The sequence below is a fragment of the Thermaerobacillus caldiproteolyticus genome (genome assembly GCF_013761245.1).
Classification (GTDB): Bacteria; Bacillota; Bacilli; order Bacillales; family Anoxybacillaceae; genus Thermaerobacillus; species Thermaerobacillus caldiproteolyticus.
On sequence record NZ_JACDUT010000009.1, the window covers coordinates 57672 to 115342 of the forward strand.

Below are 57671 nucleotides of genomic sequence, written 5' to 3' on the forward strand. Positions count from 1 at the left end.
CTGTTGCGATTGGTCATCCAGCCGTTATTTCAACAGCGTTAATTCTTGTTCCAATAACAGTGGTTTTAGCTGTAATCTTACCAGGTAATAATGTGCTTCCATTCGGTGACTTAGCAACAATTCCTTTTATTGTCGCATTTATAGTCGGTGCTTCCCGAGGAAATATTGTCCATTCTGTGATTATTGGTACCGTTATGATTGCTTTATCACTTTACATGGCCACAGATCTTGCGAATCTTCATACACAGATGGCTATTGATGCTAAATTCCATATGCCTGAAGGAGCAAGCAAAATATCTAGTATCGACCAAGGTGGCAACTTAATTAATTATGTAATCTATAAGTTTTTTGCCTTAATAAACTAATCTTTTTCATTGTATATCAAAAATTGGGAGGAAGGAGTAAAATGAAAGCTTTAGTCAAAAAAGAACTAGGATTTGGAAATTTAGAAATTGTAGATGTGGAAGAACCGAGCGTAGGCAAAGACCAAGTCAAAATATTAGTGAAATATAGTGGGATATGTGGCACCGATATTCATACGTATGAAGGACATTATAAAGTGAAGGCACCTGTTATTTTAGGGCATGAGTTTTCTGGGGAAATAGTAGAAGTCGGTAAAAATGTAACAGAATTTAAACCAGGAGACAGAGTGACGTCAGAAACGACGTTCTACATTTGTGGAAAATGCATTTACTGCCGTTCAGGAGATTACAATTTATGTAGCAGCCGAAAAGGATTAGGCACGCAGCAAAATGGCAGCTTTGCTAAGTATGTCATTGCTAGAAAAGAAAGCATTCATAAGCTTCCTGAACAAGTAGATTATGTATCTGCTGCTATGACTGAGCCGCTTGCATGTGCGTATCATGCGGTTGCGAAAGCGATCATTAAGGAAGGAGATGTTGTTGTTGTTTTAGGTCCTGGACCAATTGGGTTGCTTACGGCTCAAATCGTAAAAACGTATGGAGCGACCGTTATCATTACTGGATTGTCTACTGATCAACTTCGTCTAGAAAAGGCGAAAGAATTAGGAATTGATTATGCTGTTAATATTCAGGAAGAAGACATAAGCAGTATCGTAAAAAGCTTAACAGATGGGTACGGTGCTGATGTTGTTTTTGAGTGCACAGGGGCTATTTCAGCGGTGAATATGGGGTTAGATTTGTTGAAAAAGAAAGGGCAATTTATTCAGGTAGGTATTTTTGCAAAATCTGAGATTTCTATTGACTCAGAAAAGATTATTCAAAAAGAAATCATGATGGTCGGATCGAGAAGCCAGAAACCGAGTGACTGGGAACCAGTATTAGCGTTAATGAATGAAAAGAGAGTAAATGCAAAAGCGCTTGTTACTCATCAATTTAATATTTCCCAATGGGATGAAGCATACAAGGCAATTAAAAGTGGAGAAGCTATCAAAGTGTTGTTAACACCTATCGATTAATGTAAATAACAGTAGCGTCTTAATGAAAGCTAAAGAGATATGCAAAAATAACATTTTATAGCTGTCCAGGAGTTAAATGAGAATGAAAGGCGGGCGGCATTTATGGTTGAAAAGATTCTTGATGTTGTACTTGGACCGTATGGGAGAATGATGGGGGATTTTTATGTTCAGCATCAGATGTTGACTAATACTATTGTTGTAGGTTTAGCATTAGCCTCTAAATTTTATTTAAAACACAAAAAGATATCTACCCAGCCAAATCTTTCTGTTGAGACTGCAGGAGGTAATGAACGCTAAACAGAAAGGATGTAAAAGGTAATGAAAGCGCTAACGTTACATGGAAAAAGAGATTTACGATACGTAGAGTCAGAGGAACCGATTATTGAGAAAAATGATGAAGTTATAATAAAAGTAAAAGCGGCAGGTATTTGTGGTTCTGACTTATCAAGATATGCCAAGTTAGGCCCTTATATTGAAGGCATGGTATGGGGGCATGAGTTCAGTGGTGAAGTCGTTGCAATCGGATCTGACGTCAGACATGTAAAAATCGGTGACCGTGTGGCAGGATGTCCCACACTTTATTGCGGGAAATGTGAGAGTTGTAAAAAAGGATTATTGTCGCAATGCAAAAAATTAACCGTCATTGGAGCTAGGCATCCTGGAGCATTTGCCGAGTATGTAAAGCTCCCTGCAGAAAATGTACTCCCTATACCCGAAACGATTGATTTTGATACCGCTGCATTTATAGAGCCCTCAGCTGTAGTGGCACATGGGTTTTACCGAACTGCAATACAACCTGGCTCAGATGTTGCCGTAATGGGATGCGGAAGTATTGGCTTATTAGCTGTTCAGTGGGCTAAAATTTTCGGTGCTAGTAAGGTGTATGCAATCGACATTGATCATAAGAAATTAAACATTGCCAAAGAAGTCGGTGCGGATGCTGTTATTCATTCAGCAGAAAAATCGGCTTATGAACAGTTAATGGACTTAACTGATGGAAATGGGGTTGATTTAGTCATTGAGTCAGCTGGTTCTCCTGTTACATCTGCTCAGGTATTTGCACTAGCGAAAAAAAGCGGACAGGTCTTGTTTTTAGGCATCCCATACTCAGACGTAAACATCGAACGGTTTTATTTCGAAAAAATCGTAAGAAATGAATTAACTGTACTAGGATCGTGGAATGCGATCTCAGCTCCATTTCCTGGGAAAGAGTGGAGTACAACCATTCAATTCATGGCCAAGGGACAAATTAATGTAAAACCATTAATCACTCATCGTGTCTCTCTTATAGAGGGACCGGAAATTTTTGAAAAACTTATAAACAAAAACGGATTTTTCGGAAAGGTTCTCTTTTATCCAGAAATATCATAATAAATAGCTATTGGTATTTTCAATAATCGAACTGACTCTCGCTAGGAACAATGGTTCCATACAAGCGGGAGTTTTTGATGTTGATACTCTAAGGAAAAAGCATTGTTTCCTATTGTATTGCAAGGATTTTCATTAGAAATCCTTCTGGATTTTATCCAGAAACAGCAACTTATTTGATTTATGTGCAAAAAATAAAGAGCAGCGCGATTCATTCGTGCTATTTATCGGATGTTTAAAAGACGGTACCAAAAGAAAAGGGGTACCGTCTCTTTTTACTGATATCTCTCTAAAACAGAGAAAAACTCTTTCACAAATTCATAAAACACTTTGACGGACGGAGAGAGTTCATGATGATTGGAAAGGATGATGCCGACGTTCCGTTTCACATGGGGGATTTCGATTGGAATTTTCACAGCGAAGCGGGGAGCCGTTTCATAAAAGGCGCTTTCGGGAAGGAGTGTGACGCCGATGCCAGCAGAGACAAGGCCTTTGATCGCATCTAAGTCTTCGCCTTCCGATGAGATGATAGGGGCAAACCCCGCTTGATGGCATGCGTCAAGCACGATTTTATGTAAAATATATCCATCTGGAAATGTCACAAAAGGCTCATTGCGCAGTTCATTCAGTACGAGACTTTGTCTTGTCGCGAGAGGATGATTACTTGGCAGAAGAGCGGCGAACGACTCGGTAAATAAAATCTCCCCCTTAATCTCCTTTTCATCGGTCGGAACGGGACCGAGAAACGCTAAATCGATCTCCCTTCTTTTTACCGCTTCCATTAAATATCTGTAAGACCCTTGGCGCAAATGGAAAGAGACATTTGGATGTTTTTCTTTAAAAGCCGATATGACCATCGGCATCGTATGGCTTGCTAAACTAGTCGGAAATCCGATTTTAATCGTTCCTCGTTCAGGATCTAAATATTCCTCGATTTGTTGCCTCGCGTAATCGATGGCCTTTAACGCTGTTTCTACGTGAGGTAAAAAATGGCGGCCGATTGGAGTCAGTTTGACATTTCGTCCTTCTCGTTCAAACAGATGCACGCCAAGTTCCGCTTCCAAATTGGCGATTTGTCTGCTGATGGCGGATTGTGCGACATGGAGTGCGTCTGCTGCTTCGGAAACGTGTTCACGTTTGGCTACTTCTAAAAAATATCGAAGCTGTCTCAGTTCCATTTTCTTTCCCCCTATGCTATTAATCGCAAAATGAGATTGATTTAATCTAAATTATATATTGTTTATATCATTTTTGAAAACTACAATTATAAATACGAAGTGTTCGGTAAACGGAATGGGAGGGAAACAAGATGAAACACTACGGATTGCCAAAAGCGCAAGGACTGTATCGTCCAGAATTCGAACATGATGCGTGTGGTATCGGCTTTTACGCTCATCTAAAAGGAAAGCCGTCTCATGACATCGTGAAAAAAGGGCTTCATATGCTTCGTCAGCTTGAACACCGCGGAGGTCAAGGAAGCGACCCAGAAACAGGAGATGGCGCTGGTATCATGGTACAAATTCCGCACGAATATTTCCGAGTGACGTGTGGAACTATGCAGCTTCCGCAAAAAGGACGCTATGGTGTTGGCATGGTGTTTTTGCCGGAAGACGAGAAAAAGCGTATGTATTATGAAACAGAGATAAATAAAATCATTGAAAAAGAAGGACAGACGTTATTAGGATGGCGAACTGTTCCTGTAAATGTCGAAAAACTTGGAAAACTCGCGAAACAAAGCAAACCGTTTGTCCGTCAAATATTTATCGGAGCGAGCGATGATATTCAAGGGGAACTTGCGTTTGAGCGCAAATTGTATGTCATTCGCAAACAGGCAGAAAAGCTCGTTCAAGACAATGAATGTTATTTCGCCAGCCTGTCAAGCCGGACGATTGTGTATAAAGGATTGTTAACGCCTGAACAATTGGATGAGTTTTATGTCGATTTGCAGGACGAGCGATTTCAATCGGCGTTTGCCCTCGTTCACTCTCGCTTTAGCACAAACACGTTCCCTAGCTGGGAAAGAGCACATCCGAACCGCTATTTAATTCATAACGGCGAGATTAACACGCTGCGGGGCAATGTCAACTGGATGTTGGCGCGCGAAAAGCAGTTTGTTTCCGAGCTTTTTGGGGACGATTTGCAAAAAATTACGCCGATTTTAGATATGAATGGAAGCGACTCGTCGATTTTGGATAATGCGTTTGAATTTTTCGTTTTGGCTGGGAAAAAGCTGGCGCATGCGGCGATGATGCTCATTCCGGAACCGTGGTTTTGGGATAACGAAATGGATGAGGACAAAAAAGCATTTTATGAGTATCATAGCTGTCTAATGGAGCCGTGGGACGGCCCAACAGCGATTGCATTTACAGATGGAAAGCAAATCGGAGCGATTTTAGACCGCAACGGCTTGCGACCAGCGCGTTATTATGTAACCAAAGACGATTATATTATTTTCTCGTCCGAAGTCGGCGTGATCGATATCGATCCGGACAACGTGCTGTACAAAGACCGCTTGAGTCCAGGAAAAATGCTTTTCGTTGATTTAGAACAAGGCAGAATCATTTCCGATCAAGAAATTAAAGAAGAAATCGTCAAAGAAAAGCCATATCGTCAATGGTTAAACGAACAGATGATATCGCTAAAAGAGCTGGACGTTCCAGAAAATACGGAGCCGGTCCAAAATCTCGTTACGATGCAAAAAGCGTTCGGCTATACGTATGAAGATGTGGAGAAAACAATCATTTCTATGGTAAATGAAGGAAAAGATCCGACTGGCGCCATGGGGATGGATACGCCGCTCGCCGTTCTGTCAGACCGTCCGCAAAGCTTGTTTAACTACTTTAAACAACTGTTTGCGCAAGTGACCAACCCGCCGATTGACGCGATCCGCGAATATATCGTGACATCAACGATGACGCTCCTTGGCAAGGAAGGAAATATTCTTCATCCAGATGCAACGGCTGCCCGCCGCATTCGTTTAGATATGCCGATTCTTTCCAATGAAGAGCTCGCCGCATTGAAAACAAACCCGTATCCAGAATTTCGATGTGCGACAATTCCAACGTTATTTACCGACGATTTGAAAGAGGCGCTCGATCGCCTTTGCGAAGAGGCGGAGAAAGCGATGGAAAACGGCGCGGTGCTTCTTGTTCTGTCTGACCGTGGTGTGGACGAACATCATGTCGCCATTCCGACGCTTCTTGCTGTAAGCGCACTTCATCAATATCTCGTTCGAAAAGGAACGCGAACGAACGCAAATATTATTGTCGAGTGCGGCGAAGCGCGAGAAGTTCATCATTTTGCCGCTTTAATCGGATATGGAGCGGATGTGGTGAACCCGTATTTGGCGCTTGAAACGATTCGCAATGCGGTCGAGAACGGAATCATTTCGGTTTCGTATCACGAAGCGGTGGACAAATATAAAAAGGCGGTTACTGATGGCGTTGTGAAGGTTATGTCGAAAATGGGGATCTCGACCGTACAAAGCTACCGCGGTGCGCAAATTTTTGAAGCGGTCGGCATCGGTGATGACGTCATCGAGCAATATTTTACCGGCACAGCATCGCAAATCGGCGGTATCGGCTTAGCAGAAATTGCTAAAGAAGCAAAACTGCGACACGCGGCTGCGTTCCAAACGACATATCAAGACGAAACGCTTGATCCGGGCAGTGAACTTCAGTGGAGACGAAACGGAGAACATCACGCGTTCAATCCAAAAACGATTCACACGCTTCAATGGGCATGCCGGAAAAATGATTACCAGCTCTTTAAAGAATACTCGAAGATGGCAAATGAAGAACGCATGACGTTTTTGCGAAATTTGTTTGATTTTGATGAAACGCGAACTCCAATTCCGATTGAGGAAGTCGAGCCAGTCGAATCGATTGTGCGCCGCTTTAAAACAGGGGCAATGTCTTACGGTTCGTTAAGCCAGGAAGCCCATGAAGCACTCGCCATTGCGATGAACCGCATCGGCGGAAAAAGTAACAGCGGCGAGGGAGGAGAAGATCCGAGTCGTTACGTTCCCGATGAAAACGGAGACTTCCGCAGAAGTGCCATCAAACAAATTGCATCCGGTCGATTTGGTGTAAAAAGTCATTATTTAGTTAATGCAGACGAATTGCAAATTAAAATGGCGCAAGGAGCAAAGCCGGGCGAAGGAGGACAGCTGCCTGCCAACAAAGTATATCCGTGGATCGGAAAAGTGCGTGGCTCTACTCCAGGGGTAGAATTGATTTCACCTCCTCCGCACCATGATATTTATTCGATTGAAGACTTGGCGCAGCTTATTTACGATTTGAAAAACGCCAATAGGGATGCACGGATCAGTGTGAAACTCGTTTCGAAAGCAGGTGTCGGAACGATTGCATCCGGCGTTGCGAAAGGAAATGCTGATGTTATTGTCATTAGCGGTTATGACGGCGGTACAGGTGCATCGCCAAAAACGAGCATTAAGCACGCTGGACTTCCATGGGAACTCGGTCTTGCGGAAACGCATCAAACGTTGATGTTAAATGGCTTGCGCGACCGTGTCGTTCTCGAAACAGACGGCAAATTGATGACCGGTCGTGATGTGGTGATGGCCGCATTGTTTGGTGCCGAAGAATTTGGCTTCGCAACAGCGCCGCTTATCGTTTTAGGGTGTGTCATGATGCGGGCATGTCATCTTGATACTTGTCCTGTTGGTGTCGCGACGCAAAACCCAGAGCTTCGTAAAAAGTTTATGGGAGAACCAGAACACGTCATTAATTTCATGTACTTTGTCGCTCAGGAAGTGCGTGAAATTATGGCACAGCTCGGTTTTCGCACCATCGACGAAATGGTCGGAAGAGTCGATGTATTAAAAGTGAGCGAACGCGCGAAAAAACATTGGAAAGCGAAGCATTTGGATTTATCACGCTTACTTTATCGAGTCAATGGACCACGGACGTTTGCTCGTCCGCAGCAACATAAAATCGAAGAAACACTCGATTACAATGAGATTTTGCCAGCAATCGAACCTGCGTTACAACGCAAAGAAAAAGTTGCACTGCATCTTAATATTCGCAACGTTCATCGCGCTGTCGGAACGATTTCGGGAAGTGAAATATCGAAACGATACGGGGAAGAAGGACTTCCAGACGATACGATTCGTCTTCATTTCACAGGATCTGCCGGACAAAGTTTTGCCGCATTCGTTCCAAAAGGAATGACGCTGACTCTAGTTGGTGATGCAAACGACTACGTGGGCAAAGGTCTTTCGGGTGGCAAAGTCATCGTTTGCCCGCCGCAAGAAGCGTCGTTTGCTTCTGGGGATAACGTCATCATCGGTAACGTTGCTTTCTATGGAGCGACAGCCGGGGAAGCATATATTCGTGGACGCGCCGGCGAACGGTTTTGTGTACGAAACAGCGGTGTGAATGCAGTCGTCGAAGGCGTCGGTAATCACGGTTGTGAATATATGACAGGAGGTCGCGTTGTCATTCTCGGTTCGGTCGGAAAAAATTTTGCGGCGGGAATGTCGGGAGGAATTGCTTACGTGCTCGCTGATCAGGAAGAGCAATGGCAAAGAGCGGCAAATAAAGAATTAGTTTTGTTTGAACGTCTTGAAGACGAAGAGGAAATAAATGAAGTCCGTCAAATGATTACGAAGCACTACCAATACACAGGAAGCACGAAAGCTGCTCACCTATTGGACAATTGGGATAAGTATGTCGCAAAATTCGTAAAAGTGATTCCGAGAAACTACAAATTGATGATTGAAACAATTAAAGCAATGAAACAATCTGGTCTTTCTCACGATGAGGCGATGATGGCCGCATTTGAAGCGGTGGCGAAGCAAAAAAAACCAGCAGCAAACGGACGATTAATGCTGGAAGCGGTCGCTAAGTAAAGCGATCGCTTCGCCAACCGTTTTTTATGAAAAAGGAGGGGAAACGATAATGGGAAAAGCAACTGGTTTTATAGAATATGCGCGCGAAGCAGAGAAAAAACGTGATCCGCTTTCCCGCCTAGACGATTGGAAAGAATACACGTTTCCGTTTTCCGATGAAACGCTCGCAAGACAAGGCGCCCGCTGTATGGACTGTGGAACTCCTTTTTGTCATATGGGACTTGAATTGAACGGTTTAACATCGGGTTGTCCGATCCATAATTTAATTCCTGAATGGAACGATTTAGTCTATCGAGGCAGATGGAAAGAAGCGCTCGATCGACTGTTGAAAACGAACAACTTTCCAGAGTTTACTGGAAGAGTATGTCCAGCTCCGTGTGAAGGTTCCTGTACAGTAGCGATTTCCGACCCAGCCGTCGCCATTAAAGGCATCGAACGTGCCATTATTGATAAGGGATTTGCGGAAGGATGGATTCAGCCGAGAATTCCGAAAAAACGAACAGGGAAACAAGTGGCGATTGTCGGCTCTGGTCCCGCGGGTCTCGCATGCGCTGATCAGCTCAATCAAGCGGGTCATTCAGTAACGGTGTACGAGCGGGCGGACCGAATCGGCGGATTGTTAATGTATGGCATCCCGAATATGAAACTCGAAAAAGAAATTATCGAGCGGAGAGTCCGACTTTTAGAAGAAGAAGGGATTATATTCGTAACGAATACGGAAGTTGGGAAAGATATCACAGCCGACGAGCTACGCTCTCAATATGATGCCGTCGTATTATGCATCGGCGCGCAAGAACAGCGCGATCTTGCGATTGAAGGAAGAGAACTTGAGGGTGTTCATTTTGCGATGGATTATTTAACAGGCGTGACGAAAAGCTTGCTTGATTCGAATTTTGCCGATGGCAACTTTATCGATGCGAAAGATAAGCATGTCATTGTTATTGGCGGCGGTGATACGGGTGCCGACTGTGTTGCTACTGCCCTGCGACAAAAATGCAAAAGTGTAGTGCAGTTCGGCAAACATCCCGCCTTACCGAAAGAACGGTCAGAAAATAACCCGTGGCCGCAGTTTCCGCTTGTATTTACACTTGATTACGCCTATGAAGAAGCGAAAGCGAAATTCGGCAACGATCCTCGTCAATATTGCATTCAGACGAAAAAAATTGTTGGAGATGAGCACGGGCGAGTCAAAGAGCTTCATACGATTCAAATGGAAAAAATCATCGATGAAAACGGCAAAGCGGTATTCAAAGAAATTCCGGGAACTGAGCAAGTTTGGCCATGCGATTTAGTATTTATCGCCATTGGCTTTGAAGGTCCAGAGCAGCCTATTTTGCAGCAATTTGGGATCGAAACCGTCAACAAAAAAGTCAAAGCGCCGTACGGCAAATACACAACAAACGTCGAAGGAGTATTTGCTGCCGGAGACGCCCGCCGAGGTCAAAGCTTGCTCGTATGGGCGATTCACGAAGGTAGAGAAGCCGCGAGAGAAGTGGACCGCTTCTTAATGGGAACGACGAATTTACCATAATGGATGGGGAGGAGGGTGAGTCAAAAGGTACTAAAAATTTCCTTTTAGGGGTTACCTTCTTCTCTTTTAAAAAAAGAGAATCGCTCCATATGATAAAATTGAAGTGACCAAACAACAACCACCGAAGGAGCGATTCCCTTATATTTCCTCCAATTGATTATAACATGAACCATCCCGTTCTGCGACTAGCTTTAGAAATCCTCAATCCTGAACATCATCTCGCACGAATCGGTGGAACAGCCCGACGATTCCATTTTTTTGATCGAAAAATCGCCTATGGCTTTGAACGGGTTCTCACAGGAGAACTCCAACAAGAGTCATTGGAGTTAGACGAACCATTAGAGCAGAAGCTTGTAATCTCTAAAGAGATCGAGAAACCATGAAGAAGATGGATGAGTAGTTAAAAAAGATCTCTTCAATAAAACGCTAAAGAAAGCGAAAAAACAGTTAAGGGAAGACCCTCTCCCGCGGAAACAAAAATATGAGTAAGAACGAAATAGTTTTTCCAAAACGAGGATCTAGTGTCATTTCCTTGCGGTGGGCCATTCTTGAATTTTAAATCCAACTGTTCCGTTTCCGTTGATGTTACCTTGCTTAGTATACGGATGCGTTACTAACGGAGGAACAAGATCTGTGTCAAACCAGTTTATAACGGCGCTCCACTTGGCAAGCCGATGAACGAGCTTCGTATCTGAAAGCGGTGTTTTTTCCGCCGAATTTAGCACTACTGTACATTCTGCGGCAACCAAAGTTAGGAAATTAATCGGTAAAAGATTATGATAGCTTTCGAGCAGAAGGAACAATAAGAATGTTTATTAAACCCAAATGATCGACCAGAAGTGAACAACATGGAAGAGTTTGTAGATATACTCTTAAAAGTTGGTGTTGTGTTTATGATTATTTTCTCTTTTTTGATATTTGTAATAGTAGAAGCCGAAAAAAATAACTTTGTAGAATGTTTCTCCAGCATGGTTATTTTAAGGAATGAAAATTTTCCTTCCTGAATTTTATTTAATTTGCTGAATGATATGTGGGCAGGTACTGCTCCGTACTGGTGTATGGATACTCAACTATCCTCAGAAACTTAAACGACTTTTTAAGTTTTTTAAACAATATTTTTGTAAATTTATAATTCAATAACCATTCCTCTTAATGATCCACCTTTTTAATAAAGGTTTTTGTCCGTTCTTCCTTCGGATTATGGAAAAACTCTTTCGGATGACCTTCCTCTACAATGATTCCGCCATCCATAAAAATGATGCGGTCTCCAACTTCTTTGGCAAACTTCATTTCATGAGTGACTAACACCATCGTCATGCCTTCTTCAGCCAATTCGCGGATGACATTTAGTACTTCACCGACCAACTCGGGATCGAGAGCAGATGTTGCTTCATCAAACAACATCGTTTTTGGTTCCATGGCAAGTGCCCGTGCAATTGCCACACGCTGCTGTTGTCCTCCAGATAATTGACTTGGGTAATAGTTCATTCTTTCCGCCAACCCTACCTTTTTTAAATATTTTTCTGCTGTTTCACGAGCGGCTTCTTTTGATTTCTTACGGATTTTCATCTGTGCAGCCATTACATTTTCCAGTGCAGTCATCGTTGGAAATAAGTTAAATCGTTGAAAAACCATTCCTATTTCCGTGCGAAGGGCAGCTACATGTTTTTCGTTAAGTTTTTCATTCGGCTTTGCAAAATAATGTCCATCAATCTTAACTGTTCCTGATGTAGGAATCTCTAGAAAATTAATACATCGTAGAGGTGTGGATTTTCCGGAGCCAGAGGGACCAATAATGACTACTTTCTCTCCCTTTTTTACTGTCATATTAATTCCTTTTAAAATTTCATTCGATCCAAATGATTTTCTCAGATCACGCACTTCAATCATCGCATCACACATGCCGGGTCAGCCTCTTTTCCATGATTCGGACAATCTGTGCTAAAGGTAAGCTCAACACGAGATAAGCAAGAGCTAGAATGGTATAAGATTCTATCGTTAAGAAGGTTTGGGAAGCATAAGCCTGTGTGCGGAGTAGCAATTCACTGACTGTAATAAATGCTAATTTACAAGCAGGAGCAGTGGCGTCGCCTCGGTTTTTCCTCCCTTGACGACTTTTTGGTAGGGTTCTGGGACAACTGGTTTCTCCCAATGGACCAAAACAACCTGTTGTGTATGGCTTGGAAATGGCAGCGCGGCGATGTTAGCCGTAACACTGGCGGGGACTTGAAAGCGGCACTGGGGCAGATCAAAGCCAAGGTATATGTGATGCCTTTTGAAGAGGACATGTTCTTTCCTGTCCGGGACTGCAAAGCGGAACAGGAGCTGATCCCCAACAGCGAACTGCGGGTTATTCCTAGCCTGTGGGGACAGTTCGCCATGATGGGGCTGTTTGAGGAGGAGAGGGACTATATTGATGCCCAGTTGAAGGAACTGTTGGCCACTCCTGTTTGAGATAAGTGCTTGTACCCAGCGTACAGAACCGTTGACAGTATAAATTCTGTTAGTCTTAGAAGGAATCAGAGTTGAAACAGCACTGGTTTCTTTTCTTGTGTGCCCAGCATGAGCGTAGCCTATAGGGGGATGGCGTTATTCAAACTGTTTGCCCAAATCGTGTACGGCGATAAATACGTTTGATAACCTCTAGAAATCTCCTCTATTCCGACTGAAATTGCTTTTCCACCACGGAAAAAGGATGTTCTCTTTTGCTCGATAGAACGGCAATGAGTAGTTCTCGGGTTCGACTTCGACGTTCATCATACAAACTAATCGTTACGATGGACTTCCCTCCCTTATATCTTATCTTTGCCGTGCATCATTTGTATTTGAATGTAGTTAGACTCTGTGTTGGGTTTTGTTACTAATAAAAGCACGTGAAAGGAATATAGTAGATATAGATAAAATGAATTGTTAGGGAGAGATGCGGATGCAAATCCATGTGGTACAAAGAGGGGAAAACTTATGGCTTATTGCACAGCGTTACGGCGTTACCATTAATCAAATTGCAACTGCCAACCAGTTGGCAGATCCAAATCGTTTGGTCGTTGGCCAAGCACTAGTTATTCCAACACCTTTCAAATATCATACCGTCCGTTCAGGAGAGACACTATGGATGATCGCCGGGCGGTATGGAACATCGGTTGAGGCTATCATTCAAGCGAATAGAATCAGTCATCCTTCCCAGATTTATCCTGGAACCGTTTTAGTTATTCCTCCAAGAACTCATCCTGTTCAGCGCGGGGAGACGTTATCTCAAATTGCTCAGCGCTATGGCACTACCGTCCAAGAAATCATGAGGATAAATCAAATTACAAATCCGAATCTCATTCATCCTGGAACGATTTTATCTATCCCTTTTTACAAGCCAGCTATTGAGGTAAACGCTTTTACAATTCACAAAGGGGAAGAAGCGGCAAAGCTAGTCCGGGAAGTAGGCCGCCATTTAACTTACATGTCTCCTTTTGCTTACATTATAAAGGAAGATGGTGGACTGGATTCGATTAATGACACCGCGATCATTCAAGCTGCAATAGCAGAGAAAGTGGCTCCCATGATGGGTATCACGAATTTTACGTACAAAGATCCCGGTTCCCGGTTGGCGCGAACAATTCTTTCAAGTACTAATCTGCAAAATCGATTGTTAACCAATATTGTTAATACGATGAAGGAAAAAGGGTATCGGGGTTTAAACATTGATTTTGAAAATGTCTATCCGGCTGATCGCGAGTTGTATAATCAATTTCTGCAGCGTGCGGTTGACAGACTTCATCCGGAAGGGTATTTTGTTTCCACCTCCGTTGCCCCAAAATTCAGCGGCGAACAAAAAGGGCTTTTGTATGAAGCGCATGACTATCCTGCACATGGAAGGATTGTTGACTTTGTGATTCTTATGACGTATGAATGGGGGTATAGACTAGGGCCTCCTCAGGCGATTTCACCGATCCATCAAATCAGACGTGTTCTTGATTACGCCGTCACTGTCATTCCTAGAAACAAAATTTTTATGGGCTTCCAAGTGTATGCCCGCGACTGGCTCCTTCCTCATGTACAAGGACAAGAGGCAGAAACGTTTAGTCCGCAGGAAGCTGTTCAACGGGCGATTCGATATAAAGCGACTATCCAATATGATCAGACAGCTGAATCGCCGTTTTACCGGTATGTCGACAGTCAGGGGCGCACCCATGAAGTCTGGTTTGAAGATGCCCGCAGCGCCCAGGCCAAATTTGACGCGGTGAAGAATTATGGTCTGCGCGGAATTAGCTACTGGGTCCTTGGTTATCCATACCCGCAAAATTGGCTATTACTTGAAGACAATTTTCAAATTCGTAAGATTTTATAAATCTCCTGTTTCAATGAGCGGGAGGCTTATAGTCTAAAAAGAAAAGGAGCAATGTAAACGGAAAATTTCCGATAACATGCTCTTTTTTATTATTCTAAATTCACAAAACTAAATCTTCAATAATCCCCTCGAAAGGCTAGGTTCCTCATGTCAAAAGAATCCTTCCATTTGAAAATGGATTTTATGTTTAAACAGCTGTTTGGCTATCCGAGACGGAAATCCATTACGATTGTGCGTTTGGATAGTTTGCTTAATCGAGTGATCCTTGATCGCATCGCCGATTTGCGTTACGAAAATACCGAACTCAAGACGGCAAGATGAGCCGATTGGACAGCGCCAAGCAAATCAATATCAAGATTCAGGTGATTCGCCAGCACGATATTTTGATGCTTTTTCGGCATATTTCTACATTTTTTATTTGTTGTTCGTTAAAATGAGGAAGACCATATTTATTCAGATAGAGTGATCATTCCACTTATCTTGTGAAAGTTGCGGTGATTTTGCAACACAATCAAATTTTTGATAAAAGTTCAGAGGTGATCATATTGAAACACTTACAGAAAAAAATCATTGAATTTCGTGATGCGCGTAATTGGAAACAGTTTCATACCCCAAAAGATTTAGCGATTTCGTTAAGTTTAGAAGCAGGGGAATTGCTAGAAAATTTCCAATGGAAAAGCAGTGAGGAAGCAGTTCGAGAGAGTTTTGAAAATATGAAGGAAGAACTCGCAGATGTAGTAATTTATGCACTTTTGCTTTCTCATGAATTAGGGATTGATTTAGAGGAGGCCATTATGGATAAAATGAAGAAAAATGAACAAAAGTATCCAATTGAGAAATCTTTCGGATCGAAAAAGAAATATACTGAGCTGGAGTAGAGAAGTAGTGTATTAGATGATAATGTCGAAAGGCCTTCCTTTCGAAAAAATAAAAAGAACCCAGTGACTTCATGTTGTAAGATAGAGATATTTGACAGAAACCTCAGTCTTACATTCCGTAAATGGAGGATGAAATTACAAGAGGGTAAATATCTTAATAATATACGAAAAAAAGGGAGTCAATTTCATTCTTAATTCAAGAGGATTAATTTAGAAAAAGTATGAATTATAGCGGGGGATGCAGCTAAGCTTTTTCAGAAGACATGACATAAGTGCCTGTACATTGCGATCCTAAAAATAGACAGTATAAAATCGGTCAAGTAGGAGGAATCAGAGTTGAAACTGCTCTGGTTCCTTTTTGCTTTTTGTGACAGGATGAGAAGGGGAAAATATAGCCGTTTTAAGTGGGGGGACCAAGATTGATACTAATAAGACTCACTATCTTATTATTCTTCCATGTAAAATGCTACATTATTAATCCAGCATTTCGTTATCTTCTCGTTATTCTCTAATTCCTGCATACGCAGGCGAATTTTCTCGAAATCGAATAAGCGTGGGGGGAAGTGATTGAAGGGAGGGATGGTGTATAGTCAGTTAAGCCAAGCGAAGACAAGTGGGTGAAAGTACGGCGTGTCCGTTGCTCCATGGCGCGGCTCTCTTTTTGTAACGAATTCTCATCTTGGTCACCATGCATCTGCCACAATATATGCGTATATCATTCTTTGAGCTGTGGCAAATTTTTTGTTTTTATCACATGATTCGACAGGATTCCCTACAAACATTGGATAATATTAGTATAAAAAGACTCGTTTGTAGGATTATAAGGTAATTGAAAAATAGAGAGGAGGAAGTATGAAACATGAACTTTTCCTTGTTCGTTGAAATGTTTTATCCGCTTCTTTTTTTGTTTTTGCTGGCTTTCTTTATCAGATGGATCAAATCTCGAAGGGCTAACTGGGTTGGTTTGTTCGGGGAATACCGCATTCGTAAAGAAATCGAAATGATTGAAAAAACTTACCCTAGCAAATATAAGGCATTTCATGACCTTTACATTCCGAAAAAGGATGGTTCCACTTCTCAAATCGATCATCTTATTCTATCCGAACAAGGTTTATTTGTCATTGAAACGAAAAATTATAGCGGTTGGATTTTTGGAGATGAAGCATCAAAATATTGGACTCAAGTGATTTACAAACGAAAAGAAAAGTTTTTAAACCCGATTTGGCAGAACAAAGGTCATATAAAAGCTTTAAAGGAATGGCTGGGAGGAGAGGTTGCGCATATCCCTATTTACTCTATCGTTGTATTTATGCCGCGAGCTAAATTGAAATCGGGCATTCATTTCACCCAATCTCATGTCATTTACCCTAAACAGTTAAAACAAGTGCTTGAGAAATATCGGACAAAAGTGATCGATAATGAAACAAAACAATATTTAGTTCAAAAATTAAAGACACTGCTTGTTAAGGATAAACAACAAGAAAAAGAAATGAAAAAACAGCACATTCAATCGATTCAAACTAAACAAAAGCATATCAAAGAACATGTACAACAAAATCGATGCCCCAAGTGCGGAAGCGCTCTTGTGTTAAAAAAAGGGAAATATGGAAGTTTTAAAAGTTGTAGTAACTATCCAAAATGTAGGTTTACGCAAAAAGCTTTCTTGAACATGAAATAATTCCTTGGGGAATCTGGATGATTTGGGAGTCATACACGACGATATACAGGCTTTCATATTTGAGTTCCTCCCAATGCCTGAAGAGTCTCTGAAGCCGAGAATCATTGATTTCCCTGGGACATGAACCTCAACCTTGCTTTGTCAACGGGGGGATCTGGTCGCTCAGCAGATCGGAAAGGGTGGTACGGTCAAGTATGTCAGCCGCTGTGTCAAGGAGCAATGCCAATAACGTTTGAGCGAACATCGCGCTTTTAGCTGACAAGGCTTATAGGTGGCTATGATGACTTAGACTATGGGTGCTAGCAAATCTTCTAGGCGGCGAATCACATCTCGAATGCAATCACGTGTGGCGGTATGCGAAGGGAATAGCTACCGTGCTCCCTCGCTTGCTTTTGATATATCCGTATCTTTAATTACAGGAGAATTTGCTCCAGATAATTGACGGGCATGAGGGTAGCGGCTGCAATGCCGCTGACTACTAACACCCAATCAGATGGCTCGTCTAATACCAACATATTCCTCTTTTCTCGAAAGTTTCAATCCATCATCTTCTACCTGAAAGTGTAGAGCAAAATAGCCGCAATGGAATCAGTGTATTCCTGATTAATCCGATTTATTTATTAAGTACATATTTAAAATAGATTTGCTGGTTGAATGCAGCATAATTGTATATGTCTATCGCTAGGCAAGTGTCTCATAAGAATTCGATACTGTTTGGCGAAAGGAAAAATTTTTTACAGAATGGGTTGACAAAAGGAAGAAAGGACAGGTACGATGTAAATAAAGTTATATATCATTGTATTCCGATTAATTTAGTATGAATTTATTTAGCTGACTGGACCGCCAGAGGCCCTCTGACTTGTGGCAATCCTGCCGGAAGGGGAGGGCCTTTTATTGGCAGAGGGGGGATCGGTTTGGAACAATTTATTCACATTCCAAGTGGAAATACGAAATTGGCGGCAACGATTCATTATCCTGCCCAGCGGCAGACTGCGGAAAGATATCCGCTCATCATAATCTGTCACGGATTTCTAAGTACGCGGATCGGGGTCGATCGGCTATTTGTACAGACCGCGCGCCATCTTGCGGAACACGGATCCATCGTGGTGCGTTTCGATTATGGAGGCTGCGGCGAGAGTAGCGGAGACTACGGAAAGTTGGAAATGGATGATCTGATTCAACAAACCAAGGATGTGATTGATTCAGTTTTGTCATTGGAACTGGTGGACCGGAGGCGACTGACGCTGTTGGGGCATAGTCTGGGTGGAGCGGTGGCGCTGTTAACCGCTGTGGCGGATCCCCGCGTTCAGTCGCTCGTGCTGTGGGCGGCGGTAGCAAAACCGTTTACCGATATTACACGAATTGTCGGTGAAAATTTGCTCGCATCCTCTCCAGATGGAGGGGTGGATTATTGCGGCTATCGACTTACCCGCCAATTTTTTGAATCGTTGTCCAGACATCAGCCATTGGTTCAGACGCATCATTTTTCTGGAAACGTATTGTTGGTTCACGGAACCGATGATGAGGAAATTCCGGTCGATTACTGCTTCTTATATGAACGGGCATTTCGGCTTCGAAACAAGGGGAAATGTGACAAGGAGGTTATTTTGGGGGCCAATCATACGTTTTCTTCGATCCAGCACCGCGAGCGGTTGCTGCATGTCACAACCAGCTGGCTCGATGCAGAACATCGTGATATGAAAAGATCCAATCAGGTGATTTGAGTAGGAGGCAAGACGTCCCGTATTGAACCTTTTGCATGACGCTGGGATTAAAGTGGATACAAAATGGAGTAAGAAATACATACAATCATCTTAAGAAGTAAGTCGATTGTGAGCTCTAAAATGAATAAAGGCAATGGCTGAAAAGGGGGATGGCACTCATAGCATGAATGTCACCCCTCTGTTTTTTCCAACACGCAGATTTTGATACGGATATACACTGGCTAGTATAAGATGAATAGTTACAACAATGGATATGTGAAAAAAATAAAGAAATAGTGTTTGGGGTATTCATCGGCTATTTCCCGATTTTGAGCAGTCTTGAAGGGATCTGAAGCCGTGTTAAAAGGAATTTTTTCTCTTATATTGTCGTTCTTGGTGAGATTGAACTTTAGAACTCAACAAGACTAGAAAAAAGTATTGACAAAGTAAAAACCACTTGTTACCATATATCCAAGTAATCATATTGGAATTTAAATATTTATAACCAGCCTGCAGAGGTTCTCTTAAGTTTTTTGCGAAAAGGGAACTTTTTATTCAAACTTCATAGAGAAGGGGATATAAAATGGCTCCGAAATTTGTATGCAAAAAACAAGTACTTACTAGAGGGATTTCGATAATCAGCATTGTCCTGATACTGATCATTTGGACAGTAAGTACAAATTTAAAATGGGTGGATCCTGTTTTTCTCCCAACTCCCCAATCTGTTTGGAAAGCATTTTTAGAGTTAATAAGAGACGGATATAAAGGTGCTTCGTTAAGCACTCATATACTAAATAGTTTGTACAGGTTATTTTTGGCCTTAATTTTAGCCTTTTTCACGGCCGTGCCATTGGGAATGTTCTGCGGGATGTCAAAATATATACTCGCGATTTTTGATCCAATTATTGAATTTTACAGACCTCTTCCTCCATTAGCCTACTACGCCTTACTTGTTTTATGGCTAGGAATTGATGATAAATCGAAAATTGCGCTTTTATTCTTAAGTGCTTTTGCTCCTTTGTTTATTTCAACTGTATCTAGCGTACAGCGCGTACCACAAGATCGTATAAATGCAGCATTGTCTTTAGGAGCTTCAAAACCGAAAGTCCTCTTATACATAATTCTCCCATCTTGCTTACCAGACATCATAACGGGGTTTCGTACAGCCATTGGCGTTACGTATGCTACATTAGTTGCTGCTGAAATGGTAGCAGCTACCTCAGGGATTGGATGGATGGTATTAGATGCGAGTAAATACCTGAGAAGCGATATTGTTTTTGTAGGAATCATTCTAATGGGAGGAATCGCGATTCTTATGGATGGCATCATTAGATTGTACCAGCATATTCAATTTTCTTGGGTCGGAAAACAAGATTAACAAAGTATATCAGGAGGAAAAAGATGATATTTAAAAGGGAAGTAAACACGATATGGATTATTTTGCTATTCGTTATATTTAGCGCAATAACCGGCTGTTCTAGTCAAGAAACATCTACTGCAGCAAAAAATGGTGAATCGCCTCCATCTAGCAGTGCGCCAAAAGAGATTAGATTAGGATACCAAGTTTCCCCAAATGGAGAACTCTTAGCAAAGGCATTAGGTTTGCTAGAGAAAAAGTACCCCCGTATTAAAATTAATTGGATTAAATTTGATTCCGGACGGGATGTTAATAACGCAATGGCAAGTGGAAGCATTGATTTTGGTCTTGTTGGTACTCCTCCCGGCTCAATAGGGATCGCAAACAAATTGCCTTATCAAGTGTATTACCTTCATGATATTATTGGCGAAAGTGAAGCGTTAGTCGTAAAAAAAGATTCTGGTATTCAATCTTTAAAGGATTTGAAAGGTAAGAAAATCGCTACCACATTTAGTTCGACATCTCACTTCAGTTTACTGGGAGCCTTAAAGGCAGAAAACATCAACCCTGAAAAAGATAGGATAACGCTTCTTGATATGCAGCCCCCTGATATTTATGCCGCTTGGAAGCGAGATGATATAGACGGCGCTTATATTTGGCAACCTACACAGACAAAGTTAATCAATGAGGGAGGCCGCGTTATTGTTACATCAAAGGATTTGTCTGAAAAAGGCATTGTAACTGGTGAATTTGGAATTGTGAATAAAGAGTTTGCGAAAAAATACCCTGAAATTGTAAAAGGCTATATCTCTGTTTTAGATAAGGCGGTGCATTATTATCGGGACAACCCTAAACAAGCATCCCAACTTCTTTCTAAAGAATTAGGGTTATCTCCTGAAGAAAGCTTAAAAACAATGAAACAAATTATATGGCTGGACGCTTCTCAACAAAAGGATTTTTTGGGGGAACCAGAGAAACCGGGAAAGTTAGCCAAAATATTAAAAGACACAGGAGATTTTATGGCTAAACAGAAAAACATATCGTCTTCCCCTAGCCTAGCTGTTTATCAACAAGCTCTATTAAGCGATCTTTACAAATAACATGAATAGAGAGGGAAGTTTATGTATGTAAGCACACCTGCCAAAGCACGTTCAGAGATGCTTAATAATCGCACATTAATAGAATTAAAAAATATTAGCTTATATTATTCAAACGAAAATAACGGTCTTCCTATATTGGACAATATAAATCTTCAATTAGACGTCAACGATTTTGTGTGTTTATTAGGTCCGTCAGGTTGCGGTAAATCTTCTTTATTAAATATATTAGCGGGTTTTCAGAAACCAACTACAGGTGAAGTAATGATTAACGATAAACCGCATACCGGCCCAAGTCCCAATGTGGGAGTAGTCTTTCAACATCATAATCTTTTTCCATGGATGACGATTGAAAAAAATATTGAATTTGGTTTAAAGATGAAATCTGTATCAAAATCAGAAAGAAAAAGACTCGTTTCTTACTATTTAAATCTTGTAGGGCTAGAGTCTTCTGCTAAAATGTTGCCTTACCAGCTCTCTGGAGGCATGAAACAGAGAGCATCCATTGCAAGAACATTAGCTACCGATCCACAAGCTATTTTAATGGATGAACCTTTTAGTGCATTAGATGCCTTAACGCGGGAAAACATGCAGATCCATCTTCTTGAACTTTGGAAAAAAACAAGAAAGTGCATATTTTTTATTACTCATGATGTAGAAGAAGCCCTATTGCTAGGAAAGAGAATTTTAGTTATGCATTCTAAACCGGGGAGAATCGTCGTAGATTTGCAAAATCCGTTATCACAGTACAGTCAATCCGTCCAAGAAATCAAACATTCTAAGGAATTTAGTGATCTACGATATTATTTAATTTCCACTATAAGAAATAGTAAAGCAAATAATACCGTGTTTGGAATGAACCATTAATTGTTTCAATGGTCTAGTAGTTCAATTAAACATTATAGAAATGCAGATTGATGGTTCGATACACCAGTTATTCGAGCGTTTTTTCAACCAACTTAAACGCCTTGTTGATGTTGGGTTTTCAATCTATATATTCAACTTTTCATACTGTTGAAAGGAGCATGTGTATGTCTGAAATTAATACCCATTATTCTCGACCACTCAAGTTTGAAAATCGCGAAGATTATGTAGGCCCACGTATTTTACGACGTCTACCTGAAGGTGTGGAGGAGCGACCGTATTTGTTATTTGAAGTCAGACCATTAAGTCCAATCATAGGTGCTGAGATTATCGGAGTTGACTTGAGAGAACCAATAACTCCTGAGCTACAAGCAGAATTGAACCGTGCACTATTAGAGTGGAAGGTTCTCTTCTTTCGCAACCAAAAAATCACTAGCGAACAGCAGCGAGCATTTGCCCGGCTGTGGGGAGAGTTAGAAGTTCACCCGTTTTTTCCAATTGAAGAAGGTCAATCAAAAGAAATTGTCCGCTTTTCTAGGGATCATAAGCAAGGCGGTTACGAGAACATCTGGCATGCCGATGTGACCTTTCGAGCCAATCCTGCTAAAGCAGCTGTATTAAGGCTGATTGAAGTTCCTCCTATTGGTGGCGACACGCTATGGGCCGATATGGGTGCCGCGTATGACAATTTACCTGACGAGATTAAGGAGCGTATCGATAACCTCACTGCTATTCACGATTTCACCCCTTCTTTCAGCCATTTAATGACACCAGAAGAGTTAGCTATTAAACAGAAAGAATTTCCACCTGTTGAACACCCAGTAGTTCGAACCCACCCAGAAACAGGCCGGAAAACTCTGTTTGTGAATCCATCCTTTACTACGCGAATCGTTGGGCTTGAGCCAGAGGAGAGTGAGCAACTACTTCAGTACCTGTTTCGCCAAGCTCACATTCCTGAGTACCAGGTCCGTTTTCATTGGGAGAAGGACACAGTCGCCTTCTGGGATAACCGTGCGACTCAACATTACGCCGTTTCCGATTATTACCCTCATCCTCGCAAGGCTGAACGGGTAGCAATCGTTGGAGACCGCCCATTTTAAACATTGTTAAAATCATTTAAAACGAATGGAACCTAAAAAGGTTCCATTCGTTGTGTTTGTGTAATTATGAATATGCCGCAAAACTCATTACGGAGTTCATCATTTCAAATAATTCTACTTTTAAAAAATTTAGGGTAAAAAGGTTAGCTAACTATATATTTAAAGAAATCTTTACTAAAGAAACATTAAATTTTTACGTCATTTGATCGACTGTCTTAACCGATTGGCTATTTCCGGCGTTTTTGTAGACTCTCCAAAAGTTCCAAATGTTTCTACCTTTTCACTCAAGAATAAGATAAATTAAAAAAGAAGGAATCATTTTATCTCCTATCTTCGAATCGAAATGATATCGTGGTGACTCTGAACTGTTAGAATGGAAGAGGGAGTTTGCGCTTGGGCACGGCGTGTGGCATCCAAAAAGTCAAACCAGCTGCGGCTGTGGAACAGTGCGTATCTTTGTATCTTTTTTCTTTTCTCTCATCCATCGTAGAAACTAGGAAGAAAGCAAGAGTGCCTATGGTCAAGTGATTTCTAGTTTCCTAAAAAACAATTCGGACAATGGTTGTTTCAGTTCCACAACAAGGTTGAGCAGACATTTAATCAGTTAAAGAACGCCGGACTTATGGGTTGAATTATGCGTTCTTATGCAACAAATTTGAGTATTTGTTATAATTTTACAAAACCATCTAAATGAATTCATTTTCTATTCAGGGGAGGAGGAGAGTCAATGAGTTGGGTTTTCCTTTTATTAGGAATTGTTTCGGAAGTTTTAGGTACAACCTCTATGAAGATGTCAGAAGGATTTACGAAGTTGATCCCTTCGATTTTGATGTTTGTTTTTTATGGAACAAGTCTTACTTTAGTAACATTAGCACTCAAAAAGATTGATGTAAGTATTGCTTATTCCATATGGTCCGGACTAGGTACAGCTATTATTGCAGCGATAGGAATTTTATTCTTCAAGGAACACTTTTCCTTATTCAAGATGCTGGCAATACTAATGATTATTGTCGGTGTTATTATGTTGAATATAAGTGGAGAAGTACATGAAAAAGAAGCATCTTCATCGTATCTGCAGATAAAAAGGAATGGAAATGGCGAACAGTGACAGGTACTGTTCGCCTATTCATCTTCATAAGGGGCGAAGTGGGGGGCAATCGATCAATCTGTATATAACGTAGTGAACACTCAATTTGGCAAAATCTTGATATATCAACATTTTGCAAACGTAAAACGTCTTCTCAAATAAGATTCTTTACCTCGACAAAGGAGAGAGTGCTCACTTCGTACAGATCGGAATCATTTTACACGACCCCCGAACTTGAAATGTAGAGTTTGAGTTTTTGTAAGCACAAGCAACAGAGGTTATTAAAAAAGTAATTTGACGATGAAAGTTGTCCCCCGACTTGGACGCTTTCAACATCCTTGAGTGAAATAGCCTTTGCAAGGAAATCTTGCTGACATGTACATAAAGAAGATTTGCCATGCAAGAATATTTTCGATGTACACGAGATTTCGCTAACATTCAAACACAATGGTAGAAAAGTATCTTTCTTGTATCCATATTATCGCAGGTGGACAGATTATAGAAAAGGAGAGCTGTACTATTTCAGTAATCTGCTCTAAAGTGTCTGACACTACTGATCATTCAAAATGGATAAAAGACAACCATCTTCTTCACGAGACGAAGTGAGAGGTTGTCTATTGCTGTGTTAAAGAATAAACTTTTTTCACTTTTTCTCGAAACTGCTCAACATGAACAAACCGGGCTTCGCGAAGAATTTCTTTTCCATCCACATATAAAATGATAACGGGGACAGTAAATATGGAAAGATGTCCTGCGATTGCCGGGACATGATCGGCATTGACCAAAGAGAGTTGAATCTTTGGAAAATCGCCCATGACTTCTTTGATTTTGGGCAGCAAGGCATGGCATACACTACAATTTGTTCTGGATATATATAAGAATGCTAAATGGTGATTGCTTACAAAATCATCGACTTCTTCAATGGAAAATAGCTCATTCATGACATTCAAAATTTAGTCTCCTTCCGTAATAAAATAATTTTTTATCATTATAGCATAGCAAATTAGCTATACGAATCGTTGGAGTATGATGTGCTATGTGACTGGTTTGTCCTTGTCGCTTGTGTAATAAGCGAAGTAGGTACGTTTTTACTGTCTGTATGGCGCATTATAGAATATTATACTGGTTTTACTTGGACTAACGTTTGGCTTTCATATACATAATAATTAGTATTAATTTTACAAGTTATCTATCATTCATCGTTTTGTGCCAAATAAACTTTTCGTAAATCAAGCGCCTGTGGATGGTGCTCCCAAAAGTAGACAGTATAAGTTGTAGGAGGAATCAGGGGGAATCGCTCTGATTCCTTTTCTCATCTTTTCGTGAATGGCGATCAAGATGTGATAGTCCTCATGTGCTTGTTATTTTACTTGTTTGCATAGATGGTTGATCATTTAAAACCATTGTATACGTTGGCCATGATAATACCGAATGTAATTATGAATCAAGTTTTTTGCATTCTCTATGTTTTTTACCGTTTGTAATTCGTGAATATCTGTTTTTAGATAGGAGAAGAAGTTTTCAATGTAGGCACTGTATATGTTTAGGTGTAAGTTTACTCAAGTACAGTTTGTGAGTTAACGTTATTATCATGATTTTATAGGTATTTACTATTTTCGACCTTTTAACAAAATGTTGCGATAAATCAAAACTTCAAGTAATCTTACCGTTTTGTATATTAAAATAGGAATGAGGAGGGATTTTATGTTCATAAAATTGAGAGTTTACAAAAAGAATGGTCTTCATGTTCGCATGGCGGCAGCATTTATTTCAATGCTGCAAAAGTTAATTCAGAATAAAGAAAAGTTAAAAAGAGCGTACGTTTTATATCATGATAAAAAAGTACAGGTTAACAATTTATTATCTTTAGTTTCCTTAAAAATTGGACAAGGAGAGGAATTTATTCTTTGCTTTGAAGAAGAAGTAGACGAGGAAATTGTCAATCAAATTAAAAATTTCTTTGAACAAACAGATCAAGAAGATTCCCAGCAGACCGAAGCAGATCGTCTTCTCATGGAGAATTCCATCACCCTTCACGAGGCTGTATCAGCCTTACCCAATGGGATCGTTGTTGTGAACAGCGACAATATGATCACCTATGTCAATGCAGCCGCTGCAAAATTGTTAGAAAAAGATCCGCATGAGCTTATCAATCAACGTGCTGATGAAGTGATTCCCCATTCAAGATTGCATAAAGTAATGAAGACGGGAAAAATGGAAGTCGCCAAAAAACAAAAAATCAATCATCATACATTGTTGACAACCCGTTCACCAATTACTTTGAACGGAAAAACAATTGGGGCTGTTGCTATATTCCAAGATATTTCTAGTATTGAGAAAATCAGCAAGGAATTAAATGAAGTGAAAGAGATGCAGCAAAGATTACATCTTGTTTTAAAGTCTGTTTCTGATTTAATCGGGTTGACGGATAAAGATGGAAATTTTATATACTGGAACGATGAAATGGATGTTTTGTTAAGTAAATTAAACGGTGAAAAAAATATTCAATCATTCATTGGCAAAAATGTGTGGAAAAATATGAAAGATGTCCAAAAACAGTTTATGAAAGTAATTCAAGTAAACAATCAATCTAGTTATATTACAAAAGTAAACCCGATTATCGTTGACAATGAGTTTCGCGGGACAGTTACGACCATGACTCGTTTCGATGATATTAAACAGCTCCTCGATAAAATTGACCTTATGGAGCAAAGAACGAAATACTTAGAACAGGAACTGTCAAAACATCAAGGATTCGATATGGCATTTCATAAGATCATTGGAAATAGTGAAACATTGAAAGATTCCTTAACCATCGCAGCAAAAGTCGCAAAAACAAATTCTACGGTGATCATTACAGGAGAAAGCGGAACAGGAAAAGAACTTGTTGCTAGGGCAATACATGAAGCGAGTGAGAGAAAGAACAACCCCTTTATTCGAGTGAATTGTGCGGCGATCCCGCCTCAATTGATTGAGAGCGAATTGTTTGGCTATGAAAAAGGAGCCTTTACTGGCGCGTATAAAACACATCGTGGGAAATTTGAACTTGCTAATAAAGGCACGATTTTTTTAGATGAAATCGGAGATTTAAGTTTGGACTTACAAGCAAAAATTTTACGAGTTTTGCAGGAAAAAGAAGTAGAAAGAATAGGTGGTTTCGCCCCGATTCAGCTTGATGTTCGAGTGATTGCCGCTACGAACCGCGACCTCAAAAAAATGGTGGATGAGGGCAGTTTTCGAGAGGATCTTTATTATCGTTTAAACGTAGTGCCGATTCATTTACCACCTTTAAGGGCGCGAAAAGAAGATATTCCTCTCTTAGTGGAGGCTTTCCGGAAACAACTGAATGATAAGTTGGGAAAAAATATCAAAGGGTATGAAAAGGGATTTATTGAGGCTTTATGCAGTTACCACTGGCCCGGGAATATTAGAGAATTGCAAAATGTTATTGAACGGTTATTTAATCTCGCGGATGGAGATATTTTGCTTTGCAAGGATTTGCCTCATTACATCTCGGATCCTCAATTTTTTGAAAATAATGAAGCGAAACAAAAACAGAACTTAACCTTTGGCAGTAAAGTGCTGACTTTAAAAGAATATGAAAAACAAATTTTTTCTTTTGCTTGTCAACATTATCCAAGCTATAACCAGCTGGCGAAAGCGCTTGGGATCACTCATAAAACAGCGGCTAAAAAAGTAAGAGAATATGGATTGGAGCATTTAGTTGGGAAAAAGTATCAAGGAAGTTGATCATTTTTACCAATGAATTCACTTCTTAACATATGAAAACGTATTCATGAAGCGTTTTCATTTTGGCATAATTCTTGCATTAATAAAAAGTGAAGTTCAAAAGGGAGGAATTTCTATGAAAAAATTAATGAATGATCCCAATCAAGTTGTCAAAGACATGCTGGCCGGGATGGTGGCGGCTCATTTCAATCAAATTAAACGATTGCCAGATACAACTGTCATCGTAAGAAAAGATGCACCTATTCAAGGAAAAGTAGGCTTGGTAAGCGGCGGAGGAAGCGGTCATGAGCCTGCACATGCCGGTTATGTTGGAAAAGGAATGTTAGACGGAGCCGTATGCGGAGAAGTTTTTACTTCCCCGACCCCTGATCAAATTTTTGAGGCAATTAAAGCGGTTGATAGCGGAAAAGGTGTATTGCTTATTATTAAAAATTACACTGGAGATATTATGAATTTTGAAATGGCTGCGGAAATGGCGGAAGCGGAAGGTATAAAAGTAGCGAAAGTGGTTGTTAATGATGATGTAGCTGTGGAGGATAGTACATATACGACAGGCCGCCGCGGTATTGCGGGGACTGTTTTTGTTCACAAAATTGCCGGTGCATTAGCTGAACAAGGCGCGACATTAGAAGAAGTAGAGGCCGTTGCCAATAAAGTTGTGAAAAATGTGAGATCAATGGGAATGGCATTGACCCCATGCATCGTTCCAGCAGCAGGAAAACCTGGATTTGAACTTGGGGAAAATGAAATAGAAATTGGGATCGGAATTCATGGAGAACCTGGAATTGAAAAAACACAAATTCAACCTGCGGATGAAATCGTACAAATTCTCCTTGGAAAAATTTTAGATGACTTAAAACTAGAGAACAACGACAAGGTTGCGGTCATGATTAATGGTCTCGGTGCAACGCCGTTAATGGAACTATATATTATGAACAAAAAAATCTCCGAGATTCTAAAGGAAAAGAACATTCATGTACATGAAACTTTTGTTGGGGAATTTATGACTTCGCTTGAAATGGCTGGCTGCTCTATTTCGTTATTAAAATTAGACGATCAACTAATTGAATTGTTAGATGCACAAGCGGACACAATCGTGTTCAAAAAATAGCAATCTCGCTTTCATACAGTCTGTCATTAGAAGAAATATGAGGAGAGATGATCATGACTTTTGGCGTTGAACAAGCTGAAAAATGGATAATTACTTTTAACGATAAAATCCAAGAAAATAAGGAGTATTTAACGGAACTAGATCAAGCGATTGGTGATGGTGACCATGGATTGAATATGGCCCGGGGGTTTCAGGAAACCGTCAATAAAATTACTTCAGTCAATTATGACGACCTTGGATCTTTGTTTAAAGATGTTGGCATGACGTTAATTGCTAAGGTTGGCGGAGCTTCAGGCCCGTTATATGGAACAGCTTTTATGAAAGCTTCGCTTGCTTTAAAAGATAAGAAGAAAGCCGATGTAAAGGAGCTAGTGGAGGCATTAGCCGCATCATTAGATGGTTTAAAAACTAGAGGAAAGGCGCAAGTAGGAGATAAAACGATGATCGATGTTTGGGAGCCCGTTATTGAATTTTTGACAAACAGTGAAACGATTCAACCAAAAGAACTGTCTGTTTTATCTAAAGAGAAAATGGAATACACAAAAGAGCTGGAAGCCAAAAAGGGACGTGCAGCTTATTTAGGAAAGCGTTCCATTGGTCATATTGATCCGGGAGCAGCTTCATCGTATTTATTGTTTGTTTCTTTGGCAGAAGTGTTTACCGGAGGAGAGTTGTCCTCATGAAATATGTAAGTCTTGTATTAATTTCACACAGCTATGAAATTGTAAGCGGATTAAAAAAGCTCCTGAATCAAGTTCAACCGGATGTGTCTGTGGCCATCGCCGGCGGTGCGGAGGGCGATATCGGCACAAATGCATTAGACATAAAAAAAGCAATTGAATCGGTCTATTCTGAGAAAGGCGTTGTCATTTTATTTGATTTGGGCAGCGCGCTTATAAACGCAGAAATGGCGATTGAGATGCTTGAGAAAAAAGAAAACATTATCATAGCCGATGCTCCGTTAGTTGAAGGAGCCTATGCAGCTGTCGTTGAAGCTGGCTGCGGAAGCTCAATCGAAGAGGTCGTTCGAGCTAGTGAGAGTGCAAAGGAACTCGCTAAATTAAATGACTAACGAGAATACATGGGAGTGAACACAATGATAGAAAAAGAGATTAGCGTAATCATTGAAAACGGCCTTCATGCTAGACCAGCAGCAGATTTTGTAAAAAAAGTAAATCAGTATAAAAGCAAGGTTGAGTTAGTGAAAGGCGAAAAGAGGATTAACGCGAAAAGTATTCTTAATCTTATGAGTATTGCCGTCAAAGAGGGACAAACGATCAAAGTAATCATTGATGGAGAAGATGAGAAAGAAGCTTTAGCATTTGTCGAATCTTTCCTTCAATCAGGTAAAGAATAGTTTTAAACTTGGTTAATTTGGAAGCTCTCAGGGAAAGGAGCATGTGACAGATTATTCTAATCGTGAAGAAAGTATCTCCAAACGCCTTTGCGAATGGAGTAGAGGGTGTAGGGTTACACCCAGTTAAGCTGAATATAAATTAGCAGAGAATAATGTTTAATGAGAATTTTTAACTTAATTGAATATATTAAACATATTTATAACCTGATTGATACGAAAGAAGAAATGAAAAAAGAAAGCAGGGGACTGCAAACGACCGCAACTACATCAGTTGCGGTTATTTGTTGTCTTTTTAATTTTGAAAAATCCATTTGTTTAAAGAGGAATCCATTTTTTCGGAAAGTATATATTTAAGTAAGGAATGCTGCTTGGCGATGATGCAGCTGTGAAACAAAACAATCTCCTTGTAGGAGGGAAGATATGAAAGTCGTTGACCCATTAAAGCAAGAAATTTGGGAACGGTTTGTTCGAGAAGGTGCACTCGATCCTGTGAGAATGAACAAAAGGATTGCGGAGTCATGGTGCTTATGTCGTCAATCCGGAGTAAATCCTTATGATGGAAAAGGCAAGGTCATTTTAAATCAAGATTCACTCATGAAACGCAAAAAAAGGAATCAAAAATTGTTGCATATGGCTATTCCCTTTTTAGAAAATTTACAAAAGGTTTTTGAGAAAACAAAATCTATTTTTTTGCTTGTAGACCGTGACGGTTATGTTTTGTATGCAAAAGGGAATCAACAGACATTAAAGATGGCTGAATCTATAAAATTTGTGGAAGGGGTCAAATGGACAGAAGATGAAGTCGGAACGAATGCCATCGGCACTGCTGTACGAATCAGAGAACCCATTACGGTTGTCGGCTTGGAACATTATTCTGTCGCTTCCCAGCAATGGGTCTGTTCCGCAGCTCCTATCTACAATGAGCAAGGAGAATTTGTAGGCATCATTGATGTTTCTTACCCCATTGATGATCATTGCCATGAACATATCCTTGCGACTGTTATTTCTGTAGCTTATGCCATTGAACAACGATTTCACATCCAGTCGAAAGAAGATGAATTGGAGTTATTAAAACAGGCTCCAAGCTTTGAAAACCCCGATTTGCCTATCGTCTTATGTAATGAAAAAGAAAAAATTGTTTGGACAAACCACTGTTTACGTCTTTCTCTCTCCAATTGGCAGGATATGTACTTAGAGGATCTTTACCATCAAGATTGGCTCATCCAAACGAAATTCCCAATTTACTCGACCATTCATCATGGTGTAATCGGTTACCGAATCAGCATCAAAAAAAAGAAAGAAAAGAAGAGGCAACATAGCTCAATGATCTTTCAATTTGATGGTGTAAAAGGAACAAGCAAGATATTTGAAAATGTTATCAAATGTTGTGAAAGAGCGGCGAAAACAGACGTAACTGTTCATATTACCGGAGAGACCGGCACAGGGAAGGAAATCGTTGCCCGTTCGATTCATTTGAACAGTCCGAGGAAAAACGGTCCTTTTATCGCCATTAACTGCGGCGCCATTCCAAAAGACTTAATCGGAAGTGAATTGTTTGGCTATGCAGAGGGAGCGTTTACCGGTGCAAAACGCACGGGGCATAAAGGAAAGTTTGAACAGGCAAATGGAGGCACTCTTTTCCTTGACGAAATCGGTGAAATTCCCTATGAGATGCAGGTTGCCTTGCTGAGAGTTCTGCAGGAAAAACAAATCGTTCCGATTGGCGGAACAAAGCCGATTCCGCTTGATATCCGAATTATTACCGCCACACATCGAAATCTACATGAACTTGTTAGGACGGGAAAGTTTCGCGAAGATTTGTTTTACAGAATTTATGTCTATCCGATACATGTCCCCCCATTAAGACAAAGAAAAGAAGATCTTCCATCCTTCATTCAATACTACTGTGAAAAAAATGACTGGCCCATCACATTTACTCATGAGGTAATGGAAATTCTTATGAAGCATGATTGGCCGGGGAATATCCGGGAATTGTTTAATGTATTAGAACGGATCCGTGTGCAATATGAGGAGAACCTTCCGGATGCCTCCATCATACATTCTATGTTGACACATTGGAATAAATGGGAGGGAAGTGAATTTATCAAAGATTCCCGAAAGCTGTCTTTTCGTGAACAAATGGAGAAGAATTGCATAATGGATATGCTGGAACAAACAGCAGGAAACGTAACAGCTGCCGCTGCCAAATTGAATATTCCGCGCAGTACGTTTTATCGGAAACTGAAAAAATACGGATTATCATGAGACACATTGAGACAGAATGAGACGATGTATCAAATTGTCTCATCTCATGGAGGAATTCAAGGGAGGGAGATATAAAAAAGCGCTTACAATTGTAAGCACTTTTTTATTGGTATGATTCTTGCATTACTTAGATATGAAGGGACTTTTCCCTAAATTAATATCAAAACGATAGGAGGAACAAATCATGACAGTGATGAAACCGGAAATGAAAAGTCTCACCCGTGAGAAAGCGAAGTGGATGTACGAGAAAATGTGTGAAATCCGCCAGTTTGAAGACAAAGTCCACGAAATCTTCAGCAAAGGTGTCTTGCCTGGATTTGTTCATTTGTATGCCGGCGAAGAAGCGGTAGCCGTCGGGGTTTGCGCTCATCTCGACGAAAAAGACAGCATTACCAGCACCCATCGCGGACATGGTCATTGCATTGCCAAGGGTTGTGATCTTAATGGAATGATGGCTGAAATTTACGGGAAAGCAACCGGGCTATGCAAAGGAAAAGGGGGCTCCATGCACATTGCCGATGTGGAAAAAGGTATGCTTGGTGCGAATGGGATTGTCGGTGGTGGATTTCCTCTTGCGGTGGGAGCCGCTTTAACAGCCAAATTGAAGAAAACAGGAGCGGTTGCTGTTTGCTTCTTCGGTGATGGCGCCAACAATCACGGTACTTTTCATGAAGGAATCAACTTAGCAGCGATTTGGAAACTTCCTGTCATTTTCGTAGCCGAAAATAACGGTTATGCTGAAGCTACTCCTTTTGCCTATGCATCGAGCTGTAAGAATATCGCTGACAGAGCAATAGCTTACAACATTCCGGGAGAAATCGTGGATGGAAAAGATGTTGTCGCCGTATATGAAGCGGCTGAGCGCGCGATCTTACGGGCACGAAACGGGGAAGGTCCGACCTTAATTGAATGTAAGACATATCGAAACTACGGCCATTTTGAGGGTGACGCTCAAAAATACAAAACAGCTGAAGAAAAAGAAAAACATATAAAAGAATGGGACGCCATAGCCAAGTTCCGCCGCTATGTTTTATCACAGCAATTATTAACTGAACAGGAATTACATGAGATTGAACGTAAAGTAATCGAAACCGTTAAAAATGCAGTTGAATTTGCTGAACAAAGCCCGTTTCCTCAAGCTGAAGATCTCTTAAAAGATGTATATGTTTCCTATCAATAATGAATATGGAGGTAGATGAAGCATGACAAGAAAAATTTCTTTTTCAGAGGCTATTAATGAAGCAATGAAGCTAGCCATGCGCAAGGATGAAAATGTCATTCTCTTAGGTGAGGATGTTGCCGGAGGTGCGGCTGTTGATCATTTACAGGATGACGAGGCGTGGGGAGGTGTCATGGGGGTTACGAAAGGACTTGTTCAAGAATTTGGCAGAGACCGTGTCTTGGATACACCGATTGCCGAAGCGGGATATATCGGGGCTTCTGTTACGGCAGCAGCAACAGGACTACGGCCGATTGCGGAATTGATGTTCAATGATTTTATCGGTAGCTGCCTTGATGAAGTCATGAATCAAGCAGCAAAGCTTCGCTATATGTTTGGTGGAAAGGCAAAGGTACCGCTAACGATACGGACGATGCACGGTGCTGGATTCCGGGCAGCCGCTCAACATTCGCAAAGTCTGTATGCGCTTTTTACACATATACCAGGTTTGAAAGTCGTCATTCCTTCTACACCTCAAGATGCGAAAGGTCTTCTACTTTCCTCCATTTTCGACGATGATCCGGTGATCTTTTTTGAGGACAAAACGCTCTATAACATGAAGGGAGAAGTAGAAGAAGGATTTTACACCATTCCGATTGGCAAAGCCGACATAAAAAGGGAAGGAAGTGACCTCACGATTGTGGCAATAGGAAAACAAGTACACACCGCACTGAAAGCAGCTAACATGCTTGCGGACAAAGGAATCGAAGCAGAAGTGGTCGATCCGAGAAGTTTGTCGCCGCTCGATGAAGAAACCATTTTATCTTCTGTAGCAAAGACAGGCCGACTGATCGTTATTGATGAAGCTAATCCAAGGTGCAGTGCGGCAACTGATATTTCCGCGCTTGTGGCTGATAAGGGATTTGATTATTTAGATGCTCCAATAAAAATGATTACTGCTCCCCACAGCCCGGTTCCGTTTTCGCCTGTTTTAGAAGATCTCTATTTGCCAACACCTGAAAAAGTACTCAAGGTAGTAGCGGAAATGATTGGGGATGAAACGATCGTAACTGTTTAACAATCAACCTTTGATCGCGTGTTGCCAAAAAACATAATGAACGAAATAGCAACACGCACTCTTGTTATAGGTGAAAAGGGAGTGATGAAGAATGCCTGTTGAAATTTTTATGCCAAAGCTAGGAATGAGTATGGAAGAAGGAACGATTGTTGAATGGTTAAAAAAGAAGGGGGATCCAGTCAAAAAAGGAGAATCCGTGGTTGTCATTAGTTCCGATAAAATTGAGAAAGATATCGAAGCGCCGGAGGATGGAGTATTATTGGAAATTCTCGCTGAACAGGATGAAACGGTTGCGGTTGGCAAAGTGATTGGCTATATCAGCCAGAAGAATGAAGTTGAACGTGATCAATCAACAACAACGATGAAACAAGCAAATCTAGAAGCGGCTATTTCCGTCGAGACAATGAAGCCATTGGAAGCTGTAAGACGAAAGCCGCGAGTTTCCCCTGCTGCTAGGAAACTAGCACTCGAAGCAGGGATTGATCTTAATAGTATTTCAGGGTCGGGTCCACAAGGAAGAATTACAAGAGCAGATATTGAAAAAGCGATTCAAGCGAAACGTTCAGGCTCCGATCTTCAGCGGAAAAAGCAACTGGAAATCGCCACGATGCAGCAAAAAACAAACAATCACACGGGAGTTACGGTAAAACCTATAACCGGGATAAGGAAAGTGATCGCAACAAGAATGTTCACAAGCCTTCAGCAAACCGCCCAGCTTTCCATTCATATGCGAGCAGATGTCACAGAGTTGCTCGAAATACAGAAAAAAGTCAGGGCTGATTTTCTAGATGAACATGGCGTAAAACTGACGATAACGGATTTTATCGCTCGAGCGACAATCTTGGCATTACTCGCCCACAAGCAGATGAACAGCATATATCAAGACGAACATATTCATACGTATGATTCAGTTCATCTCGGGATCGCCGTAGCGTTAGAAAACGGTCTTATTGTTCCTGTCATTTCCCATGCGGAAAAACTGTCCGTTAAGGAAATTTCCGCAAAGATAAAGAATTTGAGCCTGCGGGCAAAAGAAGGAAATCTAGAAAGCGAGGAAATGAAGGGATCCACCTTCACGATTACGAGTCTTGGTGCTTATGGAGTCGAATTTTTTACCCCGGTACTAAATCCGCCGGAGGTAGGAATTCTCGGTGTTGGAACCGTTACGGACACCCCTGTTTTTGTTGGAGATGTAGTGCAGCGTCGCAGCCTTCTGCCGCTTAGTCTAACATTCGACCACCGTGTCATTGATGGTGTGCCCGCCAGTAAGTTTCTTTCTACCATTAAAGATTATCTGGAAAAACCATATAAAATGTTGATTTAATAGTATCAAACAGGATCATTGATGATTGATTCAATCATATAAAAATAGCTAATGTAGAACTAGATAACATAAGAGCGATTTTAGGAAGTTATTTCAAAAGAAAATCGCTAATTTGGACATTTTTGTTCAAAATTAGCGATTTTTTTATTTTAGGATTTTAATGCAATTAATATCATCTTATGTTCTCTTGTTTTGCAGCCTTACTCCACAGGCTGAAAGTAGCCGCACAAAATTTTCCACGTGAATCGGTGCGTTAACGAAAGGTAACCTTTTCGGATCTTTACACCGATTTTTATGGTGAGTTCGTCGTATTTTTCTTCTAGTGTTTGTTCAAATATTGACATAAAATTATTATAATGATTCAGTTGTTTACAATTTTGGAAATAAAAATATGACGGGGTGTAATTAATCACTTATTAGGAGGGAGAAAAATGAAGTTTTTGTATATCCTTTTAGCTTTGTTAGGCGGAATGATGGCGGGGATTCAGGCACCTATAAACGGAAGTCTCGGCAAAAGAATAGGCAGTGTTGAAGGAGCATTTACTTCATTTTTTGTCGGAACGCTGTTTTTAACACTTTTGGTCTTATTTTTTGGAAAAGGACAAATCACTCATTTATTTCAAGTACCTAAATGGAATTTACTTGGTGGTTTATTAGGGGCACTTTTCGTGACTTTTGTTGTTATTTCTGTACCGAATGTAGGGGTGGCTTTAACCATCTTTGCGGCGATCATTGGCCAAATTGTCATTAGCATTATCATTGACCATTTTGGTTTGTTCGGCGTACAAAAAATTCCGATGAATGCAAACCGCCTGCTTGGTCTAGCGTTAATGTTGGCGGCTCTGTTCTTTATTTACCGGGGCAGCGTGTCATCATAGAACAGAAAAACTTTACATAATGAAAAACAACTTCATCGATTTATTTAACAAAGTGTATAATGAAAAGCTTATTTCGCCTAAGTAAAATATTCTTAAAGTTATAATTTTTCTGTCAAATACAAAAAGAAAAGGGAGGTGCTTATCTTTCTATTATTTCAAAAATGTATGAAAACGCTTACTTTTATAGGTTTATAGAGTAAAATAAATCGCCAATTCTCGAAATATAAAAAAGTAGGAGGATGGAACAATGCCAGATCAAGTAAAAATTGGTCTTATTCAAGCTTCGCATGATGTTCATGGGGACGAACCAGTGGAAGTGCACAAAGAAAAGGCAATTGAAAAACATGTAAAGCTGGTCAAGGAGGCCAAAGATCGGGGAGCGCAAATCATTTGTTTGCAAGAAATCTTTTATGGCCCATATTTTTGTGCGGAGCAAAATACAAAATGGTATGATGCCGCGGAGGAAGTTCCGAACGGACCAACAACAAAAAGATTTCAAGATTTGGCGAAGGAGCTCGGTGTTGTCATTGTGCTGCCAATCTATGAAAGAGAAGGAATTGCCACTTATTACAATACAGCGGCTGTGATCGATGCAGACGGTACGTACTTGGGCAAATACCGGAAACAGCATATTCCACATGTTGGTGTCGGTAATGAAGGCTGCGGCTTCTGGGAAAAATTTTATTTCAAACCAGGAAACTTAGGATATCCGGTATTTGATACAGCATTCGCCAAAGTAGGAGTCTACATCTGTTATGACCGCCACTTCCCGGAAGGTGCGAGAATCCTAGGATTAAAAGGTGCTGAAATTATTTTTAACCCATCGGCAACAGTGGCGGGTCTATCAGAATACTTATGGAAACTCGAACAACCTTCCCATGCGGTCGCAAACGGATATTATGTCGGCGCGATTAACAGGGTCGGATATGAAGCGCCTTGGAACATGGGAGAGTTTTACGGCCAATCTTATTTAGTAGATCCAAGAGGAAATTTTGTTGCGATGGGAAGCCGTGACAAAGACGAAGTTGTTGTCGGCGAAATCGATAAAAAGATGATTCGCGAAGTCCGTGATACTTGGCAGTTTTATAGAGACCGCCGCCCTGAAACTTACAATGAAATGACGGCACTCCTACCATAAAGCATAATCCAAAAAAGGGATTAGGGTTCACCTCTATTCCCTTTTTTTAAAAATGAAAAAGGAGGTTGTTTTGATGAACATCTCGTTACTCGATCTGAAAAAAAACTTTCAAGAAGTGGAACCGGGTTTGACAGACCGGGAAGCCATTGAAGAAGCCAACCGATGTTTGTATTGTTACGACGCACCTTGTATTAAAGCTTGTCCCACCGGGATTGATATTCCAGCTTTCATTAAAAAAATTGCGTCAGGAAACCTAAAAGGATCGGCAAAAACAATTATGTTGTCTAACCCTGTTGGAGCGAGCTGCGCAAGAGTATGTCCGACGGAAGAATTGTGCGAAGGTGCCTGTGTGCTGAACCATTCAACCAAACCGATTATGATTGGGAATCTGCAGCGTTATGCAACAGACTGGGCGATTCGAAATGAAGCAGTGTTATTCCAGGCTGGAAAGAAAAACGGAAAAACGGTAGCTGTCGTCGGCAGCGGCCCTGCAGGATTGTCTGCAGCAAGAGAATTGGCGCGAATGGGATACGAGGTCACGATTTTTGAAGCAGAAAAAGAAGCTGGAGGACTTAATACGTACGGCATTGTTTCCTTCCGGTTACCGCAAAACATATCGTTTTGGGAAGTGAATCAAGTCAAAAGTTTAGGGGTAGAAATCCGTACAAATACAAGAGTGGGAAAAGACGTTCCCGCTCAGGAACTTTTAGACAACTATGATGCAGTTGTTTTGGCTGTTGGAATGGGCAAAGTACCGATGCTAGGCATTGAAGGAGAAGACTTGGACGGCGTATACGATGCGATTGAATTCATTAAAGAAACAAAAACAAAACAATTGACCGATAAGCTGGTGGGTAAAAAAGTCGTTGTGATCGGTGCCGGGAACACCGCAATTGACGGTGCGACCTGTTCGGTACGATTAGGGGCGGAAAATGTGAAAATTTTATACCGCCGCACAAAAGAAGAAATGACAGCTTATGATTTTGAATACGAATTTGCTAAACAAGACGGTGTCGAGTTTCGCTGGTTAACGGCTCCGAAGCGGATTATCGGCGATGAAAACGGCAAGGTCACCCATATTGAATGCATTCGTATGAAGTTAGGTGAACCGGACCAAGACGGACGCCGCCGTCCAATTCCAATTGAAGGATCGGAATTTGTCATGGAAGTAGATGTTGTTATTAAAGCGATCGGCCAGACACGCCACCTTGATCTCATTGAGGAATTCGGCTTAGAACATAACGGCGGCGTGGTGAAAGTGGATCCGAAAAACTATCAAACATCCAACAAAAAAGTTTTTGCCTGCGGTGATGTCATTTTTGGCAAAGGACAAGGCGAAGCAATGGTTGTCACAGCCGCCCAGCAAGGAAAAGAATCGGCTTATGCTATCCATCAACATTTAACACAAGCAGTGAGTGAAACTACCTGATACAGCAATTTTTAAAAGAGGAGGGCTAGAAAATGGCAGATTTAAGCATTAATTTAGCGGGGATAAAGTCTCCAAATCCGTTCTGGTTAGCTTCCGCACCGCCGACAAATTCCGGTTATCAAGTGCAAAGAGCGTTTGAGGCTGGCTGGGGAGGAGCGGTTTGGAAAACGCTCGGCGAACCGATTTTAAATGTGTCATCCCGTTTCGCTGCAGTAAGCTTCAACGGACAGCGTGTCGCCGGCTTTAACAATATTGAGTTAATTACCGACCGCCCGCTTGAAGTTAATTTAAAAGAAATCTATGAAACGAAAAAGCGTTTTCCGGATCGGGCATTGGTGGCATCGCTTATGGTCGAACCAAAACGGGAAAAATGGCATGAAATTGTAAAACGGGTAGAGGATGTCGGCGTAGACGGACTGGAACTGAATTTTGGCTGTCCTCACGGGATGGCAGAACGCGGAATGGGCTCAGCTTCAGGGCAAGTACCTGAACTCGTTGAAAAGCAAACGTATTGGGTAAAAGAAGTGGCACAGACTCCGGTAATCGTCAAGCTGACACCGAATATTACGGACATCACCGCGACAGCCGAAGCTGCTGTGCAAGGCGGAGCCGATGCCATCAGTATGATTAATACGATCAATAGTTTGATGGGGGTTGATTTAGATACATGGAACACCATTCCGCACGTTGCTGGAAAAGGAGCACATGGAGGCTATTGCGGTCCGGCCGTCAAACCGATTGCGTTGAACATGGTCGCAGAATGCGCGCGCCATCCACGGATTAATGTGCCGATCTCCGGCATGGGCGGTGTATCAAGCTGGCGGGAAGCGGCTGAATTTATGCTGATGGGAGCAACCGGCGTTCAAGTGTGTACAGCTGTGATGCATCACGGATTCCGGATTATTGAGGATATGATTGAAGGTCTTAACCATTATCTCGATGAAAAAGGCATTGCGTCTGTCATGGATCTTGTCGGAAAGTCCGTCCATAAATACTCGGATTGGGGCAATCTTGATCTCAATTATAAAGTGGCGGCCCGCATTAACACGGACGTCTGCATTAACTGCAACAAGTGTTATATCGCCTGTGAAGATGCATCCCATCAATGCATTGACCGCTTAACGGATGAAAATGGAAAAGAATATTTAAAAGTACGCGAAGATGATTGCGTAGGCTGTAATTTATGTTCCATCGTATGTCCAGTTGACGGTGCCATCGACATGGTCGAAATTCCGAGTGAACATCCGCCGATGACGTGGAACGAACGGCAAGCCGCCATCGGCGCATTAGCCAGTTGCAATGTTGACGTAAAATAAACTTTTAACATGACTAGATCCAAACAAAAAAGGGGGATGCCAAGTGAAAAAGATTGTTAAAAACGGAACGATTGTCACGGCAACCGATACGTATAAAGCTGATTTGTTGATTGAAGACGGGAAAATTGCGATGATTGGCCGAAATTTAGACGAAAAAGACGCGGAAGTGATTGATGCAAAAGGATGTTACGTATTTCCGGGCGGCATTGACCCGCATACGCATTTAGATATGCCGTTTGGCGGCACGGTAACAAAAGATGATTTTGAATCGGGAACGATCGCAGCGGCATTTGGCGGAACGACAACGATTATTGACTTTTGTTTAACCAATAAAGGCGAGCCATTGAAAAAAGCAATTGAAACTTGGCATAACAAAGCAAAAGGAAAAGCGGTCATCGATTATGGGTTCCATTTAATGATTAGTGAAATTAACGACGATGTGTTGGAAGAACTGCCGAAAATCATAGAAGAAGAGGGGATTACATCGTTTAAAGTGTTCATGGCGTATAAAAATGTATTCCAAGCGGACGACGGCACTTTATATCGCACGTTGGTAGCTGCAAAAGAACTTGGCGCACTTGTGATGGTTCATGCCGAAAATGGTGATGTCATTGATTATTTAACGAAAAAAGCGCTCGCTGATGGCAACACCGATCCGATTTACCATGCGCTGACTAGACCTCCGGAAGTGGAAGGAGAGGCGACAGGACGCGCATGCCAATTAACGGAGCTCGCCGGTTCTCAACTTTATGTCGTTCACGTTTCCTGTGCGCAAGCCGTTGAAAAAATTGCTGAAGCTCGCAACAAAGGATTGGACATATGGGGAGAAACATGTCCGCAATATTTAGTTCTAGACCAATCTTACTTAGAAAAGCCGAACTTTGAAGGAGCGAAATACGTCTGGTCTCCTCCACTCCGTGAAAAATGGCATCAAGATGTGTTGTGGAACGCCTTGAAAAACGGCCAATTGCAAACGTTAGGTTCCGACCAATGCTCCTTTGACTTTAAAGGCCAAAAAGAACTTGGCAGAGGCGATTTCACGAAAATCCCGAACGGCGGACCAATGATTGAGGATCGCGTAAGTATTCTCTTTAGTGAAGGTGTGAAGAAAGGAAGAATTACATTAAATCAATTTGTCGACATCATGTCTACAAGAATTGCGAAACTGTTTGGATTATTTCCGAAAAAAGGAACCATTGCTGTGGGAGCTGATGCAGACTTAGTTATTTTCGATCCAAATGTTGAGCGGGTGATTTCAGCTGAAACCCACCATATGTCAGTCGATTACAATGCGTTTGAAGGAATGAAGGTGACGGGCGAACCAGTGTCCGTACTTTCTAGAGGAGAATTTGTCATTCGTGACAAAACATTTGTCGGAAAGCCGGGTTACGGTCAATATTTAAATCGGGCAAGATACGGAAACTACGCTGTTTCTAAGCGAGATGAGAAATTAACTATTTAATAGGATGGGCGATTCATGAGGTACGTTGCTCAGGCTGTACTCTAAAATAATGATCAATCTTATCACCCGATATGAATCACTCTATGCAATGGCTTGACCTTTAATCTCGTTCTAATCGGCGGTAAGTCTTCCTCCTTTATAGGTTGGAGATCACCGCCGCATTAGTGGGGAGGCTCGAATCCTCTCACAGCTGAAACTTTGCATTTATCGCCAAACGATGAGAAGGCAAGCAAACGCACTGTTCTGCAAACCAAGGCTTTTAATAAAAAGCTAGATTTAAGGAGTGATGGCATGAGTAAAAATCTAATTATTTAAAATCTCCGGACCTTTTGCCAGTCCCACACAGCGATAAAACAATTGGTGCGTTAGGGTTCGCATTAATTTGGATTGGCATGGCGGTAGTGCTTGCAGCGTTTGCCATTGGCGGTGCTGGTGTACAACATTTATCTCTCGGTTGGGTTATATTGGCAACAATTATTGGTTCGGCGGCGATTGGTTTATTTATGACAATTATTGGAGATATCGGCATTGAGCATGGTTTATCGTTCCCTGTCTATATGCGCGCACCATTTGGAACGATTGGTACGCACATCCCTTCTGTCATTCGCGGATTTGCTGCTTCATGTTGGTTCGGCATTAATACGTATTTCGGATCGACAGCAATGAACGGCATATTAAATATTTTGTTTGATTTTGATAACTGGTTTTTGTGCTATATCATTTTTGCGGCTGCCCAATTAATCAATACAGCCCTAGGAATTAAAGCGATTGAACGATTTGCGGATTTGGCCGCGCCGGTCATTATTATCATTTCTGCTTGGATGTACACAACGCTTTCTGAAAAGGCGTTAGAAGAAGGTCGTCATATTTGGTCCTGGGTGGAAAACCCCGTCACCGGCAGGGCGGCTATCACAGCATTTATTGTCGTGATTATGAGCAATATGGGATTCTGGTCTACACTTGCTGCGGATATGCCTTCGATTTCAAGGTTCATTAAAGCGCCAAAGTATGAAAAAAATTGGTTTAAACGGAATAAAGCATCACTTGTTGGTAATATATTAGCTTTAACCGTTACACAAACGTTTATGGTTATTATCGGAGCAGTTTCCTATATCGCGCTCAAAAACTATGATCCTGTGGTTGCTCTTCAAGAGGCAGCCAGCGGTTTTATTCTTGGTGTCTTGTTGCTCATGATTGTCCTCGCACAATGGTCAACCAACACGTCAGCAAATGTAATTCCGGCAGCAACAATTTTCTCCAATGTCGGCGGTCCAAAGTTTCCGTTTTGGGCAGGGGTATTTGCCGCAGGATTCATCGGAACTATTGTTCAACCTTGGAGTTTATTTAACATTATCATTCCGGCACTGTTAATCTGTGGCGGTGTATTATCAGCTATTGTCGGGATTTTGTTTGCAGACTACTACCTGCTTCGCAAACGGCGTGTCAATGTATATGACCTTTATAAAGAATATGGACAGTTCCGTTATTTAAATGGTTTTAACCTTGCTGGATTTATCGCTTGGATTGTCGGAGGAACAGCAGCCTATTTCCTTACAAACTATTCATTTGTCGTCGGTTTCCTCGTCGGTGCGGTATGTTATTACTTTTTGGCGAAATATTGGTGGTTCCAAAAATATAAGCAAGCAGAAATTGAAGATCCGAATGAGGAAAAATATTTAGGGATAACTGTAGGAAGAGATTGGAGAATTGAAGATAATGATGTGGTACCATCTTCTGTCGTTGTAGTAAACACGAGCGGGAATGCAAATGTTTCGTTAGATTAAAGGAGGAAGAGGGATGTCTTATCAAGAATTTTTGGAGGAAAGGGATCAAATCGACTATTTGATCCAACAAGGTTATTACATGAAAAATGTCAATGAAAATTTAAGCGGAGCGTTTGTGGAATTTGAATTAAAAGAACCGGATCTTTCCGGCAAAAAGAGTTTTACAGAAACATTGCACATCAAAAACGCCGATGCCCGCAAATATTTTTCTTCTCTATTAATTCAACAAATGAAACAAGCTCAGTAACTTGGTAATGAGTCGCAAGTGTATCTATAAATTTCTTAATATTCAAATAATTATAGGAGGGGAATTAGTGTGGAATTTTCTTTAAAAGCGAAGGATAGTGCTTTCCCATGTGAAGTGACGATTGATGAGGACAACGGCAGATACATGATTCGAAAAGCCGATACGAGCGGGGAAGTATTTAACACACCGGAAGAACTTGTGCAATGGATTATTGACAATTGGAACAATGACGATTTTCAAGACCAAGAACAGTTCGATTGGATGATGAAAGAAATTCAAGTCTATATTTCCTATTAGTCAGTAATGAGAAGAGGGATTGGTAGGCAACCAGTCCCACTTTTTCTGTTTAGCAGGAATACGCTATGTTGTACTGAATATTATTACTATACACATTTTCCCGAACTCTAAAGGGGTGAAAAGAGGTGCATGAAAATTTTCAATTCACCGTTTCAGATATTCTCAAAAGGAGGCATTTTGAGCATGTTCAAGTGGTAGCTGGATATGAGGGGCTAAATCGCACAGTGAAATGGGTGCATATTGTTGAAGTTACAAAAATTAACAAACTATTAAATGGGAAAGAACTCATCTTATCCACAGGAGTAGGATGGAAGGAAAACGAATCATTATTCAGATCTTTTCTGCAGCAATTGATTGAATGCGATGCTTCAGGATTATGTATTGAAATGGGGACCTATACTTCTTCTATTCCGCAGGAAATCATTGATTTGGCTAATGAACACCACTTTCCACTCATTCTCTTTTTAAAAGAAGTTCCATTCGTCGAAATCACCCAAGATATCCACGCTTACTTAATTAATCAGCATTATCAAATGATCTCTAATTTAGAATCGTATTCGCAGCAATTAAACAAAAAATTGTTGTCGATTGAGCATTATGATGAGATTTTAAAATTTCTGCACAACTATTTAGGCCATCAAGTTGTTTTTCGGATGAACGGAAAAGAAGCGGAGTTTGTACCAGAACATGTGGAGCTTTCTGCAGTAGATCAACTGTCCCAACAACCAAAAAAGACGGCTTCTCAACCGATACAGCTTCTTGGCAACGAATATGCCGAATTATCCATTGTTTCATTAGAAAAAGAAATTAGTGAATTCGATCTTCTGATTTTAGACCGGACGGCTACTGCTCTGGCCCAACACTTGTTACGCGATTTATATGTCGAGGAAAAAAAGCGGGCGCAAGAAAATGAGTGGCTAAAGGGTTGGTTGGAAGGAGAACATAGCAACGAAGCCATTTACGATTATTTAACAGACCACGAACCAGAATTAAAGCCAAAAGGTGGGTTTGTAAGTATTTGTAAATTCAAGTCGTTGAGGCAATACTCGAACCTAGATATTACTTATTTTAAATTATTGTTTCGAACCATTTTTGAACAACAAGGCTTCTATACATTTTCTGTTGATTTTCGCAGCAGCGTCATCTTCATTATGTTGAACAAACGCGGCATAAAAACATGGAAAAATCGCATGAAAACAGGAATTCAACGCTTGATCGAGTCTGATTTTGTGAATAAAAAAAGGGTGCCGTGTTTTTTTCTAGGTGTCGGAAAATTTGTGGAAAAACTCTCCCATATGGACAAAAGCTACCGAACCGCATTTGAAACGATTAAAATTCAACACCAACTCGGGAAAAAAGCAAATAGCCATTTTTATGAAGATTTACATATGTACCGGATTATTTCCCTTATTCATAAATACAGCGATTTGAATGAGGTCGTGATGGAATATTTAGAACCTGTCATCCAATATGATAAAAAGTATAACGGCAAACTGATGGAAACACTAAAAATTTATTTGGCATGCAACGGCTCGAAAAAAGAAACGGCCAAAAGACTATTTGTGGTCAGGCAGACGCTTTATCATCGTATTCAAAAGCTGGAAAAATTGTTGGGCGACGATTTTATGAATCCGGAAAAACGTTTAGCTATTGAATTTATGATTAAAGCATACGAATATTTAACACCGAGCGACGAAAATCAATATGTTCAAAACGACAAATAGAACTCTTCTACAAAAGTAGGGGAGTTTTTATCTTTTTTGTTTGCATCACGTATCACCCAGTTTTAGGTGGTACTATACCCCTTTTTCAAGCTCCTTGAATAGTTAAAAATTGATTGTCATATTGTGGAATGAATACATCTAGAATTTTTACATTGTGTCTAATGAAGACCTTTATAAATTGAGAGATAATTTCATTAAAATAAAATAATTTAAAATAGTCTAATAAATGGGAGGTCTGCTGTTATGACAGTAACGAAGAACGAAACAACGGTCTTGAAAAACTTTATTAATGGACAATGGGTAGAATCAAGCGGAACAGAAACGTTGGATGTTCCAAATCCAGCGACGGGAGAAGTGCTGGCAAGAGTCCCTATTTCCACGCAAGAAGATGTAGAGAAGGCTGTTCAAGCCGCGAAAAAAGCGTTTGAAACATGGAAAAATACTCCCGTACCGAAACGGGCGCGGATTATGTTCAAATTTCATCATTTACTGAATGAACATCATGAAGAGTTAGCAAGGCTTATTGTTCAAGAAAATGGAAAAGCATACAAAGAAGCGTATGGTGAGATTCAGCGCGGAATTGAGTGTGTGGAATTCGCTGCAGGAGCTCCGACATTAATGATGGGTGAGTCACTTTCTGGGATTGCTGAAGATATCGATTCGGAGATGTTCCGTTATCCGTTAGGGGTTGTCGGTGGGATTACTCCATTTAATTTCCCAATGATGGTGCCGCTCTGGATGTTTCCATTAGCCATTGCTTGCGGGAATACGTTTGTGTTAAAACCGTCCGAAAGAACCCCGATCTTAGCCAACAAATTGGCCGAGTTATTTACGCAAGCCGGCGCGCCGGAAGGAGTTCTGAATGTCGTTCACGGAGCTCATGATGTTGTGAATGCCCTCATTGATCATGAGGATATTAGAGCCATTTCCTTTGTCGGCTCCCAACCTGTCGCCAAATACGTTTACGAACGTGCAGCTGCCCAAGGAAAACGCGTACAAGCGCTTTCCGGTGCGAAGAACCATCATATCATCATGCCAGATGCGGACATAGAGATAGCGGCACAACATATCATCAGTTCTGCCTTTGGAAGCGCAGGACAGCGTTGCATGGCTTGCAGCGCGGTCGTAGTCGTCGGGGAGAATGATAAGTTTGTTAAGGTTTTAAAACAAAAAGCAGATGAGCTCATTGTCGGCAATGGCATGGATGAAGAAGTGCTTTTAACTCCTGTCATCCGTCAATCTCACCGCGAGAAAGTGTTAGGATACATTCAAAAAGGAATTGAAGAAGGAGCGATATTAATTCGGGACGGACGCAAAGAAATGGACGAAATGACGGAAGGAAACTTCCTTGGTCCCACGATTTTTGACCATGTCATACCGGATATGACGATTGCCAAAGAAGAAATTTTTGCTCCTGTTCTCAGCTTGTTGCGTGCAGAGGATTTAGATGAAGCACTCGAGTATATTCGCAAATCAAGATATGGAAACGGCGCGACGATTTATACAAAAGACGCAAAAGCCATCCGCAAATTCCGCGAAGAAGCAGATGCTGGAATGTTAGGAATCAATGTCGGCGTACCGGCGACGATGGCATTCTTCCCGTTCTCCGGATGGAAAGATTCCTTTTACGGTGATCTTCATGTGAACGGAAAAGACGGTGTGAACTTCTATACACGCAAAAAAATGATTACCTCTCGATTTGATTTTTAATTTGTGTAGAAAGAAGGGGAAAGAGATGGTTCAAACCGACCAAAGCCAACCATTGTTGGCTAAAGATGATCAATATATATGGCATTCAATGAAACCGTACAATCCTGATGCAACGTTAGTAGTGACAGAAGCGAAAGGCTGTTGGGTGACGGATCACACGGGGAAAAAATATTTAGACGCCATGGCAGGCTTATGGTGCGTCAATGTCGGGTACGGTCGCGAGGAATTGGCCAAAGCGGCCTATGAACAACTAAAGAAACTTGCTTATTTTCCGCTCACGCAAAGCCATGTGCCTGCGATTCAATTGGGTGAAAAATTGAACGAACTTCTTGGCGATGAATATGTCATTTTCTTTTCTAACAGCGGATCGGAAGCAAATGAAACGGCGTTCAAAATCGCAAGGCAATATCATCAACAAAGAGGCGAACATAACCGCTATAAAATTATCTCCCGTTATCGGTCGTATCATGGAAATTCTATGGGAGCGCTTGCCGCAACAGGCCAGGCGCAGCGGAAATATAAATATGAACCGCTCGCTCCCGGTTTTATTCACGTAGCGCCTCCAGACAGCTACCGTGACGATGATCAGGCGGAAAATCCGAGAGATCTGAAATCGGTGAAAGCAATCGATGATGTGATGACGTGGGAATTGAGCGAAACGATTGCAGCGGTGATCATGGAACCGATCATCACTGGCGGGGGAGTACTGATTCCGCCTGAGGGATATATGAAAGCTGTGAAAGAAGTGTGTGAAAAACACGGTGCCTTACTGATTGTCGATGAGGTTATTTGCGGTTTTGGACGGACGGGCAAACCGTTTGGATTCATGAATTACAGTGTGAAGCCGGACATCGTTACAATGGCGAAAGGAATTACAAGCGCTTATTTGCCGTTATCGGCAACGGCCGTCAGAAAAGAGATTTACGAAGCGTTCAAAGGAACAGAAGAATATGATTACTTCCGCCATGTCAACACATTCGGCGGCAATCCGGCAGCATGCGCACTAGCCTTAAAAAACCTAGAAATTATGGAGAAAGAAAATTTATTCGAGCGTTCAAGAGAAGTTGGTGAACGATTGTTAAACGAGTTAAAAAATAAACTGAAAGATCATTCTTATGTTGGCGACGTTCGCGGAAAAGGCTTGTTAATTGGAATTGAATTGGTGGCCGATAAAGACACAAAAGAACCGCTTGATGTGTTACTCGTCAATAAAGTGATCGGTATTTGCAAAGAAAATGGACTGATTATCGGTAAAAACGGTACGACGGTTGCCGGCTATAACAACGTTTTGACATTGTCACCACCATTGAATATTGAAGAGGAAGATCTCTCATTTTTAGTGAAAACATTAGCAGAGGCATTATCGCAAATCAAGTAATAAATTGACGGACAGGGACGGCACTCGCAATCGTTGTCAGGAGATTGCGAGTGCCATTTTTAGATAAAAAGAGTCCTACTATTCCTGCAAAAACGTTCTAACTAGTTTTGTCTAAAAAGGAGGAACAGCAATGAGAATCGGTATACCAAAGGAAATAAAAAATAATGAAAACTGATTTTATACTCAGAATATATTCGTTACCGTGCTACTTTTCATTTTATACGGATTTAGCGTTACATGGTTAAAAATCATATACCCAAAAAACGTAATTGAAATGAAGAAAACGACTTAAATAAAAACGAACTTCTCTTCAAAAGGAATTCGTTTTTTATTGTTGAAATTTACGGTAACATACAAATTTGTATGTATCTATTTGTAAGAGTAATGATTGGTACGTGGAAAACGTGAAACAACGATGAAACCCTATTTACAACAAAATGAATTTTCTACATAATTATAACTAACTAATCAGTTAGTTATATAATATAAAAGGAGGAAGAATGGTGTCTAGAACCAAAGGGGAAGAGAGTAAGAGAAAGTTGCTTCAAGTGGCAGAAGAGCTTTTTGCGAAAAAGGGATATCAAAGTACTAAAATAAGCGAAATCGTTGCTAACGCGGGTTTAACGCAAGCGGCTTTTTACCTTTATTTCAAGAGCAAAGAAGATATCTTTCAACAAATGCTTGAGGATTTTGACCAGCAGTTAATTTACTTAAGTGATGTTGGGAAAAAAGCTGTTGAACTTTCGCCCAAGGATGTCAAAAGTTATGTAACCAACATGTTTATTCAATTGTTTACTGTGCTAGGAAAGAACCCAAATCTGACAAAGATTGCTCTCCAACATGCAACAGACAGCGATCGGATTCGAAAAAAGATTGTTGAGCAAATAGCAAATAACATGTCCAATAACCAGCGATTCGGAATTGTAAAAGAAGAAATAGACACTTGGATAGCAGCAGAATCCATCGTTGCTGTTACAGAACGACTAGTAAATCGGTATTTATTGACAAGAGAAAAAACAGAAGAAGAGCTGGGGGAGCAAGTAGCACAGATGTTTTTGAGCGGGATTTTAAATCATTTGAAAAGTGGTGATTAAAGTGATATTAGAATGGTTAGATTCTCAACTTCATATGATCAGTGTTTTATGGTTATTCCCCATTTTGTTTATGTTTCATGATTTCGAAGAGATTCTTACCGTGGAGAAATGGACCAAACAGAACAAAGAACAAGTTCTGGCAGCTTTGCCCGAATCAATCCGTAAGTATTTCTATAGCAGTTTTCAGATGACAACTGTTCAATTTGCACAAGATGTTTTTTGGATTTTCCTTGCCATTACAACAGCAACTATTCTAGCTGTATTTTTCTCTTTTTACTATTTATTTTTAGTTTTTTTGGCTATCTTTTTTGCCCATGTATTCACACATATCGGACAAGCTCTTTATCTAAAAAAATACACTCCAGGTGTGATTACTTCCATCATTCTAGTGTTACCTTATTCTCTTTACGCTTACTACCGGTTGCTAAAGGAACAAGTTATTAGTGGCGGTGATATTCTTTGGAGCATCTTAGGCATGTGCATAGCTGTTCCTTTTCTTTTTCTTTTCTTAGTTAGTGAACGAAATCGAGTGACGAAACATTAAATGATTCAACGTGCATACCCCCCTCATCTCAGTTCCCCTTTATCTAAGGTCAGATTCTTGTGTACAGCGGACTGAAAAGTTGACAGGACCGTTTTGATGGGTCACAAGAAACTAAAGTTGAAACAGGCAGAACAAGCAAAAATCAACTTCACTCTCAATATTTTGAATCAATCGGTACACCCATTGACTTCGTCAGACCGGAGACGGAGAACGATGTCGATCAGTTTATGTTGTGGGTGTTGAGTCGGTGGTAGATTGCTCGTGACAGAAGCCGTTTGCGCTTCTGTTTTTTTTGAGAACATGGATACGAATGAGGACTGGACTGTTTCAGCAAATGATGATTTCGGCGATGTAAGTATGGTAGAGGGAAAGCGATATATTTTTGCCGATGAGTAAAATCGATGATTATTGTTTTTTGCATCTCGTGTACGATGAAGACGCTCTTGCATTGAAATGTTGAGTTTGTCCACTTTCATTCTGACGGGATTTCCAAGCTTATCTAGCGCCACGGGTTATTTCTTTTTCATCTTTATCTTGATTATATTAGAACAAAGGTAGTTGAATTTGCAACGATTATTTTTTTAGTAATCGTTTACAAATAAAAAGTGTTGACATTTATTTTAACATTTGCATCAATATGTTGAAAAATCAATGAGGAAGAAGTATGTTATATATCGTAAAGAATGTGAAAAACATCACAAATTTGCAGTGAAAGAGAAGTGTCGGAGAAATGGAAGCAGTTCAAAAGTGCAAAGAGTTAGCTTTAAAAAAACGTGCTATTCTAGAGCGCTCCCTTGTTCAATATATCATTCGGGCTGCCTTAGCAGGTGTGTACATCGGTTTTGCCCTTGTCCTTTGTTTCCGTGTAGGGGAGTTTTTCCGTGAAGCGAATTCCCCGGCCACTTATTTAGTAAGCGGCATTTTTTTTGGGATTGCCTTAGTATTGATTATGTATGGTGGAGCAGAACTATTTACCGGGAATACGATGTATTTTACGATTAGCACCTTGCAAAGGGAAACAACCGTAAAAGACACGTTGCGTAACTGGCTTGTTTGTTATAGCGGTAATTTATTGGGGGCTGTATTTTTTGCTTTTCTTATTTCCCAATCCGGCGTTTTTGATCATATTCCGAAAGACCACTTATTGTTTCTTGTTGCGACAAAAAAAATACACGCAACGATAATACAGCTCTTTTTTAAAGGAATTCTCTGTAACTGGCTTGTTTGCTTAGCGATTTTTATTCCGATGCAAATGAAAGAAGATATGGCAAAAGTATTTTCAATGATTTTCATTGTTTTTATCTTTTTCGCTTCTGGATATGAGCACTCTATTGCTAATTTCGTCCTCTTTTCGCTTGTGTTAGCGATCCCTCATCCAACGACGATTGATTTGACAGGAGTTATGCATAACATTATTCCTGTTACACTAGGTAATATTGTCGGTGGGGCCTTATTTATGGGAGCGTTGTATACATATCTGACATCTCAAAAGGAAAGTTGTGTTTCTGAAAAGTGGTCTTTTGGATATTTGTTTCATAAGGGAAAAATTTTAAACAAATGAGCAAGTGCCTGCCACCGCCCGTGTTTTATAGAACATTGGGAGATGGCAGGCATTTTGATGATTTCAATAAAATTTTGAGCGAACATAATGAATAAAATTTTCCCGGAACTTTCAACCAGTTTTCTAAACCGTCCTTCATTTGGAATGCTTTCTAATATTCTTTTGATTCACATACGGTGCAAGCAGACCAACACCTCTATGTCATACTTTTGTCCCTTGCTTTTAATGAGCTATCCAACATACCTTTCCAATATCCGATCGACAGAATAACCATATGTTTCCCCAAACAGATTGAGGTGCACAAGCAAGTAAAACAGTTGATACAGTTCTTTTCTCTCTTTATACTCCGGTGAAAGTGGTTGAATCTCATTGTACGCGCGATAAAATGATTCCGGAAATCCGCCAAACAATTCCGTAAACGCTATTTCGAATTCGTAATGGCCATAAAATACAGAAGGGTCGATAAGGTATGGAATTCCGTTTGTGCCGACAATCCAATTTCCTCCCCAAAGGTCACCGTGCAATAAAGAAGGACGGCATGTTCGCGGAAGCCATTGTTCGAGTAAAACCAATAATTTTTCTATTTTATCCCGTCTGTATGTCGGCATTCTTCCTTTTTGTTCAGCCAATTGGATTTGAGGAAGGAGGCGGCAATCAACAAAATAATCAATCCAGTCTTCATACAGCCTATTTTTTTGAGAAAGGAGGCCAATATAATTGTCTTTCTCTAACCCAAAATGCTGACTATAACACTGATGAAGGTGAGCGACCGCCTGACCAAGTAAAACGGCGGTTTGCTCAGTTTTTTCTCCTTCAATCCACTCAAGTAAAAGCAAGCCGTATGTTCCGTCTCCTGCTTCCATGACGTAATATACGTTTGGAACTTGGACGGCATTCGTTTTCCTTAATAATTCAAGGCCAACTGCCTCACTTTGAAAGAAGCGAGGAGGAATATGATTATTTATTTTGGCAAAATATGAATGACGTTCGCTTCTCACATAATAGGCAGAATTTATATCGCCGCCAGATATGCTTTTGCATTGGATAATCGCTGTTCGGTCACCGATTTCATCAAGCGCCTCCCGCAAAATGGTCGAAGCGTTCATGTCCCTATTCACCGTCCTTTAACTCATTGTCGATTTCCTTAAGAACTTCACCGATTTTTCGGTGATGGATGACCAAATCTGCCCAATTATCCGCTTCCGTTGGTTCCATATTCACAATGACTAGCTTTGCACCGTTTCTTTTGGCTATGAGCGGAAGCTGATTCGCTGGTGATACTTGTAAAGAAGAGCCTAACACGATCAATAAGTCCGCTTTTTGCGCAGCAGACCATGCATTCTCTATCGCTTTGGCAGGCAGCGATTCGCCGAATAAGACGACGGATGGACGCAAAAAACCGCCGCAAGCACAATGCAATTCTTCATTTATATACATGTCACTCGCATGCGCTTGATGACACTGTTGGCAGTGAACCGTCCGTAATGATCCGTGAAGTTCGATAACGTTTTGGCTGCCTGCTTGTTGGTGAAATCCGTCTACATTTTGCGTAATGATGTTTTGGACAATCCCTCGTTTCTCCCACTCAGCTAAAATGAGATGTCCTGCCTGCGGGTTACATTGTCGGAGTGTACGAATACGATATTGATAAAATGCAATAAACTCCTCCCGATTGTATTTCAGTGCATATGTGCTCGCTAACTGTTGCGGATTTTTTGTATTCCACAGTCCTGCTTGTGCCGAACGGAAATCAAGCAACCCGCTTTCCGTTGACATGCCAGCTCCTGTAAGCACGACCGTATAATTTGAGGTTGTTAACCATTGTGCTAACATTGCTTCACCTTCCCGATTATTTATGTTAAAAGATCGATCGGAAAAGTTTGTTGAACTCGTGGTGTTTTGAAATATAGGCTGCATGTAGAGATTTGTTTTTTGTTGGCGGAATTAATGCTTTACTCATTCATTAAAACAGAGATATTAATCGAATGGTCAAATTTTATAACAATTCTACCACTAACATGCGTATGATCATTTACTATAGAATACCAAAGATATCAATAAGAACAAAAGAGAGTTTTGAGTCTACTACTTTGATTTTCCTAAGAAGGTATTTATTTAGTATGTGAAAAATATGGCGAAAACGATGTAAAAGGAGTTTAAGAATATCCCTTCTGTCTAAGTAAATGTCGTGTTATGGCGAACTTTTTAGATAGTATGTAATCAGTGGGAATTTCCTCGTTCAAAAGTTTCACATTTTACAAGACTATCCGAACGTACTACCCGAATAGGCGGAACGATTATTATAAAGGAAGCATTGTGTTCGGAGGAGGAAAGAGTCAACTATTTTAGCTTATCTGTCCAATCGTTCATTGATGAAGAGCTGGTCGTTACGAAATGATATAAATGAAAGACTGCCTTTGTATATTTGTCAAAACAAACGAAGCCATTATCAAAGAGCCGTAATTTATCTACAAGAAAAATATTGATGATAATATTATGCATGAATCTGACATAAAAATATATGGATAGACAGTTTCGATCGGCTGTCCTTATGAATATTACCTTAAATCGTTTGAGCGCACTATGAACTTAGATATCCATTCACGTTAATCGGTTATTTATTCAAAAATACGTTCATCGCTGTAATTTGTCGTTGATTTTTTGATGGGAGCATGTTTATCAGTCAGCCGTTTTATCTTCTGGAGAAAAAATTCAAGACGTGGTGAAATGGCTGTTACTCTTCTGACACGAAAATGACCGTTTGCCACGCACATTTCATGGTAAAGAACCTAAAAATAAGCATTTTATTTCTTATTTCTTGGATATTCTGATATGATCAAAGTGTAAAAAAAGGAGCGAGGAGGTTTTCAAATGAGTAAAAAAGTGTTAATTGTCACAGGGGATGCAGTGGAAGCACTGGAAGTGTATTATCCATATTATCGCTTTTTAGAGGAAGGCTTTGAGGTGACGATTGCGGCACCGAAGAAAAAGAAGTTACATACTGTGGTGCACGATTTTGCGGATTGGGACACATATGTAGAAAAACAAGGCTACCTCATTGATGCGCATGCTGCATTTGCGGATATCGATCCAACTCAGTATGACGCTCTTTTCATTCCAGGGGGACGTGCTCCTGAATACATCCGCCTTGATGAAAATGTCCAACGAATCGTTAGACATTTCTTCGAAGCGAACAAGCCAATCGCGGCGATTTGCCATGCATCGCAAGTATTTGAAGCGATTCCAGATGTCGTGAAAGGGCGCAGCATGACAGCCTATATTGCTTGCAAACCAGGCGTTGAAGCGTTAGGCGCGACCTATGTATCCGAAGCCACTCACGTTGACAACAACCTCGTATCCGCCCATGCATGGCCAGACTTACCTGCATTGATGCGAGAATTTATTAAGTTGTTGAAGAAGTAAATATACTAGGTAGCTGTCCAAGAAGGAACTAGAGCCGATAGTACTCTAGTTCCTTTTTTCACGAAAGGTATGACTTGTGGAATTGATGGATGTTAACCATTTTTTGTGATGAGCAGTTGTTCTGCTTGTTGGATTCGCGTCGTGCGGGATGCTCTTGATGCTGAAAACAGGACAGGATTATTCAAAAAAGTGATGCTTTCTTTTTGTAGAAATATTTCGCCTTTTACTTCTGATTGGGGAATAACAAAAAGCTGCTTGTTTATCGTTAATAAAAGCAAAAGATCAAATAGGAGGTGTTTTTTCACAAACACCTCCTATTTATTTTCTAGCTATATCGATAGAAGAGATGTTACGGCCTCTTCCTTACAAGTGACAGGAGGCCAAGCGCATAAATCGAATGGAAAATCTGAGCCGGGAACGACTCGATCAGCCCCTACGACTTCTACTAAAAAGTTTAAACTTGCATGATTCCAAAGCACGGTGTCAAACCAAAAACGGCGCAAATATTCTTCAGGAGAAGCCTGCAGGGAAGCAGAAACGTGAGTCCATTTTTCATATCCTTTATTGATCCTACCAATTTGATAAGGAAGAATGCCCGTGATGTTAAAGATAGAGAGGGAAGGCGATATATGTTATAAGGACAATCTTGACTGTTGATGTTTTAAATGAGAAAAAGCTCAACCGTTAATGTTAGTGTGTATGAAATCCATGTTGTTGATCGGAAAAGAGATGCATAAAGCTCTTTTTGTGTGAATTCGTTATGCCCAGTCGACGAAAGGGGATACTCTCAAACAAATTAGTATTGCAAAACAATAAAAACCGCATCTATAAGATGGTGATGAGATTTTCCTAGTCTGTATAACATAACACATGTTTTTCTTACATGAAATATTCTTCATGTTCAGTAATATAAATTGGATTGTTTTGTCCAGATACATAGAGATGATAATTAACGAGATGCCTAAGGGGGAACTTTCTTTTATGAGTCAAGTTATGAAAGAAAAATGACTTGTTTCCTTTCAGTGCTATAGATAAGTAGGCATTAGATATTTACATCTGACATAAACATTAAGAAAAAATGAATAAGGAGGTTGATGTGATGAAGATGATCCGTTTATTAGCCCTACTTCCCTTTATCGGTATATTGGGAGGAATCACTTTCGTTAATCAAGTGACTCCTTATGTATTAGGAATGCCATTTATTCTATTTTGGATTGTTATGTGGGTTGTCTTAACGTCAGGTATTATGGCCATTGTATTTAAGCTAGATCCGTCAAACCAAGGGGGAGATTCCTAGTGAATGTGGCATTATTGATCATTTTCGCGTTTT

At 40.7% G+C, this 57671-nt stretch carries 53 protein-coding genes and 1 pseudogene (2 of these 54 cut by a window edge); 45 read left to right on the forward strand and 9 right to left on the reverse strand.

The features are described 5' to 3' along the window. The 4 genes from HNR31_RS13700 to HNR31_RS13715 all read left to right on the forward strand — a co-directional run. Positions 1 to 365, forward strand: partial view of a PTS galactitol transporter subunit IIC gene (locus HNR31_RS13700; protein WP_181556784.1) — the final stretch only. Its footprint begins 898 nt before the window's first position; the window shows 365 of its 1263 coding nt (coding positions 899-1263); the start codon falls outside the window, past its left edge; its stop codon occupies positions 363 to 365. A 41-nt stretch (positions 366 to 406) separates the two neighbouring features. Then, the gene (locus HNR31_RS13705; RefSeq protein ID WP_181556785.1) at positions 407 to 1438 is read left to right on the forward strand and encodes a zinc-binding dehydrogenase; all 1032 of its coding nucleotides are present in this window, start codon (positions 407 to 409) and stop codon (positions 1436 to 1438) included. A gap of 102 nt (positions 1439 to 1540) precedes the next feature. Further along, a complete protein-coding gene (locus HNR31_RS13710; RefSeq protein WP_181556786.1) occupies positions 1541 to 1735 on the forward strand; it encodes a hypothetical protein in 195 nt (64 codons plus the stop codon). Positions 1736 to 1756: 21 nt separating this feature from the next. Next, complete coding sequence (locus HNR31_RS13715; protein ID WP_181556787.1) at positions 1757 to 2809, forward strand: galactitol-1-phosphate 5-dehydrogenase; 1053 nt, start codon at positions 1757 to 1759, stop codon at positions 2807 to 2809. A gap of 272 nt (positions 2810 to 3081) precedes the next feature. Here HNR31_RS13715 and HNR31_RS13720 read toward each other — a convergent pair whose 3' ends face one another. Then, the gene (locus HNR31_RS13720) at positions 3082 to 3984 is read right to left on the reverse strand and encodes a LysR family transcriptional regulator (protein ID WP_181556788.1); all 903 of its coding nucleotides are present in this window, start codon (positions 3982 to 3984) and stop codon (positions 3082 to 3084) included. A 131-nt stretch (positions 3985 to 4115) separates the two neighbouring features. Here HNR31_RS13720 and gltB point away from each other — a divergent pair, with 131 nt between their 5' ends. The 3 genes from gltB to HNR31_RS13735 all read left to right on the forward strand — a co-directional run bounded on the left by gltB (position 4116) and on the right by HNR31_RS13735 (position 10592). After that, complete coding sequence (gltB, locus tag HNR31_RS13725; protein ID WP_181556789.1) at positions 4116 to 8678, forward strand: glutamate synthase large subunit; 4563 nt, start codon at positions 4116 to 4118, stop codon at positions 8676 to 8678. A gap of 49 nt (positions 8679 to 8727) precedes the next feature. Continuing rightward, positions 8728 to 10209 (forward strand): glutamate synthase subunit beta, encoded by a 1482-nt coding sequence (locus tag HNR31_RS13730; protein ID WP_181556790.1) that lies wholly within the window; start codon positions 8728 to 8730, stop codon positions 10207 to 10209. Positions 10210 to 10373: 164 nt separating this feature from the next. After that, positions 10374 to 10592 carry a hypothetical protein gene (locus tag HNR31_RS13735; RefSeq protein ID WP_181556900.1) on the forward strand — a complete coding sequence of 73 codons (219 nt, stop codon included), beginning with the start codon at positions 10374 to 10376 and terminating at the stop codon, positions 10590 to 10592. 141 nt (positions 10593 to 10733) lie between these two features. On the opposite strand, the gene HNR31_RS13740 is transcribed toward HNR31_RS13735, so the two are convergent. Then, positions 10734 to 10934 (reverse strand): hypothetical protein, encoded by a 201-nt coding sequence (locus HNR31_RS13740; RefSeq protein ID WP_181556792.1) that lies wholly within the window; start codon positions 10932 to 10934, stop codon positions 10734 to 10736. A 424-nt stretch (positions 10935 to 11358) separates the two neighbouring features. Next, positions 11359 to 12099 (reverse strand): amino acid ABC transporter ATP-binding protein, encoded by a 741-nt coding sequence (locus HNR31_RS13750; protein ID WP_181556893.1) that lies wholly within the window; start codon positions 12097 to 12099, stop codon positions 11359 to 11361. 168 nt (positions 12100 to 12267) lie between these two features. On the opposite strand from HNR31_RS13750, the gene HNR31_RS13755 reads away from it, so the two are divergent. The 4 genes from HNR31_RS13755 to HNR31_RS13770 all read left to right on the forward strand — a co-directional run bounded on the left by HNR31_RS13755 (position 12268) and on the right by HNR31_RS13770 (position 15426). After that, positions 12268 to 12663, forward strand: a complete 396-nt coding sequence (locus HNR31_RS13755) for an alpha/beta hydrolase family protein (RefSeq protein WP_181556794.1) — start codon at positions 12268 to 12270, stop codon at positions 12661 to 12663. Between the two features lie 472 nt (positions 12664 to 13135). Continuing rightward, a complete protein-coding gene (locus HNR31_RS13760) occupies positions 13136 to 14548 on the forward strand; it encodes a LysM peptidoglycan-binding domain-containing protein (RefSeq protein ID WP_181556796.1) in 1413 nt (470 codons plus the stop codon). Positions 14549 to 14695: 147 nt separating this feature from the next. Further along, positions 14696 to 14869: a hypothetical protein gene (locus HNR31_RS13765; RefSeq protein ID WP_181556797.1), complete on the forward strand. Its 174-nt coding sequence runs from the start codon at positions 14696 to 14698 to the stop codon at positions 14867 to 14869. Between the two features lie 224 nt (positions 14870 to 15093). Beyond that, a complete protein-coding gene (locus HNR31_RS13770) occupies positions 15094 to 15426 on the forward strand; it encodes a nucleotide pyrophosphohydrolase (RefSeq protein ID WP_181556798.1) in 333 nt (110 codons plus the stop codon). A gap of 446 nt (positions 15427 to 15872) precedes the next feature. On the opposite strand, the pseudogene HNR31_RS13775 reads toward HNR31_RS13770, so the two are convergent. Beyond that, positions 15873 to 16141 (reverse strand): annotated as a pseudogene (locus HNR31_RS13775) (DNA-binding domain-containing protein); the annotation flags it as partial. Between the two features lie 144 nt (positions 16142 to 16285). On the opposite strand from HNR31_RS13775, the gene HNR31_RS13780 reads away from it, so the two are divergent. From HNR31_RS13780 to HNR31_RS13810, 7 genes are all read left to right on the forward strand, one after another. Then, positions 16286 to 17104 carry an NERD domain-containing protein gene (locus HNR31_RS13780; protein WP_181556799.1) on the forward strand — a complete coding sequence of 273 codons (819 nt, stop codon included), beginning with the start codon at positions 16286 to 16288 and terminating at the stop codon, positions 17102 to 17104. A gap of 914 nt (positions 17105 to 18018) precedes the next feature. Next, entirely contained in the window at positions 18019 to 18828 is an 810-nt protein-coding gene (locus tag HNR31_RS13785; RefSeq protein ID WP_181556800.1) for an alpha/beta hydrolase family protein, read from the forward strand. 562 nt (positions 18829 to 19390) lie between these two features. After that, on the forward strand, positions 19391 to 20185 hold the full coding sequence (locus tag HNR31_RS13790; RefSeq protein WP_181556802.1) for an ABC transporter permease: 795 nt from the start codon (positions 19391 to 19393) through the stop codon (positions 20183 to 20185). Positions 20186 to 20208: 23 nt separating this feature from the next. Beyond that, positions 20209 to 21264, forward strand: coding sequence for a taurine ABC transporter substrate-binding protein (locus HNR31_RS13795; protein ID WP_181556804.1), 1056 nt, complete (start codon positions 20209 to 20211; stop codon positions 21262 to 21264). Positions 21265 to 21285: 21 nt separating this feature from the next. Continuing rightward, entirely contained in the window at positions 21286 to 22128 is an 843-nt protein-coding gene (locus HNR31_RS13800; protein WP_181556806.1) for an ABC transporter ATP-binding protein, read from the forward strand. 164 nt (positions 22129 to 22292) lie between these two features. After that, the gene (locus HNR31_RS13805; RefSeq protein WP_181556807.1) at positions 22293 to 23225 is read left to right on the forward strand and encodes a TauD/TfdA dioxygenase family protein; all 933 of its coding nucleotides are present in this window, start codon (positions 22293 to 22295) and stop codon (positions 23223 to 23225) included. Between the two features lie 727 nt (positions 23226 to 23952). Further along, on the forward strand, positions 23953 to 24333 hold the full coding sequence (locus HNR31_RS13810) for a DMT family transporter (protein ID WP_181556808.1): 381 nt from the start codon (positions 23953 to 23955) through the stop codon (positions 24331 to 24333). A 593-nt stretch (positions 24334 to 24926) separates the two neighbouring features. Here HNR31_RS13810 and HNR31_RS13815 read toward each other — a convergent pair. After that, a complete protein-coding gene (locus tag HNR31_RS13815) occupies positions 24927 to 25253 on the reverse strand; it encodes a thioredoxin family protein (RefSeq protein ID WP_306465158.1) in 327 nt (108 codons plus the stop codon). A gap of 453 nt (positions 25254 to 25706) precedes the next feature. Then, a complete protein-coding gene (locus tag HNR31_RS19375) occupies positions 25707 to 25853 on the reverse strand; it encodes an IS3 family transposase (RefSeq protein WP_181556894.1) in 147 nt (48 codons plus the stop codon). A 163-nt stretch (positions 25854 to 26016) separates the two neighbouring features. On the opposite strand from HNR31_RS19375, the gene HNR31_RS19160 reads away from it, so the two are divergent. From HNR31_RS19160 to HNR31_RS13935, 24 genes are all read left to right on the forward strand, one after another. Continuing rightward, positions 26017 to 28062, forward strand: coding sequence for a sigma 54-interacting transcriptional regulator (locus HNR31_RS19160; protein ID WP_181556810.1), 2046 nt, complete (start codon positions 26017 to 26019; stop codon positions 28060 to 28062). Positions 28063 to 28177: 115 nt separating this feature from the next. Then, positions 28178 to 29173, forward strand: a complete 996-nt coding sequence (dhaK, locus tag HNR31_RS13830; protein WP_181556811.1) for a dihydroxyacetone kinase subunit DhaK — start codon at positions 28178 to 28180, stop codon at positions 29171 to 29173. A 53-nt stretch (positions 29174 to 29226) separates the two neighbouring features. Next, positions 29227 to 29856: a dihydroxyacetone kinase subunit DhaL gene (gene dhaL / locus HNR31_RS13835; RefSeq protein ID WP_181556812.1), complete on the forward strand. Its 630-nt coding sequence runs from the start codon at positions 29227 to 29229 to the stop codon at positions 29854 to 29856. After that, positions 29853 to 30245, forward strand: coding sequence for a dihydroxyacetone kinase phosphoryl donor subunit DhaM (gene dhaM / locus HNR31_RS13840; RefSeq protein WP_181556813.1), 393 nt, complete (start codon positions 29853 to 29855; stop codon positions 30243 to 30245). The genes dhaL and dhaM overlap by 4 nt, the downstream gene beginning before the upstream one ends. A gap of 24 nt (positions 30246 to 30269) precedes the next feature. Continuing rightward, complete coding sequence (locus HNR31_RS13845) at positions 30270 to 30530, forward strand: HPr family phosphocarrier protein (protein ID WP_181556814.1); 261 nt, start codon at positions 30270 to 30272, stop codon at positions 30528 to 30530. A 420-nt stretch (positions 30531 to 30950) separates the two neighbouring features. Next, the gene (locus HNR31_RS13850) at positions 30951 to 32795 is read left to right on the forward strand and encodes a sigma-54-dependent Fis family transcriptional regulator (protein ID WP_181556815.1); all 1845 of its coding nucleotides are present in this window, start codon (positions 30951 to 30953) and stop codon (positions 32793 to 32795) included. A gap of 184 nt (positions 32796 to 32979) precedes the next feature. After that, positions 32980 to 33975, forward strand: a complete 996-nt coding sequence (locus HNR31_RS13855; protein ID WP_181556816.1) for a thiamine pyrophosphate-dependent dehydrogenase E1 component subunit alpha — start codon at positions 32980 to 32982, stop codon at positions 33973 to 33975. A 22-nt stretch (positions 33976 to 33997) separates the two neighbouring features. Beyond that, on the forward strand, positions 33998 to 35032 hold the full coding sequence (locus HNR31_RS13860; RefSeq protein ID WP_181556817.1) for an alpha-ketoacid dehydrogenase subunit beta: 1035 nt from the start codon (positions 33998 to 34000) through the stop codon (positions 35030 to 35032). A 91-nt stretch (positions 35033 to 35123) separates the two neighbouring features. Next, entirely contained in the window at positions 35124 to 36356 is a 1233-nt protein-coding gene (locus HNR31_RS13865; RefSeq protein ID WP_181556818.1) for a dihydrolipoamide acetyltransferase family protein, read from the forward strand. A gap of 431 nt (positions 36357 to 36787) precedes the next feature. Continuing rightward, entirely contained in the window at positions 36788 to 37234 is a 447-nt protein-coding gene (locus HNR31_RS13870) for a DMT family transporter (RefSeq protein ID WP_181556819.1), read from the forward strand. A gap of 247 nt (positions 37235 to 37481) precedes the next feature. Beyond that, positions 37482 to 38372, forward strand: a complete 891-nt coding sequence (locus HNR31_RS13875; protein WP_181556820.1) for a nitrilase-related carbon-nitrogen hydrolase — start codon at positions 37482 to 37484, stop codon at positions 38370 to 38372. Between the two features lie 73 nt (positions 38373 to 38445). Next, positions 38446 to 39801 carry an NAD(P)-dependent oxidoreductase gene (locus tag HNR31_RS13880; RefSeq protein ID WP_181556821.1) on the forward strand — a complete coding sequence of 452 codons (1356 nt, stop codon included), beginning with the start codon at positions 38446 to 38448 and terminating at the stop codon, positions 39799 to 39801. A gap of 32 nt (positions 39802 to 39833) precedes the next feature. After that, on the forward strand, positions 39834 to 41117 hold the full coding sequence (preA, locus tag HNR31_RS13885; protein ID WP_181556822.1) for an NAD-dependent dihydropyrimidine dehydrogenase subunit PreA: 1284 nt from the start codon (positions 39834 to 39836) through the stop codon (positions 41115 to 41117). Between the two features lie 43 nt (positions 41118 to 41160). Beyond that, complete coding sequence (gene hydA / locus HNR31_RS13890) at positions 41161 to 42579, forward strand: dihydropyrimidinase (RefSeq protein WP_181556823.1); 1419 nt, start codon at positions 41161 to 41163, stop codon at positions 42577 to 42579. A 329-nt stretch (positions 42580 to 42908) separates the two neighbouring features. Beyond that, positions 42909 to 44363, forward strand: coding sequence for an NCS1 family transporter (locus HNR31_RS13895; RefSeq protein WP_181556824.1), 1455 nt, complete (start codon positions 42909 to 42911; stop codon positions 44361 to 44363). 13 nt (positions 44364 to 44376) lie between these two features. Further along, complete coding sequence (locus HNR31_RS13900; protein WP_181556825.1) at positions 44377 to 44610, forward strand: hypothetical protein; 234 nt, start codon at positions 44377 to 44379, stop codon at positions 44608 to 44610. Positions 44611 to 44679: 69 nt separating this feature from the next. Continuing rightward, positions 44680 to 44907: a hypothetical protein gene (locus HNR31_RS13905; RefSeq protein ID WP_181556826.1), complete on the forward strand. Its 228-nt coding sequence runs from the start codon at positions 44680 to 44682 to the stop codon at positions 44905 to 44907. Positions 44908 to 45032: 125 nt separating this feature from the next. After that, a complete protein-coding gene (locus HNR31_RS13910; RefSeq protein WP_181556827.1) occupies positions 45033 to 46631 on the forward strand; it encodes a PucR family transcriptional regulator in 1599 nt (532 codons plus the stop codon). A 243-nt stretch (positions 46632 to 46874) separates the two neighbouring features. After that, positions 46875 to 48341 carry a CoA-acylating methylmalonate-semialdehyde dehydrogenase gene (locus tag HNR31_RS13915; protein ID WP_181556828.1) on the forward strand — a complete coding sequence of 489 codons (1467 nt, stop codon included), beginning with the start codon at positions 46875 to 46877 and terminating at the stop codon, positions 48339 to 48341. Positions 48342 to 48366: 25 nt separating this feature from the next. Next, the gene (locus tag HNR31_RS13920) at positions 48367 to 49719 is read left to right on the forward strand and encodes an aspartate aminotransferase family protein (protein WP_181556829.1); all 1353 of its coding nucleotides are present in this window, start codon (positions 48367 to 48369) and stop codon (positions 49717 to 49719) included. Between the two features lie 500 nt (positions 49720 to 50219). Continuing rightward, positions 50220 to 50813 carry a TetR/AcrR family transcriptional regulator gene (locus HNR31_RS13925; protein WP_181556830.1) on the forward strand — a complete coding sequence of 198 codons (594 nt, stop codon included), beginning with the start codon at positions 50220 to 50222 and terminating at the stop codon, positions 50811 to 50813. Between the two features lies 1 nt (position 50814). Beyond that, positions 50815 to 51357 carry an HXXEE domain-containing protein gene (locus HNR31_RS13930; protein ID WP_181556831.1) on the forward strand — a complete coding sequence of 181 codons (543 nt, stop codon included), beginning with the start codon at positions 50815 to 50817 and terminating at the stop codon, positions 51355 to 51357. Between the two features lie 261 nt (positions 51358 to 51618). Continuing rightward, positions 51619 to 51753: a hypothetical protein gene (locus HNR31_RS18905; protein ID WP_258561085.1), complete on the forward strand. Its 135-nt coding sequence runs from the start codon at positions 51619 to 51621 to the stop codon at positions 51751 to 51753. A 334-nt stretch (positions 51754 to 52087) separates the two neighbouring features. Further along, on the forward strand, positions 52088 to 52918 hold the full coding sequence (locus HNR31_RS13935; protein WP_181556832.1) for a formate/nitrite transporter family protein: 831 nt from the start codon (positions 52088 to 52090) through the stop codon (positions 52916 to 52918). A gap of 230 nt (positions 52919 to 53148) precedes the next feature. Here the strand turns inward: HNR31_RS13935 and HNR31_RS13940 are convergent, their stop codons facing one another. Both HNR31_RS13940 and HNR31_RS13945 read right to left on the reverse strand, forming a co-directional pair. Continuing rightward, positions 53149 to 54024 carry a fructosamine kinase family protein gene (locus HNR31_RS13940; protein WP_181556833.1) on the reverse strand — a complete coding sequence of 292 codons (876 nt, stop codon included), beginning with the start codon at positions 54022 to 54024 and terminating at the stop codon, positions 53149 to 53151. Positions 54025 to 54028: 4 nt separating this feature from the next. Beyond that, a complete protein-coding gene (locus tag HNR31_RS13945) occupies positions 54029 to 54751 on the reverse strand; it encodes an NAD-dependent protein deacylase (RefSeq protein WP_181556834.1) in 723 nt (240 codons plus the stop codon). A 1038-nt stretch (positions 54752 to 55789) separates the two neighbouring features. On the opposite strand from HNR31_RS13945, the gene HNR31_RS13950 reads away from it, so the two are divergent. After that, a complete protein-coding gene (locus HNR31_RS13950) occupies positions 55790 to 56341 on the forward strand; it encodes a DJ-1/PfpI family protein (protein ID WP_181556835.1) in 552 nt (183 codons plus the stop codon). Between the two features lie 92 nt (positions 56342 to 56433). Here HNR31_RS13950 and HNR31_RS13955 read toward each other — a convergent pair whose 3' ends face one another. Next, positions 56434 to 56646 carry a hypothetical protein gene (locus HNR31_RS13955; protein ID WP_181556836.1) on the reverse strand — a complete coding sequence of 71 codons (213 nt, stop codon included), beginning with the start codon at positions 56644 to 56646 and terminating at the stop codon, positions 56434 to 56436. Positions 56647 to 57440: 794 nt separating this feature from the next. Between HNR31_RS13955 and HNR31_RS13965 the strand changes: the two genes are divergently transcribed. Beyond that, complete coding sequence (locus HNR31_RS13965) at positions 57441 to 57638, forward strand: DUF3311 domain-containing protein (RefSeq protein ID WP_181556837.1); 198 nt, start codon at positions 57441 to 57443, stop codon at positions 57636 to 57638. After that, positions 57638 to 57671: the 5' portion of a sodium:solute symporter family protein gene (locus tag HNR31_RS13970; RefSeq protein WP_181556838.1), read on the forward strand. 1427 nt of this gene lie beyond the right edge of the window; only the first 34 of its 1461 coding nucleotides appear in the window; it begins with the start codon at positions 57638 to 57640; the stop codon falls past the right edge of the window. The genes HNR31_RS13965 and HNR31_RS13970 overlap by 1 nt, the downstream gene beginning before the upstream one ends.

Coding starts and splice junctions, on each gene's coding strand:
- HNR31_RS13705 (WP_181556785.1), top strand. CDS start 407: ATGAAAGCTTTAGTCAAAAAAGAACTAGGATTTGGAAATTTAGAAATT.
- HNR31_RS13710 (WP_181556786.1), top strand. CDS start 1,541: ATGGTTGAAAAGATTCTTGATGTTGTACTTGGACCGTATGGGAGAATG.
- HNR31_RS13715 (WP_181556787.1), top strand. CDS start 1,757: ATGAAAGCGCTAACGTTACATGGAAAAAGAGATTTACGATACGTAGAG.
- HNR31_RS13720 (WP_181556788.1), bottom strand. CDS start 3,984: ATGGAACTGAGACAGCTTCGATATTTTTTAGAAGTAGCCAAACGTGAA.
- gltB (WP_181556789.1), top strand. CDS start 4,116: ATGAAACACTACGGATTGCCAAAAGCGCAAGGACTGTATCGTCCAGAA.
- HNR31_RS13730 (WP_181556790.1), top strand. CDS start 8,728: ATGGGAAAAGCAACTGGTTTTATAGAATATGCGCGCGAAGCAGAGAAA.
- HNR31_RS13735 (WP_181556900.1), top strand. CDS start 10,374: ATGAACCATCCCGTTCTGCGACTAGCTTTAGAAATCCTCAATCCTGAA.
- HNR31_RS13750 (WP_181556893.1), bottom strand. CDS start 12,099: ATGATTGAAGTGCGTGATCTGAGAAAATCATTTGGATCGAATGAAATT.
- HNR31_RS13755 (WP_181556794.1), top strand. CDS start 12,268: ATGCTAATTTACAAGCAGGAGCAGTGGCGTCGCCTCGGTTTTTCCTCC.
- HNR31_RS13760 (WP_181556796.1), top strand. CDS start 13,136: ATGCAAATCCATGTGGTACAAAGAGGGGAAAACTTATGGCTTATTGCA.
- HNR31_RS13765 (WP_181556797.1), top strand. CDS start 14,696: ATGTCAAAAGAATCCTTCCATTTGAAAATGGATTTTATGTTTAAACAG.
- HNR31_RS13780 (WP_181556799.1), top strand. CDS start 16,286: ATGAACTTTTCCTTGTTCGTTGAAATGTTTTATCCGCTTCTTTTTTTG.
- HNR31_RS13790 (WP_181556802.1), top strand. CDS start 19,391: ATGGCTCCGAAATTTGTATGCAAAAAACAAGTACTTACTAGAGGGATT.
- HNR31_RS13795 (WP_181556804.1), top strand. CDS start 20,209: ATGATATTTAAAAGGGAAGTAAACACGATATGGATTATTTTGCTATTC.
- HNR31_RS13800 (WP_181556806.1), top strand. CDS start 21,286: ATGTATGTAAGCACACCTGCCAAAGCACGTTCAGAGATGCTTAATAAT.
- HNR31_RS13805 (WP_181556807.1), top strand. CDS start 22,293: ATGTCTGAAATTAATACCCATTATTCTCGACCACTCAAGTTTGAAAAT.
- HNR31_RS13810 (WP_181556808.1), top strand. CDS start 23,953: ATGAGTTGGGTTTTCCTTTTATTAGGAATTGTTTCGGAAGTTTTAGGT.
- HNR31_RS13815 (WP_306465158.1), bottom strand. CDS start 25,253: ATGAATGAGCTATTTTCCATTGAAGAAGTCGATGATTTTGTAAGCAAT.
- HNR31_RS19160 (WP_181556810.1), top strand. CDS start 26,017: ATGTTCATAAAATTGAGAGTTTACAAAAAGAATGGTCTTCATGTTCGC.
- dhaK (WP_181556811.1), top strand. CDS start 28,178: ATGAAAAAATTAATGAATGATCCCAATCAAGTTGTCAAAGACATGCTG.
- dhaL (WP_181556812.1), top strand. CDS start 29,227: ATGACTTTTGGCGTTGAACAAGCTGAAAAATGGATAATTACTTTTAAC.
- dhaM (WP_181556813.1), top strand. CDS start 29,853: ATGAAATATGTAAGTCTTGTATTAATTTCACACAGCTATGAAATTGTA.
- HNR31_RS13845 (WP_181556814.1), top strand. CDS start 30,270: ATGATAGAAAAAGAGATTAGCGTAATCATTGAAAACGGCCTTCATGCT.
- HNR31_RS13850 (WP_181556815.1), top strand. CDS start 30,951: ATGAAAGTCGTTGACCCATTAAAGCAAGAAATTTGGGAACGGTTTGTT.
- HNR31_RS13855 (WP_181556816.1), top strand. CDS start 32,980: ATGACAGTGATGAAACCGGAAATGAAAAGTCTCACCCGTGAGAAAGCG.
- HNR31_RS13860 (WP_181556817.1), top strand. CDS start 33,998: ATGACAAGAAAAATTTCTTTTTCAGAGGCTATTAATGAAGCAATGAAG.
- HNR31_RS13865 (WP_181556818.1), top strand. CDS start 35,124: ATGCCTGTTGAAATTTTTATGCCAAAGCTAGGAATGAGTATGGAAGAA.
- HNR31_RS13870 (WP_181556819.1), top strand. CDS start 36,788: ATGAAGTTTTTGTATATCCTTTTAGCTTTGTTAGGCGGAATGATGGCG.
- HNR31_RS13875 (WP_181556820.1), top strand. CDS start 37,482: ATGCCAGATCAAGTAAAAATTGGTCTTATTCAAGCTTCGCATGATGTT.
- HNR31_RS13880 (WP_181556821.1), top strand. CDS start 38,446: ATGAACATCTCGTTACTCGATCTGAAAAAAAACTTTCAAGAAGTGGAA.
- preA (WP_181556822.1), top strand. CDS start 39,834: ATGGCAGATTTAAGCATTAATTTAGCGGGGATAAAGTCTCCAAATCCG.
- HNR31_RS13900 (WP_181556825.1), top strand. CDS start 44,377: ATGTCTTATCAAGAATTTTTGGAGGAAAGGGATCAAATCGACTATTTG.
- HNR31_RS13915 (WP_181556828.1), top strand. CDS start 46,875: ATGACAGTAACGAAGAACGAAACAACGGTCTTGAAAAACTTTATTAAT.
- HNR31_RS13920 (WP_181556829.1), top strand. CDS start 48,367: ATGGTTCAAACCGACCAAAGCCAACCATTGTTGGCTAAAGATGATCAA.
- HNR31_RS13925 (WP_181556830.1), top strand. CDS start 50,220: ATGGTGTCTAGAACCAAAGGGGAAGAGAGTAAGAGAAAGTTGCTTCAA.
- HNR31_RS13935 (WP_181556832.1), top strand. CDS start 52,088: ATGGAAGCAGTTCAAAAGTGCAAAGAGTTAGCTTTAAAAAAACGTGCT.
- HNR31_RS13940 (WP_181556833.1), bottom strand. CDS start 54,024: ATGAACGCTTCGACCATTTTGCGGGAGGCGCTTGATGAAATCGGTGAC.
- HNR31_RS13945 (WP_181556834.1), bottom strand. CDS start 54,751: ATGTTAGCACAATGGTTAACAACCTCAAATTATACGGTCGTGCTTACA.
- HNR31_RS13950 (WP_181556835.1), top strand. CDS start 55,790: ATGAGTAAAAAAGTGTTAATTGTCACAGGGGATGCAGTGGAAGCACTG.
- HNR31_RS13965 (WP_181556837.1), top strand. CDS start 57,441: ATGAAGATGATCCGTTTATTAGCCCTACTTCCCTTTATCGGTATATTG.